The following is a 54,369-nucleotide window of genomic DNA, read 5'->3' as shown; positions in this document are numbered from 1 at the left end:
AGCGAACATGATCCCGACCTTAGGCCGCGGGGCGACCCCACGGAACCGCACCACGGTGTGACCCCGCTCGCCCGCCGGACAGCGCACGGGCCGGGCCGCCCCTCCGGCTGAGGGGCGGCCCGGCCCGTATCGGCCACCCGGCCCGTATCGGCCACCCGGGCCCATCACGGCCACCCGGCCCATCACGGCATCTACCCTGGCGGGGCGTCAGCGGCGGGCGACGCCCTCCGCGCGGGCGGCCGCGGCGACCGCCGCGGTCACGGCGGGGGCGACCCGCTCGTCGAACGGCGAGGGGATGACCTTGTCCGCGCTCAGCTCGTCGGCCACCACGGCGGCCAGCGCCTCGGCGGCCGCGAGCTTCATGCCCTCGGTGATCCGGGAGGCCCGGACCTGGAGGGCGCCCGCGAAGATGCCGGGGAAGGCGAGGACGTTGTTGATCTGGTTCGGGAAGTCGCTGCGCCCGGTGGCGACCACGGACGCGTACTGGTGGGCGACGTCCGGGTGGATCTCCGGGTTGGGGTTGGCCATCGCGAAGATGAAGGCGTCCGGCGCCATCTTGGCCACCGCGTCCTGCGGCACCGTGCCGCCGCTGACGCCGATGAAGACGTCGGCGCCGTCCAGCGCGGCCTCCAGGGACCCGGTGAGCCCGGCCTTGTTCGTGAAGCCGGCCAGCTCGCGCTTGACGTCGGTGAGGTCCTCGCGGTCCGGCGAGACGACGCCCTTGCGGTCGCACACCGCCACATCGCCGATGCCCGCCTCGGTGAGGATCCGGGCGATGGCCACACCGGCGGCGCCCGCCCCGGAGATGACGGCGCGCAGCTGACCCAGCGCGCGGTTCGTCAGCTTGGCGGCGTTGCGCAGCGCGGCGAGGGTGACCACCGCCGTGCCGTGCTGGTCGTCGTGGAAGATCGGGATGTCGACCCGCTCCTGGAGCTTGCGCTCGATCTCGAAGCAGCGGGGCGCCGAGATGTCCTCCAGATTGACGCCGCCGAACGAGGGCGCGAACCGGGCGACGGTCTCCACGATCTCGTCCACGTCCCGGCAGTCGAGCGCGATCGGCACCGCGTCCACACCGCCGAACTGCTTGAAGAGGATCGCCTTGCCCTCCATCACCGGAAGGGACGCCTCCGGGCCGATGTCGCCGAGCCCCAGCACCGCGCTGCCGTCCGTCACCACGGCCACGACCTGGGACTTCCAGGTGTAGTCGTGGACGAGCTCGGGCTGCTCGGCGATCGCGCTGCACACCTTGGCCACGCCCGGTGTGTACGCGAGGGACAGATCGTCCCGGTCGCGCACGGGCACGGTCGCCTGGACGGCCATCTTGCCGCCGCGGTGCAGGGCGAACGCCGGATCGAAGGGCTCCCCGTCGGTCACGCCTTCGGCTCCTTCGCCGCTGCCGCTGGTGCTGTCGCTGCGAGGATTGACCATCTCCGCTGCCACTGTTTTGACCCCTTTGTCGTTTTTCTGTCGAGGGTATCCGCCCCAGGTTCGGAGCGGGCGGGCACCGCGTCGTCCCATTCAGCGGATGACCACCGCATGGGTGTGGGTACGAACGCCGGGCGCGTCGCACACGCGCCCTGAGCCCCGGGTGAGGGGTGTAGCCGTCTGTTCTACCTGAAGCGCGCGTCGAGGGACGAACGAGTTCTGGTGCCATGACGCCGGAAAACCAGGCATTACGCCTGAAGGCGGGCGAAGCTCTAGGGAAAGTCCATGGCACCGTCACGCGCTGTTCTCCGCGTGATCATGAGCCTGCCTCGCGCCTGCCTCGCGCCACCGGCCGCCGCTGTCGAGCCGGTACCGCTGTCCGGTTGTGCACCACGGGGATCGCCCGTTATCCGATTTTGACATGGCCGGTGACCCGTACGGGCCCGTCCGATGGCAAGATGCCCCAATCACACGAGATCGCGACGCCCACAAACGTGTTCCCCAGATCTCGCCCCCTCACCCTGCCGGAGGAATCAGCATGACCGCCAGCTTCACGCCCCGTGGGGCCACCCTGAAGTCCCGGATGGCCCCCGTCGGCGCGATAGCGGTGGTAGGCGCCCTGCTGCTGACGGGCTGCGGCGATCAGACCGACAAGGCCACGGGCGGGTCCAACAGCAACTCCGCCCCGCTGTTCAACCAGCTGCCCAAGGAGATCCAGAGCGCCAAGGTGATCAAGGTGGGCTCGGACATCAACTACCCGCCGGTCGAGTTCAAGAAGAACGGCCAGGTCATGGGCATCGACCCGGACATCGCCGACGCGCTCGGCAAGCAGCTCGGGGTGAAGTTCGAGTTCAACAACGGCACCTTCGACACCCTGCTCTCGGGTCTGCGTTCCAAGCGCTACGACATCGCCATGTCGGCCATGACCGACAACAAGGGCCGCCAGGAGGGCGTCGACCCGGACACCGGCAAGAAGGCGGGCGAGGGCGTCGACTTCGTCGACTACTTCACCGCGGGTGTCTCGATCTACACCAAGAAGGGCGCGAACTCGGGCATCAAGACCTGGGACGACCTGTGCGGCAAGAAGATCGTCGTGCAGCGCGGCACCGTCTCCCACGACCTGGCCAAGTCCCAGTCGAAGACCTGCCAGAAGAACGGCAAGGGCAAGATCTCGGTCGAGGCGTTCGGCAATGACACCGAGGCCCAGACCCGGCTGCGCGGCGGTGGCGCCGTCGCCGGCTCCAGCGACTTCCCGGTCGCCGCGTACGCGGTGAAGACCTCGGGCGGCGGCAAGGACTTCGAGCTCGTCGGTGACCAGGTGGAGGCGGCCCCGTACGGCATCGCCGTCGCCAAGAAGAACACCCAGCTGCGCGATGCCCTCAAGCAGGCCCTTGCCCTGATCATCGCGAACGGCGACTACGACAAGATCATCGCGAAGTGGGGCGTCAAGGACGGCGCGGTCACCAAGGCCATCATCAACGGCGGCAAGTGATCCGGCCCTCCCCCGTCCGCGCTCGCGCTGAAAGGCACCATCCGTGACTACTAAGATCGAAAAGGCGGGTCCGGTCGACGCCCCGCCGCCGGCGCCGGAGAGCATCAAGGCCATCCCGGTGCGGCACTACGGCCGCTGGGTCGCCGCGATCATCGCCATCGCCCTGATCGCCCTGCTGATCTCCGCCTTCGCCCGCGGTGACGTCAACTGGAACGCCATCCCGGACTACTTCTTCGACGGCGAGGTCCTCAGGGGCGTTCGCAACACCGTCTGGATCACCATCCTCTCGATGGTGCTCGGTGTGGCCCTCGGCATCGTCCTCGCGGTGATGCGGCTGTCGAAGAACCCGGTGACCGCCTCCATCGCCTGGGGCTACATCTGGTTCTTCCGCGGCACCCCGGTCTATGTGCAGCTGCTGGTCTGGTTCAACCTCGGCCTGGTGTTCGACTACATCAACATCATGCCGATCTACAAGGACGAGTGGTCGGACTTCATGACCCCGTTCCTGGCCGCCCTGCTGGGCCTGGGCCTGAACGAGGCCGCGTACATGGCCGAGATCTGCCGGGCGGGCATCCAGTCGGTCGACGAGGGCCAGTCCGAGGCCGCCCAGGCGCTCGGTATGAGCCACGCCAAGACGCTGCGCCGGGTGGTGCTGCCGCAGGCGATGCGGGTGATCGTGCCGCCGACCGGCAACGAGTTCATCAACATGCTCAAGACCACCTCGCTGGTGATCGCGGTGCAGTACTGGGACCTGCTCCAGGCCACCTCCGAGGTCGGGCAGAACTCCGGCGCCACGGCGGAGATGCTCTTCCTGGCGGCCGCCTGGTACCTGATCCTCACCTCCGTGCTCAGCGTCGGCCAGTACTACCTGGAGCGGTACTACGCGCGCGGCTCGAGCCGTAACCTGCCGGCCACCCCGCTCCAGCGGGTCCGGGCCAATCTGCTCTCCTTCAGCAACCGCTCCGGAGGTGTCGGCGCATGACCGCCATGGTGAAGGCCGAGGGCGTCCACAAGTCCTTCGGCCCGGTTCATGTCCTCAAGGGCATCGACCTAGAGGTCGCCCCGCGTGAGGTCTTCTGCCTGATCGGCCCGTCCGGCTCCGGCAAGTCCACCTTCCTGCGCTGCATCAACCACCTGGAGCAGATCAACTCCGGGCGGCTGTATGTGGACGGCGATCTGGTCGGCTACCGCCAGAAGGGCGACAAGCTCTACGAGCTCAAGGACCGCGAGGTCGCCGAGAAGCGGCGCGACATCGGCATGGTGTTCCAGCGCTTCAACCTCTTCCCGCACATGACCGCCCTGGAGAACGTGATCGAGGCGCCGGTCCAGGTCAAGCGGGAGTCCAAGGCGGTGGCGCGGGAGCGCGCGCTGAAGCTGCTGGACCGGGTGGGCCTGGCCGACAAGGCGGCCAACTACCCCTCCCAGCTCTCCGGCGGCCAGCAGCAGCGCGTGGCGATCGCGCGGGCCCTGGCGATGGAGCCGAAGCTGATGCTCTTCGACGAGCCCACCTCGGCGCTCGACCCGGAACTGGTCGGCGATGTGCTCGATGTGATGCGCGGGCTCGCGGAGGACGGCATGACGATGATCGTCGTGACGCATGAGATGGGCTTCGCGCGCGAGGTCGGGGACTCGGTCGTCTTCATGGACGACGGCGTGGTGGTGGAGTCCGGGCACCCGCGGGAGGTGCTGACCAATCCGCGGCACGAGCGGACGAAGTCGTTCCTCTCCAAGGTGCTCTAGGCGCTCCGCTGGAAGTGCCCCGACCTGCCGTCGATCGTCCGCGGCACCGTCGTGGCTGGTCGCGCCCGCGCGGCGGAGCCGCACATCGACGCGGCCCCGCGCCCCGTCGGGGCGCCACCGAACCGCAGCCGACGCCCGCCGATCCGCTTAGGCGCGGCACCTGCGCGAGGGCGGTACGGGCCGATGCCCGTACCGCCCTCCCGCACTCCGCCCCCAGGTCACTTCAGCCCGAGCACCATCGCGTCCGAGGGCGAGCACCAGACGGCCCGCGCCTCCCCGAAGCCCCCCTCACGCAGTGCCCCGACATGCCAGGCGACGGGCTGTGTCTCACCGTCCGCGTGATCGCCGTCCGCCGGATTGCCGAAGATCGAGAACCGCTCGGCGACCGGCCCCGCCAGCACCTCGTCCCGCGCGGCGGTCTGCCACCAGTCCGCCCAGTCCTGGGTGCCCTCGGACCTGGCCCGCGCCTGCCGTGCCTTCTGATACGCGTGGTCGGCCGCGTTGAGCCGGGGCGTCTCCGGATCGGGCATGTGGTCCGCGTTGAGGAACACCCCGCCCTCCCGCACCACGCCCGCGATCTGCCCGTACAGCACCCGCAGCTCGTCCGAGCGCAGCCAGTGGAGCGCCGTGGCGGTCAGCACGGCGTCGTAGGCGCGGTGCGGCAGCCGCTCGGTCCACCCGGGGTCGCGCAGATCGACGGTCACGAACTCGGCACGCGGCTCGGCCGCGAAGTGGCCGCGGGCGATCGTCAGCAGCGCGGGATCGAGGTCCACGCCGGTGCTGGTGGCGCCCGGGAACCGGCGCAGCGCCCGGTCCGAGATACTGCCCGTGCCACACGCCAGGTCGAGGATCCGGGGCTCCGGGCCGACGACGGCCTCGACCGCGTCGAGCATCACCCGGAACCGTTCCTCACGATCGGGGAGGTACCACTCCTGCTGCCGGTCCCAGCTCCGCTGCCACGCCTGCCAGTCCGCCACGGCGACGGTGTCCGTCATCGAGCCCCTCCAAGCCATGCGTCATCGTCTCGGCGCAGCCGCCCGTAATACCCTCGTAGGCAGAACGCCTCTTACTCGACCTGATGTGACCATAGACCGCCGTTCGTAAGGACCACAAGTGGAACTGGCTTATTACTCGGATCTCGCCGTGCGCCTGGTCAACAGCGAGGAGCCGAGCCGCGGCACCGACACCCTGACCTCGGTGGAGGCCGTACGGGCGCTCTTCGGGGAGAGTCAGCAGGCCCGGCGGACGACCGACGCGGATGTCACCCGGCTGAGGTCGGTCAGGGCCCGGCTGCGCGCGGTCTTCGAGGCGGCGGCGGGCGGCGACGAGGTGCTGGCGGTGGACCTGCTGAACGCGCTGCTCATCGAGTTCCCGGTGAGCCCGCAGATCTCCGGCCATGAGACCCGCGACGAGGACGGCCGCCCCAAGTGGCATATGCACATCGCGGACTACGCCGCCAACGCGGGCGCCGGATACGCCGCGACCGCCTCGATGGGGCTGGCCTTCCACCTCACCGAACTGGGCGCCGACCGGCTGGGCATCTGTGAGGCGTCACCCTGTCGCAACGCCTATCTCGACACATCGACAAATCGTTCCCGGCGCTACTGCTCCGACCGCTGCGCCACCCGCGCCAATGTGGCCGCCTACCGCGCCCGCAAACGCCTGGACGCCGAGCGGACGGCCGGCGCCGACCGCGACCGCCGCCAGAACCGCGAGCCCACGGGCCGCACGGCGGACACCGCCCAGGAGACCAGCCCGGCCATCGACCGCTGACCACCGCGCCCGGCGCCCCGCAGCGGCCGCAGCCGCACCCAGGCCCGGGCCACCACCAGCTCGTCCGGCACGACGCCGAACTCCCGGCTGTCGTTCTCCACGTACGGGTTGTCGCCCTTGACCCACCAGCCGCCCTCGCGCCGCTCCACCGCGCGCTTGACGATCAGCAGGTCCTGCCGGAACGGATGGCGCAGAACCACCACGTCCCCCGGCCGCACGGGCGCGCCGTAGCGCACCACCAACTGGTCGCCGGGGTACAGCGTCGGCTGCATCGACGGGTTGTACACCTCCGCGAGCCCGATCCGCAGCAGCCCGCGCTGGTCGCGGTCCGACTCCTGCCCGCGATCGCCCCGCTGCTCCCGCATCACGGCACCTCCGGTCCTCACCCTGCACCCATCACGATCCCAGGCATCCCAGCCTTGCACTGGACTTTTGACCTAAGCCCCCCGGGGCACCCGAGAAAAGGCTTCCCCCACGGAGTAATCTCGCACCTGAGAAGACGATCACGAATGGAAGGACAGCTCTATGCTCTCCCGCCTGTTCGCCCCCAAGGTTCAGGTCAGTGCCCACTGCGACCTGCCCTGCGGTGTGTACGACCCGGCCCAGGCCCGCATCGAAGCCGAGTCCGTCAAGGCCATCCAGGAGAAGTACCAGGCCAACGAGGACCCGCACTTCCGTGCCCGTGCCACCACCATCAAGGAGGAGCGCGCGGAGCTCGCCAAGCACCATGTCTCGGTGCTCTGGAGTGACTACTTCAAGCCCCCGCACTTCGAGAAGTACCCCGAGCTGCACCAGCTGGTCAACGACACCCTCAAGGCCCTGAGCGCGGCCAAGGGCTCGACCGACCCGGCCACGGGGCAGAAGGCCCTGGACTACATCGCCCAGATCGACAAGATCTTCTGGGAGACCAAGAAGGGCTGACCCGCTCTTCCTTCGCATCACCGGACCGCACCCGAGCCGCCCCGAGTGGCCCGGGTGCGGTCTTCTTTGCCGTGAACCTCTTTGCCGTGAACCTCGCCGGTTTGTCTTGAACGTCCTTGCCGGGCGCCGGGGTTGACGCCCCGCCCCTCACCCCCGCGGGCTGATGCCCGCCACGGTCAGGCGCAGGAGTCGGGTCGCCTCGGTGGCGGGGTCGGGGTGGTGCTGGGTGGCCAGGGCGATGCCGGCGATCAGGGTGACCAGGTCGACCGGGGTTACGCCGGGGGCCACCGCGCCGGCCTGGGCGGCTCGTCGCAGCAGGGGTTCGCCCGCCTCGGCGAGGGTGTTCACGCAGGGGTTCGCGTGCTCCGGGTCGAGTTCGCCGTCCCGTAGGAGCGCGGTGGCCAGGCCCTGGACGGTGGCGGAGTAGACGGTGAGCGCGCCCAGCCAGTCCAGCAGGGCGGCCCGTACGTCGTCCGCCTCCGCGAGTTCGCGGGCGCGGGTGGCCAGGGATTCGATGCGTTCGCGGAAGACCGCTTCCAGCAGGGCCCGGCGGGTGGGGAAGTGGCGGCGCACGGTGGCCGAGCCGACTCCGGCGGTGCGGGCGATCTGTTCCAGGGAGGCGTCGGCGCCGTGTGTGGCGACCTCCTCCTCGGCGACGGCGAGGATGCGCGCGTAGTTGCGCCGGGCGTCCGCGCGCTGGGCGGGCATGGCGTCACCTCCGGGATGCCAAGGGTTGCTAAGTGGCGGGGGCCTCCGTATCGTACCGAGTCGTAAGTGGCGGGGCCCGCCGTTTTAGCCCTTCCCAGTCGACTTGTCGATGAGTCGATTCACCTCTGCCCGAGGAGCAGCATGCCTTCGCAAACCCTGACCTCCGCCCCCGTCCTCGTCACCGGTGCCACCGGACAGCAGGGCGGCGCCACCGCCCGCGCCCTGCTCTCGGCGGGCGTTCCCGTGCGCGCCCTGGTCCGCGATCCGGCCGGTGAGCGGGCCAAGGCCATGGCGGCGCTCGGTGCCGAGCTGGTCGGCGGCGATCTGCTCGACCTCGCCTCGGTGCGGCGGGCCGCGGAGGGGGCGCGTGCCGTCTTCTCGATCCAGATGCCCGATATGAACGATCTCCAGGGCGACTCCGAGTGGATCCAGGGGCGCAACCTGATCGAGGCCGCGCGGGACGCGGGGGTGGCGCAGTTCGTGCACACCTCCGTCTCGGGCGCCGGGCAGCACCACACCGCGCCTGGCTGGGCGGAGGGCCGCTGGGCGGCGATGGAGCACTACTTCGCGACCAAGAGCGGGCTCCAGGACCGGATCCGGGAGGCGGGCTTCCGCCACTGGACGCTCCTCAAGCCCGCCTTCTTCATGGAGAACTTCCTGTCCCTGCTCCCGAACGGCCCCGAGGGCGGCCTGGCCACCATCCTCGAGCCCGGCACCGAGCTCGCCCTCATCGCCGTCGCCGACATCGGCACGGCGGCGGCCGCGGCCGTCGCGGAGCCCGCGCGGTTCCACGAGGTCGAGCTGGAACTGGCGGGCGACCACATGACCATGACCCGGGTCGCCGAGGTCCTCTCCGAGGTCACGGGCACCGAAGTGACCGCCCCGTCGATGACCGCCGACGAGGCGCTGGCCGCCGGGATGCCGCAGTGGGGCCTCGGGCACGGGTGGCTGAACGCGGTCGGCCAGCCCGCCCGCCCCGAGTTCGCGCGGGCCCTCGGCCTTCCGCTCACCGGCTTCGCCGAGTGGGCCGGGCGCCATCTGCGGCCCGCGCGGCCCGCGGTGGTCTGACCCGCGCGCGCCCCAGGGCGTCCGCTCCGGGCCCCGGGCTGTGGGCTCCGGGCCCCGGGCTCCGGGCGCCGGGCGCCGCGCTCCGGGCTCAGGGCTCCAAGCTCCGGGCCGTGGTTGAAGCCCGGACCGGAGTGGACGAGGCTGGAGGGGAGCCCTGGTGGACGGACCCGGTGCCGTCCCGGAGGGATGGCGAGGATGAAGCGCCGTGACAGCGGCTCCGCATGGGAGCGGGGCGGCTTCGACGAAACGGATACGGCACAGGCCACCGTCAGCGATGACGGGACGCTGACCAGCTGGAACGAGGGCGCCCGCCGACTGCTCGGGCATCCGTCCCCCGATGTCGTGGGGCGGCCCGCCGCCGAGCTGCTGGCCGACCCGGGTCGCGCGACGGGCGCCGAGGCCCGCCGTGCCCGCGCCCGGCTGACCCGGTGGCACGGGACCGTGGCGCTGCGCCACCGGGACGGCCGCGAGCTGCCCGTACCGCTGCTGGCGCACCGCAGACGGCCGGAGGGCGACTGGCTGCTGGTGACCGCGGCACCCCGGGCGGAGTGGCCCCCCGAGTCATGGAACGACGCGCTGATGCAATGGGCCTACACCCAGTCGCCCTGCCCGATGGCGATCTACGACGCCGATATGCGGCTGCGCAAGGTGAACGCCGAGATGGCCCGCGTCACCGGCCTCCCCGAGACGGAGATCCGCGGTCTGCGGCTGTCGGAGATCAAGGGCAAGCTCCAGAGCGAACAGCTCGAAGCGGCCATGCGCCACGTGCTGACCACCGGCGAGCCGCGCGAGGTGGAGACGCAGCTGCGCACCGGAAGCGGCGAGATGAAGGAGCAGGCCTGGTCGGCCCGGTTCGCCCCGCTCCAGGCGAGGGACGGCCGGGTGTACGCGGTCTGCATGGCGGCGCACGACATCACCGATCAGTACCTGGCCCGCCAGCGGCTGCTGCTGCTGAGCGCGGCCAGCGAACGGATCGGCTCCACCCTCGACATCGACCACACCGCGCAGGAGCTCGCCGACGTCTGCGTACCGCGGCTGGCCGACTACGCCAGCATCGATCTGCTGGACCGGCTGACCCAGGAGGAGGAGCTGCCGTCCGGGCCGCTCGCCGACCCGGTCGTGCTGCGCCGCGCCGCCCGGCAGTCCATCTACGAGGGATGCCCCGAGTCCGTGGTGCCGCTGGGGAAGGTGGACACTTACCCGAAGGTCTCGCCGATGGCCGAATGCCTGGTGGCGGGGCATCCCATCATCCACGCGTCCGCCGACCCCTCGATCGCCGAGTGGGGCGCGCTGAAGCCCGAGCGCGGCCAGGCGATCCGGCGGTTCGGCGTCCACTCGATCATGTCGGTGCCGATCCGGGCGCGGGGTACGACGCTCGGGGTGGCGGTGTTCGCCCGCCACCGCACCCCGGAGGCGTTCGCCCAGGACGACGTGGTGCTGGCCGAGGAGATCACCACCCGGGCCGCCGTCTGTGTCGACAACGCCCGCCGCTTCACCCGGGAGCGCGACACCGCCCTGGCCCTCCAGCGCAGCCTGCTGCCGCAGACCCTGCCCCAGCCGCCGGCCGTAGAGGTCGCCTCCCGCTATCTGCCCGCGGGCCCGTACGCGGGCGCGGGCGGGGACTGGTTCGACGTCATCCCGCTCTCCGGGGCGCGGGTCGCGCTGGTGGTGGGCGATGTGGTCGGCCACGGCATCCAGGCGTCGGCCACCATGGGCCGGCTGCGGACGGCGGTCCGCACCCTCGCCGACGTCGATCTGCCGCCGGACGAGCTGCTCACCCACCTCGACGACCTGGTGATCCACCTGGCCGCGGAGACCGGGGCCGAGGAGGCCACCGGGGATGTGGGGGCCACCTGTCTGTACGCGGTCTACGACCCGGTCTCGCACCGCTGTTCGCTGGCCGCGGCCGGGCACCCCGCCCCGGCGCTGGCCAGGCCCGACGGCTCGGTCGAGTTCCTGCCGGTGCCGCCCGGGCCGCCGCTGGGGGTCGGCGGGCTGCCCTTCGAGGCGATGGAGACCGAGCTGCCCGAGGACGCCGTGCTCGCCCTCTACACCAACGGGCTGATGGGCGGATGGGACCGCGATGTGGACGAGGGGCGGCTGCTGCTGGCCGACGCGCTGGCCCACCCCTGCGGCTCCCTGAACGGCACCTGCGACGCCGTGCTGCGGGCGCTCCTCCCCGGCGAGGGCGTACTGGACGATGTCGCGCTGCTGCTCGCCCGCACCCGCGCCCTGGACGCGGCGCACGTGGCCACCTGGGACGTGCCCGCCGACCCGGCGTGGGTGGCGCGGTCCCGCCGGAACGTGACGCAGCGGCTGACCGAATGGGGGCTCGACGAGGCCGTCTTCACCACCGAGCTGGTCGTCAGCGAGCTGGTCACCAACGCCATCCGGCACGCCGTCCCGCCCATCCAGCTGCGGCTGATCCATGACCACTCGCTGATCTGCGAGGTCACCGACTCCTCCAGCACCGCCCCGCATATGCGCCGCGCCCGCACCTTCGACGAGGGCGGCCGCGGGCTGCTGCTGGTCGCGCGGCTCAGCCAGCGCTGGGGAAGCCGCCAGACCGCCGAGGGCAAGACGATCTGGTCGGAGCAGACACTGCCGGTGGGACTGCCCGGCGAGCTGCTCGACCTGGACCAACTGGACTGAGCTACCCGGGGGCTACGAACGGCCCGGGGCGTGCGCGAGCGTCAAAAACGCCAGCGCGTCTGGCCGTACTCGCCCTTGCGGAAGCCGAACGCGGTGGCCGGGGCGACCCGGAAGACCAGGGCCTCATGGCCCTCGTGGTGGAAGGCGCCGTCGCACACCTGGAAGGTCCACTCCTCGCCGTACTTCTCCACGTACGCCGCGGCGATCCGCCGCAGCGTGGCGTCGTCCCGCACCGGCTCGGCCATACCCTCGACCACCAGGTCAAGCCCCTCGCCCAGCACCCCCGCGCCCGTGGTGAGGGCGCAGCGCGGATCGTGCGCGAGGTTGCGGGCCTTCTGCTCGGCGGGGCCGGTGCAGAAGCAGAGCGCGCCGTCGAACCAGACGGCGATGAGCGGGGTGACATGGGGGCGGCCGTCCCGGCGGACCGTGGACAGCCAGTAGAGCTCCGCGGCCGCCAGCCCCGCGCGCCCCTCCGGCCAGGCGGTGGCGGTGGCGTCCGGGCCGCTGAAACGGGTGTCCAGCGCGGTCTGCGGTTCGTGCTCGGTGATCATCTGCTCGCTCCTCGCATGGCGTGGCGGTCCGGTGCGGTGCCGTGTGCTTGGACCGCCCGGCGGAGCGAAAGTCATCGCTCGCCGCCCTTCGGAGCCCCGCCGCCCTTCGGAGCCTCGCCGCCCTTCGGAGCCCCGCCGCCCTTCGGAGCTACGAGACCTCGGCGGGCCCGGCGAGCCCCAGGATGTCGAGCTCGTCGCGGGTCGCGGGCTCCTGGAAGCGCAGCAGCGGGCTCTCGTTGCGGACCAGCCACTGGCGGTACGCGACGCTCGCCCAGGCGATCTCGAAGTACGCGTCCGCCAGGTCGCCGAAGAGGGCGTCCACGTCGAGGGGCGCACCGGACGCCGTGGCGTCGGGGTCGATGGGCACGCCGGACACCGGGTCCGGGGCGGGTTCGGTGGCACCGGTACGGACCACCGCGTCCGGGGCGGATCCGTCGGCGCCGCCACGGACCGCCGGGACCGCCCGCGAGGCCAGGAACAGCCGGACCGTCAGCGGATCCCCGTGCAGCGGGCGGACCGCCACGCCCTGGCGGGACCGTGCGGTGGGCTGGCAGGGGGTGACCACCTCGCCCGAGGCGACCAGGTCGGCGGCGGTCAGATAGTCCCCGTAGACCACCCTCGGATTGAGCCCCGCGGCGGCCAGCACCCGGCGCAGCCCGGGCCCCTCGCCGTCCACGCTGGGGTCCACCATCCACTGGTCGGCGGCGAGGTCGGCGAGCGGCACCACGGGCCGCGCGGCGGCCGGATGGGTTTCGGCCAGCGCCACGAACTGCGGCTCCCGCTCCACGAGCACCCTGCGCTCCACGCCCTCGGGCACCCGCAGCGGCGCGCCCTCGACCTCGTGGACGAAGGCCACGTCCAGCTGGTTGGCGGCGACCATTTGCAGCAGCGCGTTGGCGGAGACGTCGATGTGGATGGTGGTGTCCGCGTCCGGGTAGCGGGCGCGGAGCCTGCGCAGCCAGCCGACCACGGCCCGGCTGCCCGTGCTGCCGATGCGCAACCGGGCGTCGGCGGTCTGCCCCGCCTCCAGCCGGACCTCGTCGACGAGGGCGTTCATCTCGGCCACTATCGGCCGGGCGCGGCACAGCACGGACCGCCCCAGCGGGGTCGGCCGACTGCCGGTCACCTCCCGCGAGAACAGCCGGCCACCGATGGTGTTCTCGATCCGCCGGAGCTGGGTCGTCAAGGACGGCTGGGTCATGCCCAGTTGACGCGCCGCCTTCCGTAGGCTGCCGGTGTCGGCTATGGCGCACAATGCACGGAGGTGCCTCACCTCGAGCTCCACGGCGGGAGCATAACTGCGCACTTGTCCGTCACACCAGACTCTGAAATCCCGCCAACCCGTATCGGAAACGATCAATCGGTGGTCAAACAGGGGTCAACGGGGTGTCAAACGCCGGTCATCGGCCGGGCCCTGAGTGACCGGCGGGGGATATGCCCTCGTCCTATCACCAGTTGATATCTCCGCGTACGGCCGGTTCTCCTCAAGACTCTGCGTCAGCCAAGAGTTCATCCCACGGCCCCGGCCGCCACCCCACACGGCGACCGGGGCCCGAGGACGATGAGGAGCCCCCCACATGTCACTCCCCAAGCTGGCGCTTTCCGCGACCCTCGGCCTCGGCCTGGCGGTCTCCCTGGCCGCCATGCCCGCCTCCGCGGCCACGCCCGACCACTCCAAGGCCCAGCGCGGCGCCGCGGCCGCCGCCTACACGGCGAGCGGCGAGGAGCGGGCCGACACCGACGCCTTCATCAAGGCCGTCATGAAGTCGGCGCTGGAGAAGCGGGCGAAGGCGCGCAGCGCGACGGCGGCCGTCACCGTGACCTACAACGCGAGCCAGGCCCCGACCTTCAAGTCGGTGATATCCCGCTCCGCCCAGATCTGGAACTCCGCGGTGAGCAACGTGAAGCTCCAGGAGGGCAGCAACGCGGACTTCACCTACCGCGAGGGCAATGACCCCCGTGGCTCGTACGCGAGCACCGACGGGCACGGCAGCGGCTATGTCTTCCTGGACTACGCCCAGAACCAGGAGTACGACTCGACCCGGGTCACCGCGCACGAGACCGGCCACGTGCTGGGTCTGCCGGACCACTACGAGGGTCCGTGCAGCGAGCTGATGTCCGGTGGCGGCCCCGGCCCGTCCTGCACCAACTCGCAGCCGAACCAGGCCGAGATCAGCCGCGTCAACCAGCTCTGGGCCAATGGCCTGGCCAAGCTCGAGAAGCAGCTGGCCAAGAGCCACTGAGCCCGCCGAACCCACTGATCCGCTGGATCAGGGCCTGACCGCCCGCACCCGGTTCCCGACGCCGGGTGCGGGCGTTCGGCGTGCGCGGACGCGGTGTACGCGGTGTCGGCGCCCGCGGACCCGGGGCCGCCGCATGCGGACCCCGGGGCCGCCGCACACGGGGAGCGACGCCGCCTCCGGCCGGAGGTACCGTATAGACACCAGGAGCATTTCGCACAAACCGGCCGGATTCCCTCCAGCTGTGGGCCCCGGTCCCAGGGAGTGAGCACCATGGAGACCCTGATCACCGTGGTCGTCATCCTCGCGCTGATCGCCGTGGGCGCCCTGCTGATCCACCGGACCAATGTCCAGAACGGCAACCGCATGTCCCCCGAGAGCCACGAGACCCTCCCGGGCGGCGGGCGGTCCCGCCACCGCGCCTGGGGCCGCGGGCGGCAGCACCGGGGCCATCGGGCGACCCCTCCCCCGCCCCAGGACCGCCGCCCCTGAGCCCGGCCGCCATCTCGCCGCACGGCAGGGGCTCCGCCCCTGGGCCCCGGGATCTGGGGCGGAGCCCCGCATCCAGGCCTCTCCGGCGCTCGAGGAGCGGGGCCTGGGGCGGAGCCCCAGTTGCGGGAAGGGGTGGGTAGGGGAACAAACAGCCCGCCGCAGGAGCCAAGCCCCGCCGGGCACCAGCCCCCACCCCCTAGCCCTCCCCCTCCCCCAGCGCCTCATCCAGCGTGGCCACCGGCTCGAGCACATCCAGCATCCGCCCCGCCCGCAGCGTGCGGAGGACCAAGGCGTCGTCGCAGACCAGCCGCATCCGCCCGCCCCGCTCCCGGACACGCCGATGGGCCCGGCACAGCAGTCCCAGGCCCGAGCAGTCGAAGAAGGCGGTCGGGCGTAAGTCCACGATCACCGCGGGCCGGTCCCCGGCCGTGGCCGCGTCCAGCACCGGCCCCACGCTGCCCACCCCGGCGATGTCGATCTCACCGTGCAACTCCACGACGGTGTACCCGCCGACCCGGTGCGTACGGGCCCGAGCGACGACGTCATCGGCCGGATCCCCGCCCGCGGGCTCCCGCGCGGCGTTCTGGGCACCGCGATCCAGCGGCACCGGCGCATCCGGCGCATCACGGGGAGCGCCTTGCTGCGTCATCGCGATATCCCCTCGGAACGGCACACTGCCCCCTCTCACCTTCGTCAGGTCCCGGAAGCGGGCAGGGTCGGGCATCGGGTGCGAAATCCGCCGGGTCCCCAGGCGACGTCTCGCGAGCGTAAGGGGGTGACCCCCGGTTACAGAGGGAGGGACGCAGCATTCCGCCGGTAAAGACCGCTCGTCCGAGTGAATTTCGGTTCTTACTATTGACACTTGGTCAGATGCAACCTACGAGAAGGCGTCACCGCCTCCTCCGGCCACCGGACCCGCCGCGCCCGCGATCGCCGGAGTCAAATCTTCCAGTACTTCGAAGGCGTCGTCCAGCCGGACCGTGCGCAGCAGCCGCAGAAAGCGCGGATCGGCGATGACGAGCCGCAGTCGCCCGTCCCGCTCCAGCGCGCGATTGCGCAACCGGCACAGTAACGACAGTCCGGCACAGTCCAGGAAGGTGACCGGCCGTAGGTCCAGGATCAGATCCGGGCACCGCACCTGAACGAGGGAATCGAGCCGAGCCACGATCCGCCCCGCGGCGAAGATGTCCAGCTCTCCCGCGATCTCGGCGACGGTCACGCCACCGAGCGCGTGGACTCGGACGCCGAAGGCGGGCCGATCATCGAACATGCAAGCCTCCTTGACCTGGTGGAGGCGCGCGACACCGGAGCCCGCAGCCACGCCGGTCATCGCCGGGGTCCAGGCCGGCCCTTCAGTAGATGACATACCCATCTACCGGCTGACCAGTCAACGAACGGCCGGGCACGTGTCGTTGGCCTATTGAGGTTCCTCGGCCGCGAACCGTTACTCGCCGGTAAAGCAGAGGTCTTCTCATGTCCACCGGCAGCCGTGAGCATGCCATCCGGCAAGCGCCTCGATGCGAAGGAAGTGACCGATGACAGCAGGACGCGTGCGATCACGGCGGACCGGCATGACGACGGCGGTCCTCGCCCTCGCCATCGGCGTCGGCGGAACGGCCACCACGGCGACCGCCGCCACGCCCGGCACCAGCGGCCCCACCGCCACCACGGCGGCCTCGGCGGCGCCGTCGAGCGCCACCGCCGCCGACGAGGTCGACTACGAGACCTGGCAGCGTGATGTTCGCGCCATCATCGACGAGCAGGCCCGCCCGTACGTCGAGGAGCGCACCGCCGACCCCTCGGGCGAGAAGCGGGCCATCGTCCTGGACATCGACAACACCTCGCTGGAGACGGACTTCGGCTTCAGCTACCCCCAGTCCGCCGTCGAGCCGGTGCTGAAGCTCGCCCAGTACGCCCACGACCGCGGTGTGGCCGTCTTCTTCGTCACCGCGCGCCCCGGCATCATCTACCTGCCGACCGAGTACAACCTGGAGAAGGTCGGCTATTCGGTGGCCGGTCTGTACGTACGCCATCTGCCGGACCTGTTCCGGGACGTGGCGGAGTACAAGACCGCCAAGCGTGCGGAGATCGAGAAGAACGGCTACACGATCATCGCGAACATCGGCAACAGCCCCTCCGACATCTCCGGCGGCCACGCCGAGAAGTCCTTCAAGCTCCCGGACTACGACGGCCAGCTGTCCTGAGCCACGGTGGCCCACGGCCGGCCGCGGCCGGCCACCTCTGGCCGCGGCTGGCCACGACCGGCCACGACCGGCCACGGCCAGAGGTCATCCCCTCCGCCACGACCCTCGGCGCCCGCCGGGGAAAGGCCGGGAACTCCAGATCTTGGCGCCCAAGATTGGTGAGTAACCCGAGCGCACGGCACGTCTGCTCCGCTCAAGACTGGACACACCGCAGACTGTCCGTCGAGATCTCCGCAAAATTGCGCGGATACGTCGACACTGGCGCGAAGGGGATGACCGATGACCGGCTCGCACGTACTGGCGCTCGGCCACTACCAGCCCGCGAAGGTGCTCGGCAACGACGACCTCGCGGCCATGGTCGACACCAGCGACGAGTGGATCCGCAGCCGGGTGGGCATCCGCACCCGCCATCTCGCCCGCGCCGACGAGACGGTCGACGAGATGGCCGCGGCGGCCGCCGCCAAGGCGCTGGCCAACAGCGGGCTCGCCCCCTCCGACATCGACCTCGTGCTCGTCGCCACCTGCACGGCGATCGACCGCAGCCCCAATATGGCGGCCCGGGTCGCCGCCCGGCTCGGGCTGGCCCACCCCGCCACCATGGACCTCAATGTGGTGTGCGCGGGCTTCACCCACGCCCTCGCCACCGCCGACCACACGATCCGGGCCGGTGCGGCTTCCGCGGCCCTGGTGATCGGCGCGGAGAAGTTCAGCGCGGCCACCGACTGGACCGACCGCTCCACCTGCGTGCTGACCGGCGACGGCGCGGGCGCGGCCGTGGTGGTGGCCGCCGAGCGACCGGGCGTCGGCCCGGTGGTGTGGGGCTCGGTCCCGGAGATGGGCGGCGCGGTCCGCATCGAGGGCACGCCGCCCCGGTTCGCGCAGGAGGGCCAGACGGTCTACCGCTGGGCCACCACCCATCTGCCGCCGATCGCGCGGGAGGTGTGCGAACGGGCCGGGCTCTCCCCGGAGGACCTGGCCGGTGTCGTACTGCACCAGGCCAATCTGCGGATCGTCGAGCCGGTCGCGCGCAAACTCGGCGCCGTCAACGCGGTGATCGCCCGCGATGTGGTGGAGTCCGGCAACACCTCGGCGGCCAGCATTCCGCTCGCCCTCTCCAAGCTGGTCGAGCGCGGCGAGGTGCCCTCCGGGTCCCCGGTGCTGCTCTTCGGCTTCGGCGGCAACCTGTCGTACGCGGGCCAGGTCATCCACTGCCCGTGAACCGCCCCGGGCCGCCCTCGGCGGGGACGTCCGATTCGTTCAAGACCGGCCGCCCGGGCGCTCCCTACGCTGCCCGTATGACAGCACGATTCGACGCCATCGGCCTGGTCGTCGCCGACATGGCCGCCTCCCTCGCCTTCTACCGCCGCCTCGGCCTCGACATCCCCGCCGACGCCGACACCCAGCCCCACGTCGAGGCCGCCCTGCCCGGCGGCGCGCGGCTGATGTGGGACACCGTCGCGACGGTGCGCTCCTTCGACCCGGAGTGGACGCCGCCGAGCGGCTCCCACCAGGTGGGGCTCGCCTTCGCCTGCGACAGCCCGGCCGACGTGGACAAGACCTACCAGGACCTCGTGGGGGCGGGGGTGCGCGGCAAGCTGGAGCCGTGGGACGCCCCCTGGGGCCAGCGCTACGCCACTGTCCTCGACCCCGACGACAACGGCATCGACCTGTTCGCCCCGCTACCCTCCTGACCCCCGCAGCAGAGGTCCGAGGGGCACTCCCGCCAGCGCGTGGACGTCGCGGGCGAGGTGCGCCTGGTCGGCGTAGCCCGCCGTGGCCGCGACCTCCGCGAAGGGAAGGCCGGTGCGCGCCAGGTCCAGGGCCCGGTTCAGCCGGAGCACCCGGCCCAGCGTCTTGGGGCCGTAGCCGAACGCGGCGAGGGAGCGGCGGTGCAGCTGCCGCTCCCCCAGGCCCACGGCGGCGGCGATCCCGGCCACTCCCGTCCCGCGCGAGACCCCCGCGACGATCGCGGCGAGCACCGGATCGGGTGGTTCCGCCGTCCGCAGCCGTCCGAAGGCCACCTCCTCCAGCAGGCGGCCCGCGGCCGTCTGCCCGGCGGCGATCCGCTCGGCCAGCCGCCGGACCTCCGGGCCCGGCCAGAGCGCGGCCAAGGGCACCCGCAGATCGCGGAGTTCATGCGCCGGTACGCCCAGCACGGCGGGGCCGGTACCGGGCGCGAACCGCAGCCCCACGGCCCGGGTGCCCGGCGCGCCGGGTGCCAGGTGCGCGCGGGTGTCCGGCCCGGCGACCAGCAACTCGCCGTCCGGCCCCGGCCCCGCCTCGCTCCAGATCAGATCGGTGCAGCCGTCGGGGAGCACCCGCTGCGGCCCGGTGCCGGCCGTACGGGTCCACACCACGGCGCCGTGGCCGATCAGCGCATTCCGCTCCCGGTACTCGCTCGATGCGCTCAAGGGACCTCGCGCAGATACATCGCGCCGCAGGAGTGGCAGAAGGGTCCCGCGTCACCCGTGGCCCACAGGTCGGCGGCCTGGGTATCGGCGTCCGGGTCCAGCTCCCGCCCGCACATCGCGGTCGTTCCGTTCCCGCGGACCATGTGCCAGATCTTGACCGGGGCGCCCGCGACCCGACCGGAGCTGCCCTCCTCGTATTCGGCGCGCATCTCGTGCTGCATGGCGGTACACCTCCTGCTCACCACCACTCCCCTCCATGCTCCCGCCACACCAGGCCGAGCGCCACCTCCGCCGCCGTGCCGTTCCCGTTACCGGGGGCTTCGCCCCTGGACACCGGGGTCCAGGGGCGAAGCCGCGGGAAGCCTCACCGGGCGGACCGGCAGGCACCGGCCAGGCGGTCCTGGAGCCGTGCGTGGCGGAATTGGTAGACCGCGCCGGTCTGGCGCAGCACGCCCCGCCGATGGGCGTCCTCCAGGAAGGCGCCCACCGCCCAGGGCAACCGCCCGGTCAGCGGCAACCAGATGCGGACCAGGGCCACCCACTGGCCCCAGGCGGTCAGACCGAGCCCGTACGCGAGCCCACCCCCCAGCCCGCCCACAGCACCGAACGCGATCCAGTCGTCGATCCCGAACCACCCGTTGCCGCACCCGTGCAGGATCCCGCCCGCGGTTCCGAGGACGAGACCGAACGCAAGCAACTGGATGAGCACGGCCGTGCGGTTGACGCGCAGCAGGTCAAAGGGTGTGACGACGCTTTCGATGTCGATGGGGGCTTCCAGCATGGCCATGATCGTGAACACAAGCCCGGCCGAGGGACCGTACAGAAGCCCGGTGAGGAGTCCTCCCCGCAGCCCCGTCTCGACCCAGGCCGCGAAACCGGACGGGTACCCCTGTGTGAGTCCGATGAGGAGCACATCGACGAGCCAGACCACGACCGCGAAGCCAAACCCGCCCAGCAGCCCACTCAGCAGCCTGGAGGCGAACTCCTTACGCCCGACGCTCTTACCTCCGAGGAGCCGCACGCGCACGCGTGACGGCTCGCAGGCCGCGTCACCGTGCTTGAGCCCGTTCGCGAGCCCGAAGGCCAGTCCCGACACGGACCCGAACGAGACTCCGTTCAGGAGCCCGGTCCCGAGTGCCGGTACCAGCCCGTACCCCCATGCCTGCCAGGCCACGAACCACATCACCAGCCAGTCCACGAGTCCGAAGGCCAGTCCCGACACGAGCCCGATCACACACATGCGCGACGAGCGGCCGAGGATGCCGCCCAGCTGCCACCAGGCGAGGTCGCGGGTGCCGGGCTCGCCCACGTCCTGTGCGCCGTCACCCGAGGGCAGCCGGCCCGGGTGCTGGGCGAGGTGGCCGAGCCAGTGCGGGACACGTTCGCGGTAGGCCGGAGGCTGGTCCCGGTAGACCGTTGGGATGAAGGAGTCCAGGAGGTGGCCTTCAAGAGCCGCGGGGGTGCTGAACCTGTCGGTGTCCAGCAGCTTCCACGGGTCGCGGTCGGGACTGTCGCTGTAGACGGTGCGCGCGAGCGCGACCATCAACGGAGTCGTCAGGACCCCGGCGAGCTGGGCACTGGCCGGGTGCTGAGGATGGTCGCGCAGGTGCCTCAGGACGGGGTCCCACGCGGTGGAGGTGGCGGTTGCCTTGCGTGTGGTGCGCGGCAGGTAGTTGTCCAGATCCGCCGGCGAAAGATCGATCAGTTCGACAGCCGCGGCTGAGGTCAGGACATCGGTGACGGCCACGGCGGCGCTGTATTCGGTACGGCGGCTGGTCAACAGCAGGGACATGCGCGCGTTGCCGTTGAGCCGTTCCAGCGCGAGCGGGTGCAGACCGCGGGCGATCTCGTCGAACCCGTCCAGGACGGGCAGGATGCGGTCGTTGTCGACCAATGCGGCAGCCAGCGTCGGCGCGCCGGAGCCGGGCGCGGCCAAGCCGGGGCCGGGCTCGGCCAAACCGGGGTGATCGCGCTCCAGTTGGGCGGCCATCCAGCGGCGCAGCGTCATGGTGGTGGGGTCCCATGAGGCGAGGCTGAAGATCACGGGCACGCTGTCACCGGAGCCGGTTCGGGCTGCCAGGAGATCCAGGACAAACCGTATGGTCAATGTGGTCTTTCCTGATCCCTCCCGGCCCAGCACCACGAGCCGCTTGGAGGGGACCCGCCCGAAGACCTCCGCGATCTCATCCAGCTGGCCGCTCAGGGACAGTGGGCGGGGGACCGCCCCGGGGGCGGAACAGCAGATGTTGGCCCAGTGGTCCATCACATGATCGGGCGCCAATTCCCAGCGGACCGGCAGCGGGATCGGATCCTGGATCTTCCGCCGTTCCTCTTCCTCCCGGCACTGCCTGCGGAGCGACTCCGCGAGCCGGTCCGCGGCATCGTTGAGCGCTTCCTCGAAACTCGGGCGCGGGGGGCCCGAGATGGTAACCGAACCAATCGTGCGGGCCTGGACCAACGACCCGGCCACAGTGGTCCCGATCGCCGCGTTGTGCGTCGGCCCTTCGCGCAGGGCCCGTCTGCCGGCTCGACGGCGGAGCACCTCGATGCTGCCCACGGTCGCCACCAACCCGATGACCAGGGCAGGGGCAACAGTGGCGAGCGTCAGGCCGGTCCCGGCCACCACGCCGCCCACCAGCACCACTATCACTTGGTGATCAGCTTGACGAAGTCGTCCATGTCAGCCTGTAGACAGGCCTGCTGGCTGTGTTTGCCGGTACAGCCCTCGGCCCATGAGCTGCCGTCGCCGTAGTCGACGAAGCGGTGCGGGATGCCCTCCGCGGTCAGATTGGCCGCGGTCACCAGAGCGGTCTGCCTGACCCGGTTCTCGGCCACGGCAAGGATCGGATCGACCGTCAGGTCGCCGCCGTCACCGGTGTACATCGCAACGCCCATGCCTCGCAGCGATCCGACGTGCTGGGCAGGGCTCTGCTCGTTCCAGACGCCATCGAGGGGCCACACCGGCGGCCCGAAGACCGCGTCGACCGCGACGGTCGGCGTGCCGTTCTGCGACAACACCTCGCTGCCGACAACGGCGGCACGGATTTCCGGATTCAGCAGGTCGAGGTCACCGGAGAAACTGCCCACATAACGGAACAGCTCCGGCCGGTGTTCGGCGTAGTGGAACGCGCCGAAACCGCCCATCGAGTGGCCGGAGATCGCCCGGCCCTCCTTGGCGGGGATGGTCCGCAGGTTGGCGTCGACCAGCGGGATGAGCTGATCGAGGTGGAAGGTCTCCCAGTTCTGGCGGCCGAGCTCGCCGGGATTGACCCAGTTCGAGTACCACCCGCGGCCGCCGCCGTTCGGTGTCACGGTGATCAGCGGAACACCCTCGGTCGACCGCTCGGTGATGACCTTGTTGCGAGGGGCCTCCGGGTACTCCGGGGCGCCGTGCAGTGTGTAGTGCACCGGATAGCGAGTGGCGGCAGCGCCGTCGTACCCACTCGGCAAGGTGACCATGATGGTGTGCTCGCCCGAGACCTGGCCCGGGAGCACGCTGTAGGCCGGGACCTGGTCGGACCTCACCGTGAAGGTGAACGTGCGCTTCTTGTCGTCCGCCCACCGCGGCTGGCTCACCACGGTGAGGCCGAAGCCGTCGGCGAAGTGTGGTGGTGCGGTCGCGGCCTGCGCGGGCGGTCCGAACATTCCGCACAGGGCGACAACGCCGACGAGCGCGGTCGCGCCGCGTAACACAGCCCTGGTCAGGACCTTCATGTTTCCTCGTTTCAGTGTCGGACCCGCTCCGCACCGAGTGAGCGGGCACAGGCGAGCGCGCGACCAGTGACGGCTCCGCCCGAAACGGCTGCGACCGTTCCCCCTGGGTGTCGGTCGGTCACATCACCACCCCGCGCCATGCCCGTATCAACGACGGGGGCTCGCGACAGTCACATGATCATCCGAACATGTCCCGGTATGTTCGAACACGTTCTGGTCTAGAAGACGGACCAGCCGGTCAGCGTGGTGAAGTGGTCCAGCGCCGCCACCCCGGCCACCGAGTTCCCGCGCGCGTCGAGGCCGGGGCTCCAGACGCACAGCGTGCAGCGGCCGGGCACCACCGCGACGATGCCGCCGCCGACCCCGCTCTTGCCGGGCAGCCCGACGCGGTAGGCGAAGTCGCCCGCCGCGTCATACGTACCGCAGGTGAGCATGACCGCGTTGACCCGCTTCGCCTCGCTGCTCGACAGCAGCCGAGAGCCGTCCGCGCGCAGCCCGTGGCGGGCGAGGAAGCAGCCCGCCAGGGCGAGATCCCGGCAGCTCATCTCGATCGAGCACTGCCAGAAGTAGTGCTCGAGGACGGTCGGCACGGGGTTGTCGAGGTTGCCGTATCCGGCCATGAAGTGGGCGAGGGCGGCATTACGGTCGCCATGGGCGGTCTCGGAGGCGGCGACCTCCTGGTCGAAGGCGAGGTCCGGATTGCCGCTCTCGGCCCGCAGGAAGTCCAGCATGGTCGTGCTGGCGTCACCGGTAAGGGTGTGCAGCCGGTCCGTGACGACAAGGGCCCCGGCGTTGATGAACGGATTGCGCGGGATGCCGTGCTCGTACTCCAGCTGCACCAGGGAGTTGAAGGGGTTGCCCGAGGGCTCCCGGCCGACCCGCCGCCACAGCTTCTCGCCGTCGTCGGCGAGGACGAGCGCGAGGCTGAACGCCTTGGAGATGGACTGCATCGAGAAGGGCCGCTCCCAGTCGCCGACCCCGGTGACCCGGCCGTCGACGTCGGCGAGGGCGATCCCGAAGCGGTCCGCGTCCACCGAGGCGAGCGCCGGGATGTACTGGGCCACCCGACCCCGGCCGATCTGCGGCTCCACATGGGCCGCGACCTCCTCCAGCACTGCCTGGTAGTCCATGGTGCGGTGCGTCTCCTGTTGCGAGGTCGTACGGATGAACCGGTCCGCACGATAACGCGCCCCCCATCATTCATCACCCCATGTGTTTATGGGTGTGCGGCGGGTAAGCAAGCGGGTGAACGAGGCGGACCGCGACCGGGGCCCGCCTCAGGACCAGAAACGGAGGCGGGGCATGGCCTCACCCATGTCCGCGGGGGACTTCCTGGCGGCGCTGACGAACGAGGGCTTACGGGTGACGCAGGTCGGCGACTGGCGGCACCACAACCGGAACCACAAGGGGCCGTGGGGCCCGGTGCACGGCGTGATGATCCACCACACCGTCACCTCCGGCACCGAGGAGACCGTGGAGATCTGCCGGGACGGCTTCGAGGGGCTGCCCGGCCCGCTGTGCCACGGCGTGATCGCCAAGGACGGCGGCGTCCATCTGGTCGGCTACGGCCGCGCCAACCACGCCGGTCTCGGCGACGACGACGTCCTGCGGGCGGTGATCGCCGAGCGGGCCCTGCCGTCGGACAACGAGGCGAACACCGACGGGAACCGCGCCTTCTACGGCTTCGAATGCGAGAACCTGGGCGACGGCGAGGACCCGTGGCCCGAGGCCCAGCTGGACGCGATCGCGCGGGCCGCGGCGGCCGTGTGCCGCCATCACGGCTGGACCGAGCGCTCGGTGATCGGCCACCTCGAATGGCAGCCGGGCAAGGTGGATCCGCGCGGCTTCACCATGGCCTCGATGCGCGACCGGATCCGCGAACAGCTCAAGTAGGACGCTCAGGGACAGCAGGACGCTCAGGGACAGCAGGACGCTCAGGGACGCACAGAGCGACCCTCGGGGAGGCGCGCAGCGCGCAGGGACGGCCGCGGAGGAGTCGGGGCTCAGGCTCCGTCCTCCGTGGCCCCCTCCCGGTACAGCGCCGCCTCCTCCAGGTCCAGCCGCCGCAGCAGCGACCGCAGCATCTCCTCGTCGATCCGCCGGGCGTCCCGCAGATCCACGAACACCGCCCGCTCGGCCTCGATCATCTCCCGGGCCAGCCGCCGATAGGTGTCGTCCGCCGACTCGCCGGTCACCTCGTTGACCGCCCCCAGCCGCTCCCACACGGCGTTGCGGCGCTGCTCCAGCACCGTGCGCAGCCGGTCGGCGAGCGGCGACGGCAGGGCGTTGCGCTCATCGGCCAGCAGCTCCTCCAGCCGGCGCTCGGCCGCCAGCGACGCCGTGTTCTGCGCCTGGGCCTCGGCGAGGGTCTCGGCGTGGGGGTCACGGCCGGGCAGTCCGAGCAGCCGGATCAGGGACGGCAGGGTGAGCCCATGGATCACCAGGGTGCCGATGACGGTCGTGAAGGTCAGGAAGAGGATCAGATTGCGGGCCGGGAAGGGCCCGCCGCCGTGCACGGTCTCCGGGATCGAGAAGGCGATGGCCAGCGAGACCACGCCGCGCATCCCGGCCCAGCCGACGATGACCGGCGCGGTCCAGTTGGTGCCGGGCTCGCGCTCGCGGATCCCGGGGAAGAGCATGCGCGGCAGGAACGTCGACGGGAAGACCCAGACGTAGCGGGCGACCACCACGGCCAGGAAGACGACGGCCGCGTACCAGGCGGCCTCGGCCGCCCCGTACTCCCCCAGACCGCCCACCACGACCCGCAGTTGCAGCCCGATCAGCGCGAACACCGCCGACTCCAGAACGAAGTCGATCATGCGCCAGACCGCCGCCTCCTGGAGCCGGGTGGCGAAGTCGACCTGCCAGGAGTGGTGTCCGAGGTAGAGCCCGACCACCACGACGGCCAGCACGCCCGACGCCTCGAACTGCTCGGCGACGGCGTAGGCGACGAAGGGGATGAGCAGCGAGAGGGTGTTCTGGAGCAGGGGGTCCCGCAGCCGGGTGCGCAGCCAGTGCAGCGGCACCATCAGGACCAGACCGACCACGACGCCGCCGATGGCCGCGAAGGCGAACTCCCGCAGGCCCTGGGCCCAGCTGACGCCCTCCCCCACCGCCGCGGCCACCGCCACCCGGTAGGCGGTGATCGCGGTCGCGTCGTTGAACAGCGACTCACCCTGGAGGAGCGTGGTGAGCCGGGAGGGCAGCCCGATCCGGCGGGCGATCGCGGTGGCGGCCACGGCGTCCGGCGGCGCCACCACCGCGCCCAGCACGAGGGCGGCGGTCAGCGGCAGCTGCGGGATCAGCAGATGGGCGACCACGCCGACCGCGACCGTCGCGAAGAGCACATACCCGACGGAGAGCAGCGCGATCGGCCGCAGATTGGCCCGCAGATCGAGGTACGAGCTGTCCAGCGCGGCGCTGTGCAGCAGCGGCGGCAGCACCAGGGGCAGCACGATATGCGGGTCCAGCGTGTAGTCCGGCACCCCGGGCAGGTACGAGACGACGAGCCCGGCCGCGACCAGCAGCAGCGGCGCGGGCACCGGGGTCCTGCGCGCCGCGCCCGCGACCACCGCGCTGCCCGCGACCAGCATCAACAACGGCAATACGTCCATCGTCCGGCCCTGTCTCCGTCGGCCGTCCCGACGGTCGTCCACGTGCTCCGCTCGCGCGGCGTTTTAGTCTGGCAATCATGAACGAGTGCCCGCATGTTCCCGCACTGCCGCATCCCGAACCGGAGCCGCTGTCCGACACCTGTCCCGAATGCCTGGCGGTCGGCAGCCACCCCGTCCAGCTGCGGAAGTGTCTGGTGTGCGGCCATGTGGGCTGCTGCGACTCCTCGCCGTACCAGCACAGCACCCGCCACTTCGAGGAGACCGGCCATCCGGTGATGCGCAGCTTCGAGGAGGGCGAGGGCTGGCGCTGGTGCTTCGTCGATCAGCTCATCGTGGGATGAGACGCCGGTGCGTGGTCGGTCCCGGCTCCGCGGACGCCCTGGTCTTGGCGTTTTCCGCGCATTGTCGGAGATCGACTGCCGCGTTTGTCGGTGCGGCCCGCTAGCCTTCACCACATGATCCGATCAGCGAAGCCGTCCGACGTTCCGGCGATCCATGCGATGATCCGCGAGCTGGCGGACTACGAGCGGGCTCCGCAGGAGGCGAAGGCCACCGAGGAGCAGCTGCGCGATGCGCTCTTCGGGGCGCATCCCGCGGTGTTCGCGCTGATCGCCGAGGAGGCCGGTGGCGCCGGGGAGGGAAGTGGCGCCGGGGAGTCCGCCGGTCCGGTGGGGTTCGCCCTGTGGTTCCGTAACTTCTCCACCTGGACAGGCACCCATGGCGTGTATCTGGAGGACCTGTACGTCACCCCGCGGGCCCGCGGGGGCGGCCACGGCAAGGCGCTGCTCGCCGAGCTGGCGCGGATCTGCGTAGAGCGGGGATATGCCCGTTTCGAATGGTCGGTGCTCGACTGGAACGAGCCCGCGATCGGCTTCTACGCCGCGATCGGCGCGGAGGCGATGGACGAATGGACGGTGCGCAGGCTCTCGGGAGAGCCACTGCGAGCGCTGGCCGCTCAGGCCATGGGCACCGCCGTGACCAGCGATTTCCTGAGTGAGGCGACATCTCTTTCGAATTGAGACCGCAAACCCTCTAGCCACGCTGCGTACTCATGTGCTTACTATGAGTGATATCGCGTCCTTGTGGGCCGGGGTTCACCCGTGATGGGGGCCGTGCATCGTCCGGGCGACACCGAACCGCAGATCGCGATAGCGTCGCAGCCAAAGTACATACAGCGCCGACCCGTATCACCCTCCACCATAAGGGTTCGGGGCCGACGCTCCAATCAGCTCAGCTCAATCAGCTTGTGTCACCTTGGAGGTGAGGGTGTCCCAGATCGCAGGCGAGCCCGGGACCCAGGACTTCGTGGAAGTCCGGCTGCCCGCTGCGGGTGCCTATCTGTCGGTGCTGCGGACGGCCACCGCCGGCCTCGCAGCCCGCTTGGACTTCACCCTCGACGAAATCGAGGATCTGCGTATCGCCGTGGATGAGGCATGCGCGATCCTGCTACAGCAAGCCGTGTCCGGCAGTGTGCTGAGCTGCGTCTTCCGCTTGATCGACGACGCGCTCCAGGTGACCGTCTCGGCTCCCACCACCGACGGCCGCGCCCCCGAGCGCGACACCTTCGCCTGGACGGTGCTCTCCGCACTGGCGGGCAAGGTGGACTCGACGGTGGCCGAGGACCGAACGGTCAGCATCAGCCTGTACAAGGAGCGCGGCGCCGGCCCCGGACAGCCGTGACGGAACAAGGGGGCTCCGTGAGCACTGCATCATCGCGGGGAGTAGGTACCCCGGCCATCCCGCACCCGCCGGCCCGGCCGCATCCCGCGGACTCGGAGGCGGCAGGAGACCGACCAGAGCGGGCGGACCACATGGATCAGCACGAGCAGGTGCATCAGCAGCACGATCCGCAGGACCGGAGTGGCGCGCGGGCGATGTTCGCCGAGCTGCGACGGCTGCCGGAGGGCTCCACCGAGCGGGCCGAGCTGCGCAACAACCTCGTGCGTATGCATCTGCCGCTGGTGGAGCATCTGGCCCGGCGCTTCCGCAACCGCGGTGAGCCGCTGGACGACCTCACCCAGGTCGCCACCATCGGGCTGATCAAGTCCGTGGACCGGTTCGATCCGGACCGCGGTGTGGAGTTCTCCACCTATGCGACACCCACGGTCGTGGGCGAGATCAAGCGCCACTTCCGCGACAAGGGCTGGGCGGTGCGGGTGCCGCGCCGGCTCCAGGAGCTGCGGCTGTCGCTGACCACGGCCACCGCGGAGCTCTCCCAGCGACATGGCCGCGCCCCAACCGTCCATGAGCTGGCCCAGCATCTGTCCATCTCCGAGGAGGAGGTGCTGGAGGGGCTGGAGTCCGCCAACGCCTACAGCACCCTGTCCCTGGACGTCCCGGACACGGACGACGAGTCCCCGGCGGTCGCCGACACCCTCGGCGCGGAGGACGAGGCGCTCGAGGGCGTCGAGTACCGCGAGTCCCTCAAACCCCTGCTGGAGGATCTGCCGCCGCGCGAGAAGAAGATTCTGCTGCTGCGTTTCTTCGGCAATATGACGCAGTCGCAGATCGCGCAGGAGGTCGGCATCTCCCAGATGCATGTCTCCCGTCTGCTGGCCCGCACGCTCGCGCAGTTGCGCGACAAGCTGCTGGTCGAGGAGTAGCGAGCGCGGTACGGGGTGCCTGGTGATGCTTTCCCCTCCCCGCCCCTTCCCGATACCAAGGGCTTCGCCCCTGGACCCCGGACGCCCTTCGGGCGTGTCCTCAATCGCCGGAGGGGCTGAAATCAGCCCCTCCGGCGATTGAGGAGCGGGGGCTGGGGCGGAGCCCCGGTTTCGGGAAGGGGCGGGGAGGGGAGCAGCCCGCCGCAGGCGGCACGACCCGGCTGCCACGCCTCAGCGTGAAACGGGCTACGCGTCGCGGGGGCCGATGCCGAGGGCTTCGGTGGCCGTTGGGTTGATCAGGAGGGCCAGGACGGCGAGGGCCGCGACGGCGGTGGCCACTCCGGCGGCGATCAGCCCGCCACCGTTCTGCACCAGCGTCCAGGCCACCGGCAGCGCCATCAGCTGGGTGATCGTCGCGGGGCCGCGGCTCCAGCGGCGGCGCAGCCACAGCCCACGGGCCGCCAGCAGCGGCAGCAGGGCCAGCGCCAGCACGGTGACCCCGAGCATCTCCGCCTGCTGGGGGCTCTCCGGGTCCCCGGCCAGGCCCATGATCAGTACGTAGACGCCGAAGCCGAGCAGCACCACGCCCTCCGCGGCGGCCAGCACCGCGGCGGCGGTCAGCCGGGCGGGGCGCGGCCCGGTGGGCCCGGTGGGCGCGGCGTCGGCGGAAGCCTTGGCGGCACCGGCGTCCGGCCGGGCCGTCGCCTTCTGCCCCGCAGCCGTGGCCCTCTGCGCCTTCTTCGCGGTAGCGGACTTCGCGCTAGCGGACTTCTTACTGCTCACTCCAGCAGCCTAGCCGTCCTCGAGGCGCCCGGACCCTACCCCCCTGGGGCCGGTCGTCCCGGATAGGTAGGCTGGCGCGCATGCGCGCACTCCTCGTGGTCAACCCGGCAGCAACCACCACCAGTGCCCGCACCCGGGATGTTCTGTTCCACGCGCTCGCCAGCGATCTGAAGCTGGACGTGGTGACCACGGAGTACCGGGGGCACGCCCGCGACCTGGCCCGGCGGGCGGTCGACGGCGGCACTCACGAACTGGTCGTGGCGTTCGGCGGCGACGGCACCGTCAACGAGGTCGTCAACGGACTGCTGCACCATGGCCCCGCCCCGCAGGAGTTGCCCCGGCTCGCGGTCGTGCCCGGCGGCTCCACCAATGTCTTCGCCCGGGCGCTCGGGCTGCCCAACGACGCCGTCGAGGCGACCGGCGCCCTGCTGGACGCGTTGAGAGACGGCACCGAGCGCACCGTGGGCCTCGGGCTCGCGGGCGGCACTCCCGGCACCCGGGACGAGTCGGTCCCGGCCCGCTGGTTCACCTTCTGCGCCGGGCTCGGCTTCGACGCGAGCGTCATCGGCCGGGTGGAGCAGCAGCGCGAGCGCGGCAAGCGGTCCACCCACGCCCTCTACATACGGCAGATGGTGCGGCAGTTCATGGGGGAGCCGCACCGGCGGCAGGGCACCATCACCATCGGGCGGCCGGGCGAGGACCCGATCGAGGAGCTCGCGCTGTCGATAGTCTGCAACACCTCCCCGTGGACCTTCCTGGGCAACCGCCCGGTCTACGCGGCGCCCCAGGCGTCCTTCGACACCGCCCTCGACGTGCTGGGACTCGCCAAGCTGTCGGCGCCCGCGGTGACCCGCTACGCGACCCAGCTGCTGATGTCGACCCCCGAGCGAGGGCCCCGCGGCAAGCATGTGGTAGCGCTCCACGATCTGACGGACTTCACCTTGCAATCCCAGGCGCCACTGCCGTTCCAGATGGACGGTGACCATCTGGGACTGCGTACGAGCGTGACGTTCACAGGCGTACGCCGTGCACTGCGTGTGATTGTGTGAGTGAGACCGCAAAAAGTCCTTCCAGTCGAACGTTTACCCTGGACTCCACCCACCGGAAGTACGGCTGTGACCGAGCCGACACCAAGGAATCAAAAAAAACTTTCCGGAAGGGGTTGTATCCGTCGCCGAGGTTTGCGAGTCTCTTCTTGGCGATCGGGACGGCCTTCTGAAAGGCCCCCATGAGAGCCCGAACCCCCTCCTCATTCCACAGGACCGCACCAGCCCCAACTGGTTCGGCGGCCCTACCCTTGCGGGGGGATTCGTGAAAGCGTTCACATTCACAAGCAACGAGCCCGCAATACGAGGAGATGGAGCAGCCATGGACTGGCGTCACAACGCCGTTTGCCGCGAGGAAGACCCCGAGCTGTTCTTCCCCATCGGCAACACCGGTCCTGCGCTGCTGCAGATCGAGGAAGCCAAGGCCGTCTGCCGCCGCTGCCCCGTCATGGAGCAGTGCCTGCAGTGGGCGCTTGAGTCCGGCCAGGACTCCGGCGTCTGGGGTGGAATGAGCGAAGACGAGCGCCGCGCGATGAAGCGCCGTGCCGCTCGCAACCGGGCACGCAACGCCAGCGCCTGAAGCCCGGCACCCCGTGGCCCCCGAGCCGCAGCGCGTAGTAACCCCCATGCGCACAGCATCATGAGCTTTGAGCCCCGGACCAGATGGGTCCGGGGCTCAGTGCTTTCCGGTAACAGGTTGCTCACGGACTCGCAACGCCTTCAGTGCTTCTCCGCACCCACCGGGAAGTCCAGCATCACCCGGGTGCCGCGCTCCGGGGCGGGCACCATGTCGAACGTCCCGCCCAGCTCCCCCTCCACCAGGGTGCGGACGATCTGAAGCCCCAGGTTTCCGGCCCGCTGCGGGTCGAACCCCTCCGGCAGCCCGCGCCCGTCGTCCTGGACCACCACCGCCAGCCGGCTCTCCTCACCGCTGCCGCCACGCACCGCCGAGACCTCGACCGTGCCCTGCTCCCCCGGTCCGAAGCCGTGCTCCAGCGCGTTCTGGAGCACCTCGGTGAGGACCATGGACAGCGGGGTGGCCACCTCGGCGTCGAGGATGCCGAACCGCCCGGTGCGGCGGCCGGTCACCTTTCCGGGCGCTATCTCGGCCACCATCGCCAGCACCCGGTCGGCTATGTCGTCGAACTCGACCCGCTCGTCGAGGTTCTGCGAGAGGGTCTCATGGACGATGGCGATCGAGCCGACCCTGCGCACCGCCTCGTTGAGCGCCTCCCGCCCCTGCGCCGAGTCCATGCGGCGGGCCTGGAGCCGCAACAGGGCGGCCACCGTCTGGAGGTTGTTCTTCACCCGGTGGTGGATCTCCCGGATGGTGGCGTCCTTGGTGATCAACTCGCGCTCGCGGCGGCGCAGTTCGGTGACGTCCCGGAGCAGCACCAGCGACCCGATGTGCAGCCCCTTGGGCTTGAGCGGAATGGCCCGCAGCTGGATGACCCCGTCGCCGCCCTCGACCTCGAACTCCCGGGGCGCCCAGCCGCTGGCCAGTTTGACCAGCGCCTCGTCCACCGGGCCGCGCACCGGGGCGAGTTCGGCGGTGGTCTTGCCCAGGTGGTGGCCGACGAGATCGGCGGCGAGGCCCAGCCGGTGATAGGCGGAGAGCGCGTTGGGGCTCGCGTACTGGACCACCCCGTCCGCGTCGAGCCGGATCAGCCCGTCGCCCGCGCGCGGTGAGGCGTCCATGTCGACCTGCTGATTGGGGAACGGAAACGATCCCGCGGCGATCATCTGGGCGAGGTCGGACGCGCTCTGGAGGTAGGTGAGCTCCAGCCGGCTGGGGGTCCGTACGGTCAGCAGATTGGTGTTCCGCGCGATCACTCCGAGGACCCGGCTCTCCCGCCGGACCGGGATGGACTCCACCCGGACCGGCACCTCCTCGCGCCACTCGGGGTCGCCCTCCCGGACGATCCGGCCCTCGTCCAGGGCGGCGTCCAGCATGGGGCGGCGGCCGCGGGGGACGAGATGGCCGACCATGTCGTCCTGGTAGGAGGTGGGCCCGGTGTTCGGCCGCATCTGGGCCACGGAGACATACCGGGTGCCGTCGCTGGTGGGGACCCACAGCACGAGATCGGCGAACGAGAGGTCGGAGAGCAGTTGCCACTCCGAGACCAGCAGGTGGAGCCACTCGAGATCGGAATCGTCGAGTGCGGTGTGCTGGCGTACGAGGTCGTTCATGGAGGGCACGTTGTGAGCCTACCCTCACCCGTGGATTAGCCTATTCGCGCATAAGCGTGGACAGACAGCAGTGGTCTAGTCCAGAATATCGAGCACTGCGATCTTCCGCTCTCCCCGCACAGGAGGGCGGATCGAGGAACCCGGAGCGCTCTGCCCTGACCGCCCGGGAGTCCTCAGGTCGGCCGCTCGGCCGACGCAACTCCGGGCTGCGGTGCCGGGCGGGTTGAGGGTCCCGCCCTGGCGCCGCGGCCCGCGGGTGTCACACATCCGCCGCCGCGGGTGTCACACATGGGCTCCCGCGCCCCTCGAAGGCCGCGGGAGCCTCTTGCTGTGTGGCTCAGCGGGTCTCCGTCACCTTCGCCAGCGCCCGTGGCGCGTCCGGGTCCTGCCCGCGCGCGATCGTCACCTCGTACGCCAGCATTTGCAGCGGCAGGATCTCCAGGATCGGCTGGACCTCCTCGGCGACGCCGTCCGTCGGCAGGGCGAACCCCGCCGAGGCCCGCTCCACCTCCGACGCGCCGCCGATGACCACGAGGTCCGCGCCCCGGCCGCGCAGCCGCTCCAGGACCGGCTGGAGCGCCTGGCCGCCCTTGCCCTCGGTGACGATCGCGATCACCGGCGAGATGTTGTCGACCATGGCGAGCGGGCCGTGCAGCAGATCGGCGCCGGAGTAGGAGAGCGCCGGGATGTAGCTGGTCTCCATCAGCTTCAGGGCGGCTTCCTTGGCGGTCGGGTAGCCGTAGCCCCGGGAGGTGAGGACCATCCGCTCGGCGAAGCGGTAGCGCGCCGCGAGCTGCCGGACCTCGTCCTGGCGGTCGAGGATCTGCTGGGCGAGGTCGGGCAGCACCTTGGCGGCCGCGCCGTCGCCGCCGCGCAGCCCCTCCACGAAGAGGTAGAGGGCGAGCAGTTCGGCGGTGTAGGTCTTGGTCGCGGGCAGCGCCTTCTCCGGCCCGGCCAGGACGTCGATGTGGAATTCGGAGACGGCCGCGAGCGGCGAGTCGGCGTTGTTGGTCACCGCGAGGGTGATCGCACCGGCCGCGCGGGCGGCCTCGGTGGAGGCCACCAGGTCCGGGGAGCCGCCGGACTGGCTGACGGTGATGACCAGGACGTCGGTGAGGTCGGGCTGCGCCCCGTACGCGGTGGTGGTGGACATGGAGGTCAGCCCGCACGGCTTGCCGAGCAGGACCTCGAGCAGGTACTTGGCGTACAGCGCCGCGTTGTCCGAGGTGCCCCGGGCGGTGAGCAGGACGAACCGCGGGTTGCGGGCGGCGATCCGCTCCGCGACCTCGCGGATCCTCGGGGCGCCCTGGTCGAGGATGCGGCGCAGCACGGCGGGCTGCTCGGCCATCTCGCCGGACATGATCCGGCCCGGCTGGTCGCTGCGCTGGGCCGTCGTCGTGGCGGACATGCTGGGTGCCTCCAGGTGGCTTAAGTGCCGGGCTGGGCCGAGGGGGCTGAGGAGTCAGTCCCCGGGGTGGTCACCGGCGCCGTTGCCGACGATCACTTCCGCGGCCGCCCGTCCACACACCCGGGCGGCGCCGTGGGTCGCGATGTGCAGCGCCCCGGCGGGCGGCGCCTGGGGCACCCCCATCTCCACGACGACCGTCTCCGGCCGGGCGGCGAGCAGGGCGTCCAGCGCGTCGGCCATCCACGGGTGGCGGTGGACATCGCGGACCACAGCGACGATCCTACGGTCCCCCGCGGTGTCGAGCATATTTTCGATCAGGCCGTTGACGCCCAAGGCGTCGGCGTCCTGCCGCCCGTAGGTGGCGGCTCCCGTGCCGGGGCGCAGCCGGGCCAGTTCCGCACCGACGCCCCAGGGGGTCTCCTCGCCGACGGCGATGTTGGCCACCGGGGTGAAGGCGGCCACGTAGGCGGGTCCGGTCACGGGGTCGTACGAGGACCCGGCCGGGGTGACTCTGAGCGCCCGGCGCGCGGCGGCGAGCCCCACCCCCGCGGCGGGCTCGATGCCGTGCGCCGCGCGCGGTCCTCCGGAGCGCCGCGTCCACTCCCCCAGGGCGCGCACCCGCGCCGCCGCCTCGGCCAGCCGCTCCTCCGCCAGCCGCCCCTCGATGACGGCGGTGACCAGCGCGTCGCGCAGCCGCAGCACGGTGCCCTCGTCGGCGAGTCCGCCGCCCACGCAGATGGCGTCGGCGCCCGCGGCGATCGCCAGGACGCTGCCGCGCTCGATGCCGTACGCGTCGGCGATGGCCCGCATCTCCATGCCGTCGGTGACGATCATCCCGTCGAAGCCGAGTCCGCCGTCGGCCACGGGCCGGCGCAGCAGGCCGTGCAGCGCGGCGGGGCTGAGGGTGGCGGGCAGGTCGGGGTCGAGCGCGGGCAGCAGGATGTGCGCGCTCATCACGGCCTTGGTCCCGGCGGCGACGGCGGCGCGGAACGGCGCCAGTTCGCGGGCGGTCAGGGTGTCGAGTCCGGCGTCGATGCGCGGCAGGGCGTGGTGGGAGTCGACGGCGGTGTCGCCGTGGCCGGGGAAGTGCTTGGTGCAGGCGGCCACTCCGGCGCCCTGGAGGCCCTCGATGTACGCGGCGGTGTGCCGCGCCACGAGCCCCGGCTGGGCGCCGAAGGAGCGCACGCCGATGACGGGGTTGTCGGGGTTGGAGTTGACGTCGGCGGAGGGCGCCCAGTTGAGGTTGACGCCGCATTCGGCGAGGCGGCGGCCCAGTTCGCGGGCGACGGCGCGGGTCAGCTCCGGGTCGTCGACGGCGCCCAGCGCCAGGTTGCCGGGGAAGGAGGAGCCGGTGCGCACCTCCAGCCGGGTGACGTCGCCGCCCTCCTCGTCGATCGCCACCAGGACGTCGTCACGCTCGGCGCGCAGCTGGGCGGTGAGGGCGCCCAGCTGCTCGGGGGCGGCGATGTTCCGGCCGAACAGGCCGACGGAGGCGAGCCCCTCACCGAGCCGCCGCAGCACCCAGTCGGGGGCGGTGGTCCCGGTGAAGCCGGGCTGGAGAACCGTGAGTGCGTCGCGGGTGAGGGTGGCCGAGTCGTGTGCGAGGGTCGTCATAAACCGGGATCATCCCTTCACAGCGCCGGAAGTGAGCCCACCGACCGCCTTGCGTTGCAGAAACAGGAACAGGAGGAGGATCGGGATGGCGAACAGCGACGCCGCCGCCATGGTGGCACCCCAGTCGTCGCCGAAGGCGGTCTGGAAGCTGGACAGCCACAGCGGAAGCGTCTGGGCGCCCGGGTCCTTGTTCAGGATGAGCACCAGCGGGAATTCGTTCCAGGCCGTGATGAAGCCGAAGAGCGAGGTGGCCATCAGGCCGGGGGCGAGCAGCGGGAAGATCACCCGGATGAACGCCTGCGGACGGGTGCAGCCGTCCACCATCGCCGACTCCTCCAGCTCCTTGGGGATCGCGGCCACATAGGCGCGGAGCGTGAGGATGGTGAAGGGCAGCACCATGACCATGTAGAACATGGTCAGCGGAAGCAGGCTGTTCAGCATGTCGCCGTCGCGCACCAGCATGTAGATGGCGATGACCAGGACCTCCCAGGGCGCCATCTGCGCGATCATGAAGGTCAGCAGGAAGCCGCGGCGCCCCTTGAACCGCATCCGGGCGAGGGCGAACGACGCGAGCAGCGCGATCAGCAGCGAGAGGCCGACCGCCGAGAGGGTGACGGTGAGCGAGTTGCCCACCAGGGTCCAGAAGTTCTCGGCGTCCATGGCCTTCTGGAAGTGTTCGAGGGTGGCTCCGGTCGGGAACCACACCGGGTCCTCGGAGATGATGTCCGAGGTCGGCTTGAGGGCCGTGCTGAACATCCAGTAGACGGGGAACACGAAGCCGATGAAGAGCACGACGGCGGTCGCGTTGGGCCACAGCCGGGCGAGTGGCGAGCGCTTCACAGCTCGTCCTCCTCTTGCCTGAGCACGATCCGGAGGTAGTAGGAGGTCAGCGCCAGCAGGACCGCGATGGTCAGCAGCGAGATCGCGGCGCCCATGCCGTAGTGCTGGTTGCCGACGCCCTCGACGAAGGCGTAGACGGGCAGGGTCTCGGTGAGCCGGTCGGGGCCGCCCTCGTTGATCGCGAAGACCTGGGTGAACGCCTTGAAGACCCAAATGACTTCGAGGAACGTCGTGGCCAGCAGGAACGGCTTGAGGAAGGGGAGGGTCACCGAGGTGAAGCTCTTCCAGGTGCCGGCGCCGTCGAGCGCGGCCGCCTCGTAGAGCTCGCCGGGGATGGTGGTGGTCGCGGCGTAGAGGTTGATCGCCACGAAGGGGATCGACCCCCAGACGATCAGCACGGTGATGACGAAGAACGTGGAGAACTGGCCGCCGGTCCAGTTGTAGTGCGCCATGGAGTGCCAGCCGAGCGCGTCCAGCACCCAGTTGACCACCCCGAAGCGGGTGGCGAAGAGCCACTGGAAGACGGTGGTGGCGGCGATGGTCGGCATGGCCCAGGCCAGCACCAGGCCGACCGAGAGCAGCAGCCGCATCTTGCTGCCGAGGCGGGCCAGCAGCAGTCCGACCAGGGTGCCGAGCACCATGATCAGCACCACGTTGGCCGCGGTGAAGATCACCGACCGCAGGGTGACCCGCCAGAAGTCCTCGCTGGTCAGCGTCTCGCGGTAGTTGTCGACCCCGTTCCACTCGGTGAGGTGCTGGATCAGCTGCCGCATATTGAGGTTCTGGAACGACAGCAGGCCGTCCTTGACCAGCGGCCAGCCCAGCAGCAGCGCGGTCGCCACCAGCGCGGGCAGCAGCAGGAGGTACGGGGCGGCGCCGGTCAGCCGTGTGCGCCCGGCGGGGCCCGGGGCCGGGCGGCGAGGGCCCGGCGGTGCCCCGCCCCGGCGGACCCCGGCCGCCGCCGGGCCGGGGTCCTGGCGTTCGGTCGCTACGGCCATCGGGCTCAACGCTCCTGGCTGAGACGCTTGTTCAGCTCGCCCTCGACCGACTTGGCCGCCTCGGCGGGCGACTTACCGGTGAGCACGGCGGTCATATAGGTCTTGATGGGGTTGGGGGCGTTCTCCACCGCGGCCCATTCGGGGATCAGCGGGGTGGTGCCGCCGGTCGCGGCGGCCGGGGCGGCCGCCTGCCCGGCGGGGTTGCCCTTGAGCTGCGTCTGGAGCGACTCCTTGTTGGGGATGACACCGCCTTCCTTGGCGAGCTGTCCCTCGTAGGTGTCATTGAGCGCGATCTTCAGGAACTCCTTGGCCAGTTCCTGCTTTTCGCTGCCCGCGGCGACCGCGAGGTTGGAGCCGCCGAGGAAGACGCCCTCCGGCTTGCCCGCGGCCTCGCCCGGGATGGTGAAGTAGCCGATGTCCTTCTCGATCTTCGGGTTGGCCTTGATGGCGATCCCGGCCTCCCAGCCCATGCCGATGAAGGCGCCGGTCTTGCCCTTGGCGAAGACCTCGCCCTGCTGCGGGGTGGCCTCGTCCTTGTCCTTGGGGGCCTTGCTGAAGGACTGGTACTGCTTGTAGATGTCCATGGCCTTGCCGACCTTGGGGTCGGCGAGGTTGGAGACCCACTTGTCGCCGTCCTTCTTCACCAGGTCGGCGCCGGTGCCGATGGTCAGCCCGTCGAAGAAGTACCAGTTCTGGCCCGGGAGATAGATGGGCTCGGCGTCGGTCTTCTTCTTGATGGCGTCGAGGTCCTGGAAGAACTCGGTACGGGTCTTGGGGGTGTCCTTGATCCCGGCCTCGGCCCAGATCTTCTTGTTGTAGAGGACGACCCGGTTGGCCGCGTACCACGGCGCCGCGTACTGCTTGCCGTCGTAGACGGCGGACTTGTTGATCGACTCCGCCCAGTCGGCGCCGATCGACTTCTTCAGGTCACCGAGTTCGGCCAGGCCGCCGGTCTGCGCGTAGGACGGGGTCTGGGTGTTGCCGATCTCCAGCACATCCGGCGGGTCGGACTCCGAGAGCGCGGTGGTCACCTTCTGCTGGATGCCGTTCCACTGCTGGATCTCCAGCTTCAGCTTGGCGCCCGTCTTCTTCGCGAAAGCGGCCTTGACATCCTTCGTCCAGCCGTCCGGCGTGGAGCCGTCCATCGCCCAGACGGTGAGCGTCTGCCCCTTAAAACCGTCCGCTCCGGCCTTGTCGTCATCGCCGTCGGACCCACAGGCCGCGACGGATACCAGCATTGCCGCGACACCCGTCGCCGCTATGAGCCCACGCTTCACAGCACTCTCCTCAGAAGGCCGGATCAGGGGGTTTAATGGTCCAGACCAGTGCCCGCAGCTTGGCCTAGACCTTTTGGGGTGTCAAGGGTGCATAAGAGTCACCGGAGGCTCCGTTACCGGACCGACACTTCCCGACATCCGGACCGGCAGGCCGCCCGGAGCCGGGACCGTGCCACGATGTGAGGCGCTGGATTCTTCAGGAGACCGGTGACGGCGGTGGACGCCGGTGACGGCAGCGGACCAGGAGTCGGAGAGGGCGCGATGGAGACCGAGGGGGCAACGGCGGCAGCGGCGGCCACCACGACGGCCGAGAGCGACGGCAACGGCTCCAATGGGGCACGCACCGCGCGCGTCCCGAAGTACTACCGCCTCAAGCGCCACTTGCTGGAGATGACCGAGACCCTGCCACCGGGCACCCCGGTCCCACCGGAGCGCACCCTGGCCGCGGAGTTCGACACCTCGCGCACCACCGTGCGCCAGGCGCTCCAGGAGCTGGTCGTCGAGGGTCGCCTGGAGCGGATCCAGGGCAAGGGCACGTTCGTGGCCAAGCCCAAGGTCTCCCAGGCGCTGCAACTCACCTCGTACACCGAGGACATGAAGGCCCAGGGCCTGGAGCCCACCTCCCAGCTGCTGGACATCGGCTACGTCACCGCCGACGACCGGCTCTCCGGGCTGCTGGACATCGCCGCCGGCGGTCGGGTGCTGCGCATCGAGCGGCTGCGGCTGGCCAGCGGCGAGCCGATGGCGATCGAGACCACCCATCTGTCCGCCAAGCGCTTCCCCGCGCTGCGCCGCAGCCTGGTGAAGTACACCTCGCTCTACACGGCGCTGGCCGAGGTGTACGACGTCCGGCTGGCCGAGGCCGAGGAGACCATCGAGACCTCGCTGGCCACCCCGCGCGAGGCGGGCCTGCTGGGCACGGACGTGGGGCTGCCGATGCTGATGCTCTCGCGGCACTCGCGGGACGCGGCCGGGGAGCCGGTGGAGTGGGTGCGGTCGGTCTACCGCGGGGACCGCTACAAGTTCGTGGCCCGGCTCCAGCGGCCGAACGACTGAGGAGCGCTACCGTCCGAGCCGGACCGTGATACGGCTGACCGGCTATCTTTCTCATACCGATATACGGACGGGTAGTGACTGCCGCCGGGCCCCGGGCTTAGATTTCCTGCGCATTACACAAATGATCAGCTGTGATCCAGGTGATCGACTGTGCCGTAGGTGATGAGCCGAGGGGACTGGAGCCCGCCACATGTCAGACACGTCCGCTTCACCCGGCAGGAGACCGGTCGTGACGCCCACGCGCGTCGTGGCCGCTCTGTGCCTGATCGCCCCGTTTGTCGGGATGCTCTGGGTCGGTTCGTACGGCAAGGTCGAGCCGACCCTCATCGGGATCCCGTTCTTCTACTGGTACCAGATGCTCTGGGTGCCGATCTCGGCCGTGCTGACCTCGGTCGCCTACGTCCTGGTCCGCCGCGAGCGGCGGGAGCGCAAGGGGGGTGACTCCGCATGAACGGAGTGAACGGCGTCGCGCTCGCCGTCTTCATCTTCTTCTTCGTGGCCGTCACGGTCATGGGCTTCCTGGCCGCGCGCTGGCGCGCCGCCGAGAACGCCAACAACCTCGACGAGTGGGGGCTGGGCGGCCGCAGCTTCGGCACCTGGATCACCTGGTTCCTGCTCGGTGGCGACCTGTACACCGCGTACACCTTCGTCGCCGTCCCGGCCGCGATCTACGCGACCGGCGCGGCCGGGTTCTTCGCGGTCCCGTACACCATCCTGGTCTACCCGCTGATCTTCACCTTCCTGCCCCGGCTCTGGTCGGTGTCCCATAAGCACGGGTACGTCACCACCTCGGACTTCGTCCGCGGCCGCTTCGGCTCCAAGGGCCTTTCGCTGGCCGTCGCGATCACCGGCATCCTCGCGACCATGCCGTACATCGCCCTCCAGCTGGTGGGCATCCAGGCGGTGCTGGACGTGATGGGCGTCGGCGGCGGCGAGAACACCAACTGGTTCATCAAGGACCTGCCGCTGCTGATCGCCTTCGGTGTGCTCGCGGCGTACACCTACTCCTCGGGGCTGCGCGCCCCCGCGCTGATCGCGTTCGTCAAGGACACCCTGATCTACATCGTCATCGCGGTGGCGATCATCTACATCCCGATCAAGCTGGGTGGCTTCGACGACATCTTCAGCGCGGCGAACGACAAGTTCACCAAGGCCGGGGCGGGCGGGCTCGCGCCGGCCGCGGAGGGGCAATGGGCGTACGGCACGCTGGCCCTGGGCTCGGCGCTCGCCCTGTTCATGTACCCGCACTCGATCACGGCGACGCTCTCCAGCCGCAGCCGTGAGGTGATCCGCCGCAACACCACGATCTTGCCGCTGTACTCGCTGATGCTGGGGCTGCTGGCGCTGCTGGGCTTCATGGCCATCGCCGCCGGGGTGCAGGTCGAGAACGGCCAGCTGGCCATCCCCCAGCTCTTCGAGGACATGTTCCCCGACTGGTTCACGGGCGTCGCCTTCGCCGCGATCGGCATCGGCGCGCTCGTCCCGGCGGCCATCATGTCGATCGCCGCGGCCAACCTCTTCACCCGCAACATCTACAAGGACTTCCTGCGGCCGAACGCCACGGCCGAGGAGGAGACCAAGGTCTCCAAGCTGGTCTCGCTGCTGGTGAAGGTCGGTGCGCTGATCTTCGTGCTGGGCATGGACAAGACCGTCGCGATCAACTTCCAGCTGCTGGGCGGAATCTGGATCCTCCAGACCTTCCCGGCCCTGGTGGGCGGGCTGTTCACCCGCTGGTTCCACCGCTGGGCGCTGCTGGCGGGCTGGGCGGTCGGCATGGTCTACGGAACGTGGAAGGCGTACGACACCCCGAGCGGCACCCAGAAGCACTTCGGCAACACCGCCGATGTGCCCGGGATCGGCGAGATCGGCTACATCGGCCTCACCGCCTTCGTGCTCAACGTGGTGGTCACGGTGGTCCTGACGCTGGTCCTGCGGGCGGTCAAGGCGCCGGACGGCGTGGACGAGACGGCCTCCGCCGACTACAAGGCGGACGCGGGCGACCCCGGCGTCCAGACCGACCTCCCGCCCGCGACGGCGGGCGCCCCGGGCGGCCACTGACGCCTTGGCGGCGGGCCGCGCGGATTGACGGCGAACGGGCCGTCGGCTCCCCTCGGGGGGAGCCGACGGCCCGTTCGCCGTCCGTACGGCGCCGACGCCAGGGGGCGTCAGGTGGCCGGGGCGGTCAGGTAGTCGCCGTGTTCCACGTCCTCGAGCAGGGTCGGATGGGCCGGCGCCCAGCCCAGCAGCTCCCGGGTGTGGGAGCTGGAAACCGGCCCGTCGAAGCCGTAGAAGGTCGCCATGGCCGGGCTGACGAAGTGCCCGGCCGCCTCCTCGGGGGTCAGGGAAACCGTGGGCAGGCCAAGGCCCCGCCCGACCGTCTCCGCGATGCTCCTGAAGGGGACGCCGCTCTCGGCCACCCCGTGCAGCACACTCCCCGCCGGAGCCCCCTCCAACGCCAGGCGGAACAGCACGGCCGCGTCGCGCCGATGGACCGCGGGCCACCGGTTGCCCCCGTCCCCGACGTACGCCGAGACCCCGGACTTCCGGGCAGTGGCGACGAGCATCCCGATGAACCCGTAGTCCCCAGGCCCATGGACCGTCGGAGCGAGCCGGACCACGCTCGCGCGCACCCCCTGGGCGGCGAAGCCCAGGCAGGCCCGCTCGCCCGGGATCCGGAAGCCCGCGATCCCGGCTGTGTCGGGCTCGTCCTTCTCGGTGCTCTCCCGCCCTCCGGGCATGACCAGCGTGCCGGAGGTGGAGACGAACGGCTTGCCCGAGTGCGCCAGCGCCCGCCCGAGCGCCTCGATCGCGGTGCGGTCGCGCCGCACCAGGTCGTCGGGGTCGGCGAAGTCGCCGCCGAAGGCCATGTGCAGGACGCCGTCGGCGGCCTCGGCGCCGCTCCGCAGGCTGTCGAGGTCCTCCAGGGAGCCGCGGTGCGGGGTGGCGCCCAGCGACTCCAGCCGGGCGGCGGCGCCGTCCGAACGCGCCAGACCGGTGACGGTGTGACCGGCCGCGACGAGCTCGGCGACGACGGTGGGGCCGGTCAGCCCGGAACCACCAGTGACAAAGACATGCATGCGAGTCTCTCCCGTAACGCCAGTGACTGGCGCAACTTAGCGCCAGTCACTGACTTTACGGTAGCGCCAGTCACTGGCGCAACGAAATGTCAGTCACTGGCATGTGCGGTACCCTCAAGGCGTGCCACGGAGCGGAGCAGAAGCGCGCCGCCGCCTTCAGCAGGCGGCCTTGGAGCTGTACCGGGAGCGCGGATTCGACCGGACGACCACGGCCGAGATCGCCGCCCGGGCGGGCGTCAACGAGCGCACGTTCTTCCGGCACTTCCCGGACAAGCGCGAGGTGCTCTTCGGCGGCGAGGCCGATCTGCGTGCCACGCTGACGCGCGAGGTGGCCGAGGCGCCCGACGGGCTGCGCCCGCTCGACGTACTGCTCCACGCCTTCCGGAAGGCCGGCTGGCTCCTCGAGGAGAACCGCGCGTTCTCCGAACCACGGTTGGCGATCATCGCCTCGACACCCACACTCCGCGAACGCGAGCTCGCCAAGGCCGCGTCCCTCACCGAAGCCGTGGCGGAGGCCCTACGGCAGCGCGGTGTCGCCGACCGGCTGGCCGACCTGGCCGCCCAGACCGGCTGGGCCACCTTCCACCACGCGGCCGGGGCCTGGCTCGACGACCCCGAACCGGGGCTGGACGCGCACCTCCTCCGGGCCTTCGACGATCTGCGCGACCTCTCCGCGACCGTCCTGACGTGAGTACCGATACCTAGGCCGTCCTGAGCGGCCACGCGGATCCGGGCCACCGGGCCCGGGACCTACCGTCCGGTATATGACCGAAAGTGAGGCGCCCGCCAGAAAGGGCGGCGATGGGTGGCGTGTCGGATGCGCCGGCCTGCTGGCCCTGGCCGTGGCCGGACTCGCGGGGCTCGCGTACGCGAGCGCCGATTCCACCTATCCCGACGTCGACCCCGAGAAGCGGGCGCGTCAGCTCTCCGGGTACTCCCGGGACGCCTACGCCGCGCTCGGCATCGACCGCACGGTTGAGGGCGGTTACGTCGATGTCGACAACCACAACACCTACGACTCCAACTACTGCTACCCGGACGGCCTGTTCAGCTTCGCCGACCCGCCCGTGGAGGGCGCGTACCAGCTGATCCACGGGTGGTCGATCGGCAAGGTGGACCGGGCGGAGGCGCTGCCCGCGCTGCGCAGGGCGCGGGACCACCTCAAGGCGGAGGGGTGGCGCATCACGCGGTTCGGGAAGGACGAGCAGCTCGAGGAGTGGAGCGTCGAGGCCGAGCGCGACGGCGGCTTCAGCACCGGGATCACGTGGGAGGCGGAGTTCCGGCGGCTCAGCGGGGGCAGCGGTGGGCCCTGCGCGATGGACCCGGACACGAGCCAGGAGAAGGACGAACCCTACGAGTCCTACGGGGAGCCGGAGCTGAACTCCTTCCCACCGGCGATGACGCCCGGTGGGCGTGGGCGTTAGGCGGCGATCTCGAAGGCGTCGCAGGGGTGTTGCGGTGCGAGCTCGAACCAGAGCAGCTTGCCGCTCCGCCCGAAGAGCTCGTCGGCGAGGGCGTAACCGCCCCAGTTGTCGGCGCAGATCCGGACGATGAGGAGGCCGCGGCCGTACGTGGCCTCGGTGTTCGCGGCGGCCTCGGCGAGGGCGGACGAACGGTCGAAGAGGGCCGGGGGCTTGTCGAAGGGAGGCGGGATGTCCGGATTGGTGTCCCACACGCTGATCCGCAGACGCCCCTCCTCCACGGCGCGGATGCGCATTTCGGCCGGGCCGGTGGTGTGGCGGTAGGCGTTGGTGACCATCTCGCTCGCGACGAGGGTCGCGGGATCGGTGAGCTCACCTAGCCCGTGCCGGGCGAGGACCGCACGGAGGGTAGTGCGGGCGACGCCTGCGGCGCGGGGGTCGTGGGGCAGTCGGAGCGAGTACGACCAGGGGTTTTCCGGTGTTTCCAGCGCAGGGGTGGGCATGAAGTCTCCGTTTGGTACGAGGAGTTGGACCGTGTCCGGGCCCACACCGTAGCCTCGCTCGCATAAGATATTCGACGACACGAATCGAAGTGCTTGGCATACCACTCGTGTGAGTGACGCGCCTGTTGCGCATGAGCAGAGAGAATCGGCGAATGCCTCAGAGAAGCGTTCCGACAGCACGCCAACTCCGCCTCGGCACCGAGCTGCGCAGGCTCCGGGAGCGGGCCGGTCTGTCATCGACCGAGGCCGGGCGCCTGCTCGGCACCAATCAGACGGCCATCAGCAACATCGAGGCGAGCCGGTTCGGAGTCAGCGCGGAGCGGCTGCGAGCGCTGGCGCGGAACTACTCGTGTGCGGACGAAGCTCTGATCGCGGCGCTCATCGACATGGCGGCACAGCGCAAGCGCGGCTGGTGGGAGGAGTACCGGGAAATCCTGCCCACCGGGTTGCTCGACCTGGCCGAGCTCGAACACCACGCCGTGGCGCTGCGCACGGCGTACATCGCGCACGTACCCGGCCTGCTTCAGACGGCCGAGCACGCCCGCGAGATCTTCCGGCAGGTGGTACCGACGCTGCCTCCGCCAGAGGTGGAGCATCGCGTCTCGCATCGTGTCAAACGGCAGGCCATCCTCTACCGCGACAAACCCACGCCCTATACGGCCATCGTCCATGAGGCCGCCCTGCGGATGCGCTTCGGAGGACCGGACATGGCACGGGCGCAGTTGCAGCACATCCTGGACATGAGCGAGCACGGCCACATCAAGGTGGTCGTGATCCCCTTCGAGGCCGGATCGTTCCCCGGCTCGGGACAGTCGATCCTCTACGCCGCTGGGCAGGTCCCACAACTGGACACCGTGCAGCTCGATACGGAACATGGCTCCGAACTCCTCGATGCAGCGGCCCAGTTGGAGAAGTACCGCGTCGTGCTGGACCGTATGGAAACGGTCGCGCTCCCGGAGAGCCGATCACGCGACCTCATCCAAAGCATCATCCGCACCCTGAAAGGTGAATGAGTTGTCCGCTCGCGATTGGCAAAAGTCCTCGTTCAGCGGGGAAGGCAACGCCTGCCTCTACATCTCCGCACTCGACCACGCCACCATCCGGCTCCGAGAGAGCGACGAACCCGACACCATCCTCACCACCACACCCACCACCCTCAGCGCCCTCATACGCAGCGCCAAGGCAGGGCAGCTCGACCACCTCGGCACGGCATAGGGCGGAGCCCATGCGGACCCACCGCTGGCGGAAGTCCTCGTACAGCGCCCAAGGGGCCAACTGCCTCTACGTCTCGGCGCCCGACAGCGCCACCATCCGGCTCCGAGAGAGCGACGAACCCGACACCATCCTCACCACCACACCCATCGCCCTCGGCGCCCTCATACGCAGCGCCAAGGCGGGGCAGCTCGACCACCTCGGCACGGCCTAAGGATCAGCGGTCGTCCGCGGCCTTTCCGGCCGCGGACAAACCGACCAAGTCGTCCACGTAGCGCCGCATGAGCCGTTCCAGCTCGACCAGATCCCGGTCGCTCCACTGCTCGAACACCGGCTGGTTGAGCCGACCGCGCGCGGCGTCGATCGCGTCGATGACGCGGCGCCCCTCCTCCGTGAGGAGGGCTTCCTTCACGCGGCGATCCTCCGCGCTGGGGCGACGCTCCACCAAACCCAACTCCGCGAGCTTCGCGACCTGGCGGCTGACCGTGGTGTGGTCGCGGCCCGCTCGGTCGGCGAGCTCGACCACGCCGATCGGGGCGAACCGGTGGATGCCCACGATCAGCGGGAAGAGCGCCCGGTCGAGCTGGATGCCCGCTTCGGCGATGAGGATCTCGTCCCGGTGCGGCTGGTTCATGATCGCGATGAGGTCGATGATCGATTCATGCAGCCGTCGCTGCGTGACCTGCCGCTGGCGTCGTGTGGCCATGGCCAGAGACTACCGCCACCCGGGTGAGGCACCCCCGGTACGCAACCCGACGGCGTCGAGGTGGGCCTCGATGGTGTGAAGGTCGGCGATGGCCGCGATGTATCCGTCGGGACGGATGAGCACCCACTGCCCGGCCGCCAGGCCGTACGCGTCACGCACGTGGCCCCCGGTGTCGTTCAGATCGCCACGAAGGCCGGTGGTGTGGATGTGCAGGCCCTTGCGGGCGGTCGGGGCGGCGGCGCGGTCGGCCTCGTAGCCCAGCAGGGTCCAGTGGGGGCCCTGGAAGAGGCTGAAGAGGCGGGTGTCGAGCCCTCCGGCGCCGGTGAGGGGCGCGTCGGGGGCGCGTTCGCCCGCCAGCGGGCCCTTGTCCCGGCGCGGGGCGGCGATCGTGAGGGGCGAGTCCACATAGCCGAGGTCGAGCTGGCTGACCTCGCGGCCCCGGCTGGTGAAGCGGCCCTTCGCGGCCTCCAGCAGCCGCTCGGAGAGGCCGAGGACGGCCTCGGCGATCGGGCGGCGCTCCTGCTCGTAGCTGGCCAGGAGGGGGTCCGGCGCACCGTCCAGGACGGCGGCGAGCTTCCAGCCGAGGTTGTACGCGTCCTGCACGCCGGTGTTGAGGCCCTGCCCGCCGGTCGGCGGATGGACGTGGGCTGCGTCACCGGTCAGGAGCACCCGGCCCCGCCGATACGTGTCGGCCAGGCGGGCGTTCATCGAGAAGACGGAGGCCCAGGACACCTCGCGGACGACGATGTCGGTGCGGCCCGTGCGCTCGTGGAAGAGCGCGGTCAGACCCGCCGCCGACAGGTCGATGTCCACGTCGAAGGGGACGGGCCCCTGGTACTGGAAGATATCCGTGCCGTACAGCGGGCACAGCGAGATCTGCGCGTCCGTGCTGTGGCCCCAGCGGTGCCAGGCGTCCGCGGAGACGCCGTCGGCGCGGACGTCGGCAACGACGGCCCGCACGCCGAGCGTCCGGCCGGGGAAGCCGATGTCCAGGGACTTGCGGACGAAGCTCGATCCGCCGTCGGCGCCCACGAGATAGGCGGCGCGCACGGTCCGCTCCCCGGACGGGGTGGCGATCCGCGCGGACACGCCGTCGTCGTCCTGGTCGACGCCGGTGAGCTCGTGGCCGTAGAGCGGGGCGTGCCCGAGCTCGGCCAGCCGCTCGCGCAGACAGCGCTCGGTGAGGAACTGCGGGACCAGCAGGGGTATTTGGTACGGCTCCGCCGGCGTCGGGCCGGACAGTTCGACGGCGGACCGGTCGACCGGCCCCTCGTCCGTGTAGAAGCGCTGTACGGGGTACTCCCCGCCGGAGGCCACGATCCGGTCGATGACGCCGAGGTCCTCGAACACCTCCTGGCTGCGGGGCTGGATCCCCTTGCCCCGGGATCCCCTGAAGGGCCCGGCCGCCTTGTCGATCAACAGGAAGCCGACATTTCTGCGGGCGAGATCGATGGCGAGTGTCAGTCCGGCGGCACCGGCACCGCAGATGATCACTTCGATTTCCGGGACACGGGGCATGGCTTCGCCTTCCACGGGTAAGTTCATCGTGTGCAGAATGCACATGATGAAGGGGCGTGGTCAAGTGAATGTATGCGCCTTGGCGGCGATAATCTGTGAATTGAGCACGCGATTCTAGTCATCGAGAAAGGTGACCGTCTGGGCGAGCGGTGCCCGTTCCGTGCGGGCGTACGGCACGCCGACGTCCTCGTGGCCGATCGACATGCCGCAGAAGAGGATCAGCCCCTCGGGGGGCGATACGACCTCCGCGACGGTCCGGCGGTACACCGACCACGCCATCTGGGTGCAGCTGTGCAGCCCCTCGGCGCGGAGCAGCACCATCACGGTCTGGAGATACATCCCGACGTCGGCCCACTGGGCCGGTCCCATACGGCGGTCGAGGTAGCAGAACAGCGCGGCGGGCGCACCGAAGCAGTCCCAGTTGGCGGCGACGGCCCTGTGGCGGGCCCGCGGATCGTCCCGTGGGATGCCGAGTGCGGCGTACCGCCGCTCGGCGGCCTCGGCGCGGCGCTCTCGATACGGACCGCTCAGCTCGGGCGGGTACATCGGGTACTCCCGCTCGTCCCCGCGATCCTCCGCGGCCACTCGCTCGGCGGTGCGCTTCTTGAGCTCGGCCAGCGGCGGACCGGAGAGCACATAGGTCCGCCACGGCTGGAGGTTCCCGCCGGAGGGTGAACGGGCCGCGGCGGAGAGCACCCGCTCCAGCACTTTCCTCGGAACCGGCTCATCCGTGAACCCGCGCACCGCCCGCCGGCTCATGACCGCTTCGTAGACATCCATACCGCCCTTGACGGCCGGGAACGAGCAAAGGTGACCGGCGGCTCGAACGGACGCCGTCGCCGGTCACCGGGCCCCTGGTGGAAGGGGCCCGGTGACCGGCGCGGTTCGGCCGGATGTGCGTGGTCAGACGCAGCGGTCAGACGTAGAGGAAGCCGCCGGGGACGGTGACCGTGCCGAAGGCCGTCACCAGGGTGACGGTCGCGTTGCCGACCGCCCCGGGCGGGGTGATACCGGCCACCGTCGTGGGGGTGGCGGTCACACCGGTGGCGGGTACGCCGTTGAACAGCACGCCCAGCACACCGCCGAGGTTGGTGCCGGTGATGGTGAACGCGGTGCCGCCGGCGGCGGGTCCGGTGGCGGGCGTGATGGCGGCGGGCACGGGTGCGGGCGGCGCGACGAAGTAGGTGAAGCCACCGGGCACGTTGCCGCTGCCGCCGGGCCCGGTGAGGGTCACGGTGACGTTGCCGCCCGCGGCCGGGCCCGCCGGGGTGATGCCGATCAGGGTGGTCCCGGCGGGGTTGATGGCCAGGATGGTCGAGGGGCTTCCGCCGAAGGTGACGCTGGTGACGCCGGTCAGATTGGTGCCCGTGATCACGTACACGGTGCCGCCGGTGGTCGGGCCCACGGTCGGGGTGATGGCGACGGCGGCGGGCGGGGCCGGGGCCACGTAGGTGTACGGCAGGCCGTTGCTGGTCCCGGCGGCGGTGGTGACGGTGACCTGGACGGTGCCGGGCGCGTGCGGCGGGGCTATCACCACGATGCCGTCATAGCCGGGGTTGCCGCCGCCACCGGGCCAGCCACCTCCTCCGCCACCGCCCCAGCCTCCTCCGCCGCCACCCCAGCCACCGCCGCCGCCACCGCCGGGGTTGTCCTGGTAGACGATGGTGGCGGGCGTGCCGCCGAAGGACACACTGGTGACGCCGCGCAGGTTCTGCCCGAACAGCCGGACGTAGTTGCCACCGGCGGCGGGGCCCGAGTCGGGCACCACGGCGAGCAGCGTCGGCGGTCCCACTGGCGGCCAGTAGCCCGCGGCGGCGTTGGTGGTGGCGGTCGCGAGAGCGGTCGAGGTCATGGTCGGTCCTCCCGGGGAAGGGGTCGGGTGAGGTGCGCCCGTGCGCCGACGGCATACCGACGGACGTGGGCACACCGCCGGTGAACGCCTCGTCGTCACCGCGCGGTCGGGACAGGCCGCACCGGAGCAACGGATGAGCCACGGGCGGCCGGTCGGCGCGCGGGAACGGTGCGCGGATGAAGGGCGGAGCCACGGGCGGACGCCCAGCTCCTGGGGTGGCCGACGAGGTATGGGGCGACCTCGGCGGCCACGTTTCCAGTTATCCACGCCCCTCGGCGGTGCTCAAGGGCTCGCGGCGGCCATCACTCGTTTGGCGCATCAGGGCGCGCGTGGCACCGAGCTTGTATGACAAGCGCTCGGCTATTCGGGCGAAAGCGCGCCAAGGGGTATGGCCTGCCATCGCCTGCCGTGCCTCTAATGAGTGATATCGGCAGCGCCGACCCAGCAGTGACATCGGCCGCGCCGACCCCCGTATGACCACCCGGGGAGGAAACGATCCGATGAGCCTCGCCGCGTTCCTTCTCGCCCTCGGCACCACCTGCCGGATCACCCGCTTCATCACCAAGGACACCCTGGCGGCGGGGTTCAGGACCTGGGTCGCCGACCACTTCGGCGACGACTCCCGCCCCACCTACCTGGTGAACTGCGGCTGGTGCACCAGCACATGGGTGGCCGCCGCCATGGCCGTCTACGCCTCCTTGCTGCACACCACCGCGTGGTTCCACCTCCCGGCCACCGCACTGACCCTCTCCTACCTGGCCGGAGTCGCCTCGCGATGGCTGGACTGACCCCCACACCCCACCACCGACCCGAGGGAAAGGCAGGGAAGACCATGGCCTGCAACTGCGGCGGAACGGCAGCACAATGGCCGCCCCAACCCGTTGTCGTCTATGAGCTGACGCTGCCGGACGGCACGGTCCGGCGCTATGTCACCCACCAGGAAGCCGACGCCGCCAACAAGCGCGCGGGCTCCACCGGAGTGATCACCGCCGTCACCCAGTGACGCCGGACCCGGCCTGCGGCAGACTGCGGGGATGGACATCACCATCAGGCGCGCGCGGGACGAGGAACTGGACGAAATAGGAGAGCTCACCGCACAGGTGTATCTCGGGGACGACCTCCTGGACTTCGGGGACAGTGATTCTTATCTCGCCACCCTGCGCGACGCCCGCCGCCGGGCCGCCGAGGCCGAGCTGCTGGTCGCGGCGGACGCGGCGAGCGACGAGGTGCTGGGCGCCGTGGCGTTCGCCGTGCACGGCGGGGCGTACGCGGAGCTGGCCCGCCCCGGCGAGGGCGAGTTCCGGATGCTGGCGGTCCGCCCCGAGTCCCGCCGCCGCGGCGCCGCCGAAGCGCTCGTGCGAGCCTGCCTGGACCGGGCCCGCGCACAGGGCCTGCGGCGGATAGTGATCAGCAGCCAGCGGTCGATGACCGCCGCCCACCGCCTGTACGAGCGCCTGGGCTTCACCCGCGCCCCGGAGCGCGACTGGGCGCCCCTCCCCGGCACGGACATCACCCTCTGGGCCTTCACCCTGGAGCTGTGAGACGACCGGCCGGGTGAGACGACCGGCCGGGTGAGACGACCCGCCGCCGCTCAGCGGGAAATGCGAGCGGCGGCCAGAGCAGCGGTGGTCGCCGCGGCCAGGCCGTCCAGGTATCCCTCGGGGAGGGGCGATCGCATGGTGCTCAGGCGCCAGTAAAGAGGGCCGCTGGCCAGGTCGAGAGCGAGATCGACGTCCGTATCGGCGGACAGCTCCCCCCGGTCGACCGCGTTGCGGATGACCACTTCGGCGACCCCGCGCTGGGAGTCCCGCACCGCCGCTTGCAATGCCTGGGCCATATCCGGGTTGCGCGCGGATTCCGCGAAGAGGTCGGGAATGATTTGCGCGGCCATCGGATGCCAGAGAACCCGAGCCGTCGCTTCCAGCAGAACCTTTATGTCGCCTTGCAGGGAACCGGTGTCCGGTGTCGGCAGACCCTGGACCGCCAAGGCCGAGACGACCTCGAGAACGATGGGAAGTTTCGAACGCCAGCGACGGTAGATGGCCGCCTTCCCCACCCCGGCCCGGCGCGCCACTCGTTCGATCGACATGCGCCCATAGCCGACGGTCGCCAGCTCCTCGAAGACCGCCGTGCGAATGGCGTCCGTGACGTTCTCCTGGAGCACTGCGGCGCCCGCGGGCACCCGCCGGGGCTTGGTTGGCTCCTTCTCCATGGCTTGAGCCTACTCGACGGCGGAACGGTTGCGTTCCGTCGTCGCCTGCCCTAGGTTACGCAACGACGGAACGCATCCGTTCCGTCGTAAGTGCTGAGGCCAGCCGCAGTGCCGAAAGGTGTCTACGTGAGCCAGCTGCTCGTTCCGGACAGCGAACGGATCCGCCCTCCCGAGAATCTCGCGGCCCTGGCGGCCGCCCATGGCCTCACGGTCAGCGGCGCCCGGGTGGGGCTGCGTGAATACAGCCGTCAGCTGTGGGGCCGACGCCACTTCATCCTGGCCTTTTCGCAGGCCAAGCTCACCGCCCAGTACAGCCAGGCCAAGCTGGGTCAGCTGTGGCAGGTGGCGACCCCGCTGCTCAACGCGGCGGTGTACTTCTTCATCTTCGGCATGCTGCTGAAGAGCAACCGGGGCCTGCCGAACGATGTGTACATTCCGTTCCTGGTGACGGGTGTGTTCGTCTTCACCTTCAGCCAGAGCTCCGCCATGGCGGGCGTGCGGGCGATCTCCGGGAACCTGGGGCTGGTGCGGGCCCTGCACTTCCCGCGCGCCTCACTTCCCATCTCGTTCGCGCTCCAGCAGCTCCAGCAATTGCTGTTCTCGATGATCGTGCTGGCCGTCGTGTTGGTGAGTTTCGGTCATTTCCCGGCTCTGGCCTGGCTGCTGATCGTCCCCACGCTGGCCCTGCAATTCGTCTTCAACACCGGCCTGTCACTGATCGTGGCGCGGCTGGGGGCCAAGACCCCGGATCTCGCGCAGCTGCTGCCGTTCATCCTGCGCACCTGGATGTATGCCTCGGGCGTGATGTTTCCGCTGGCCCGCACGCTCGAACACGCGGGGGCGAGCGGCTGGCTCAGCGATGCCATGCTGGCGAATCCGGCGGCGGTGTACATGGACCTGATGCGGTACGCCCTGATCAACGATTACCCCTCGTCGAACCTGCCGCCGCACGTGTGGGCGCTGGCCCTGGGCTGGGCGGTGCTCTTCGGTGTCGGGGGATTCGTGTACTTCTGGAAGGCAGAGGAGCAGTACGGCCGTGGCTGAGCGA

At 70.7% G+C, this 54,369-nt stretch carries 59 protein-coding genes and 1 pseudogene (1 of these 60 only partly in view); 31 read left to right on the top strand and 29 right to left on the bottom strand.

All coding sequences use genetic code 11. The annotated features are described in order from the left end of the window. Together ABD329_RS34835 and ABD329_RS34830 are read right to left on the bottom strand one after the other, a co-directional pair. Positions 1-9: the beginning of a zinc-binding dehydrogenase gene (locus ABD329_RS34835; RefSeq protein ID WP_164428199.1), read on the bottom strand. Its footprint begins 954 nt before the window's first position; the window shows 9 of its 963 coding nt (coding positions 1-9); its start codon is at positions 7-9; its stop codon lies off the left edge, out of view. A 198-nt stretch (positions 10-207) separates the two neighbouring features. Next, positions 208-1,440 carry an NAD(P)-dependent malic enzyme gene (locus ABD329_RS34830; RefSeq protein WP_138913861.1) on the bottom strand — a complete coding sequence of 411 codons (1,233 nt, stop codon included), beginning with the start codon at positions 1,438-1,440 and terminating at the stop codon, positions 208-210. 523 nt (positions 1,441-1,963) lie between these two features. On the opposite strand from ABD329_RS34830, the gene ABD329_RS34825 reads away from it, so the two are divergent. The 3 genes from ABD329_RS34825 to ABD329_RS34815 are packed head-to-tail and all read left to right on the top strand — an operon-like array spanning position 1,964 to position 4,657. Then, positions 1,964-2,917, top strand: coding sequence for an ABC transporter substrate-binding protein (locus ABD329_RS34825; protein ID WP_198280718.1), 954 nt, complete (start codon positions 1,964-1,966; stop codon positions 2,915-2,917). Between the two features lie 43 nt (positions 2,918-2,960). Beyond that, positions 2,961-3,899, top strand: a complete 939-nt coding sequence (locus ABD329_RS34820) for an amino acid ABC transporter permease (RefSeq protein ID WP_198280719.1) — start codon at positions 2,961-2,963, stop codon at positions 3,897-3,899. Positions 3,900-3,904: 5 nt separating this feature from the next. Beyond that, positions 3,905-4,657 (top strand): amino acid ABC transporter ATP-binding protein, encoded by a 753-nt coding sequence (locus ABD329_RS34815; RefSeq protein WP_198280720.1) that lies wholly within the window; start codon positions 3,905-3,907, stop codon positions 4,655-4,657. Positions 4,658-4,875: 218 nt separating this feature from the next. Here the strand turns inward: ABD329_RS34815 and ABD329_RS34810 are convergent, their stop codons facing one another. Then, positions 4,876-5,652, bottom strand: coding sequence for a class I SAM-dependent methyltransferase (locus tag ABD329_RS34810; RefSeq protein WP_344317402.1), 777 nt, complete (start codon positions 5,650-5,652; stop codon positions 4,876-4,878). A gap of 118 nt (positions 5,653-5,770) precedes the next feature. On the opposite strand from ABD329_RS34810, the gene ABD329_RS34805 reads away from it, so the two are divergent. Then, entirely contained in the window at positions 5,771-6,430 is a 660-nt protein-coding gene (locus ABD329_RS34805) for a CGNR zinc finger domain-containing protein (RefSeq protein WP_309142838.1), read from the top strand. A 104-nt stretch (positions 6,431-6,534) separates the two neighbouring features. Here the strand turns inward: ABD329_RS34805 and ABD329_RS48365 are convergent. After that, positions 6,535-6,702: pseudogene (locus tag ABD329_RS48365) on the bottom strand (S24 family peptidase); the annotation flags it as partial. A 253-nt stretch (positions 6,703-6,955) separates the two neighbouring features. Between ABD329_RS48365 and sodN the strand changes: the two are divergent. Then, positions 6,956-7,351 (top strand): superoxide dismutase, Ni, encoded by a 396-nt coding sequence (gene sodN / locus ABD329_RS34795; protein ID WP_037965025.1) that lies wholly within the window; start codon positions 6,956-6,958, stop codon positions 7,349-7,351. A gap of 147 nt (positions 7,352-7,498) precedes the next feature. Here the strand turns inward: sodN and ABD329_RS34790 are convergent, their stop codons facing one another. Next, positions 7,499-8,059, bottom strand: coding sequence for a TetR/AcrR family transcriptional regulator (locus ABD329_RS34790; RefSeq protein WP_198279568.1), 561 nt, complete (start codon positions 8,057-8,059; stop codon positions 7,499-7,501). Between the two features lie 141 nt (positions 8,060-8,200). Here ABD329_RS34790 and ABD329_RS34785 point away from each other — a divergent pair, with 141 nt between their 5' ends. Both ABD329_RS34785 and ABD329_RS34780 read left to right on the top strand, forming a co-directional pair. Beyond that, the gene (locus ABD329_RS34785; protein WP_198279567.1) at positions 8,201-9,127 is read left to right on the top strand and encodes an NmrA family NAD(P)-binding protein; all 927 of its coding nucleotides are present in this window, start codon (positions 8,201-8,203) and stop codon (positions 9,125-9,127) included. A gap of 195 nt (positions 9,128-9,322) precedes the next feature. Further along, on the top strand, positions 9,323-11,779 hold the full coding sequence (locus ABD329_RS34780; RefSeq protein ID WP_198279566.1) for a SpoIIE family protein phosphatase: 2,457 nt from the start codon (positions 9,323-9,325) through the stop codon (positions 11,777-11,779). Positions 11,780-11,820: 41 nt separating this feature from the next. On the opposite strand, the gene ABD329_RS34775 is transcribed toward ABD329_RS34780, so the two are convergent. Both ABD329_RS34775 and ABD329_RS34770 read right to left on the bottom strand, forming a co-directional pair. Next, positions 11,821-12,330, bottom strand: a complete 510-nt coding sequence (locus ABD329_RS34775) for a pyridoxamine 5'-phosphate oxidase family protein (protein ID WP_198279565.1) — start codon at positions 12,328-12,330, stop codon at positions 11,821-11,823. Positions 12,331-12,478: 148 nt separating this feature from the next. After that, complete coding sequence (locus ABD329_RS34770; RefSeq protein ID WP_198279571.1) at positions 12,479-13,603, bottom strand: LysR family transcriptional regulator; 1,125 nt, start codon at positions 13,601-13,603, stop codon at positions 12,479-12,481. Positions 13,604-13,907: 304 nt separating this feature from the next. Between ABD329_RS34770 and snpA the strand changes: the two genes are divergently transcribed. Further along, positions 13,908-14,573, top strand: coding sequence for a snapalysin (snpA, locus tag ABD329_RS34765; RefSeq protein ID WP_198279564.1), 666 nt, complete (start codon positions 13,908-13,910; stop codon positions 14,571-14,573). Between the two features lie 270 nt (positions 14,574-14,843). Next, positions 14,844-15,062, top strand: a complete 219-nt coding sequence (locus ABD329_RS34760) for a hypothetical protein (protein ID WP_344317400.1) — start codon at positions 14,844-14,846, stop codon at positions 15,060-15,062. 196 nt (positions 15,063-15,258) lie between these two features. On the opposite strand, the gene ABD329_RS34755 is transcribed toward ABD329_RS34760, so the two are convergent. After that, entirely contained in the window at positions 15,259-15,711 is a 453-nt protein-coding gene (locus tag ABD329_RS34755; protein ID WP_344317399.1) for an STAS domain-containing protein, read from the bottom strand. A gap of 228 nt (positions 15,712-15,939) precedes the next feature. Next, the gene (locus tag ABD329_RS34750; RefSeq protein WP_198278498.1) at positions 15,940-16,332 is read right to left on the bottom strand and encodes an STAS domain-containing protein; all 393 of its coding nucleotides are present in this window, start codon (positions 16,330-16,332) and stop codon (positions 15,940-15,942) included. Between the two features lie 265 nt (positions 16,333-16,597). Between ABD329_RS34750 and ABD329_RS34745 the strand changes: the two genes are divergently transcribed. From ABD329_RS34745 to ABD329_RS34735, 3 genes are all read left to right on the top strand, one after another. After that, positions 16,598-17,266 carry an HAD family acid phosphatase gene (locus tag ABD329_RS34745; RefSeq protein WP_198278497.1) on the top strand — a complete coding sequence of 223 codons (669 nt, stop codon included), beginning with the start codon at positions 16,598-16,600 and terminating at the stop codon, positions 17,264-17,266. A 279-nt stretch (positions 17,267-17,545) separates the two neighbouring features. Next, a complete protein-coding gene (locus tag ABD329_RS34740) occupies positions 17,546-18,484 on the top strand; it encodes a beta-ketoacyl-ACP synthase III (RefSeq protein ID WP_198278496.1) in 939 nt (312 codons plus the stop codon). A gap of 77 nt (positions 18,485-18,561) precedes the next feature. Next, entirely contained in the window at positions 18,562-18,957 is a 396-nt protein-coding gene (locus ABD329_RS34735) for a VOC family protein (RefSeq protein ID WP_198278495.1), read from the top strand. Here ABD329_RS34735 and ABD329_RS34730 read toward each other — a convergent pair. The 5 genes from ABD329_RS34730 to ABD329_RS34710 form a co-directional block, all read right to left on the bottom strand. Further along, on the bottom strand, positions 18,946-19,677 hold the full coding sequence (locus tag ABD329_RS34730; protein WP_198278494.1) for a helix-turn-helix domain-containing protein: 732 nt from the start codon (positions 19,675-19,677) through the stop codon (positions 18,946-18,948). The genes ABD329_RS34735 and ABD329_RS34730 overlap by 12 nt on opposite strands. Beyond that, the gene (locus tag ABD329_RS34725; RefSeq protein WP_198278493.1) at positions 19,674-19,898 is read right to left on the bottom strand and encodes a hypothetical protein; all 225 of its coding nucleotides are present in this window, start codon (positions 19,896-19,898) and stop codon (positions 19,674-19,676) included. Before ABD329_RS34725 ends, ABD329_RS34730 begins: the two co-directional genes overlap by 4 nt. A 143-nt stretch (positions 19,899-20,041) precedes the next feature. Further along, positions 20,042-22,327, bottom strand: a complete 2,286-nt coding sequence (locus ABD329_RS34720; protein ID WP_344317398.1) for an NACHT domain-containing protein — start codon at positions 22,325-22,327, stop codon at positions 20,042-20,044. Next, entirely contained in the window at positions 22,324-23,391 is a 1,068-nt protein-coding gene (locus ABD329_RS34715; RefSeq protein ID WP_198278492.1) for an alpha/beta hydrolase, read from the bottom strand. Before ABD329_RS34715 ends, ABD329_RS34720 begins: the two co-directional genes overlap by 4 nt. Before the next feature lie 218 nt (positions 23,392-23,609). Then, positions 23,610-24,521 (bottom strand): glutaminase, encoded by a 912-nt coding sequence (locus tag ABD329_RS34710; RefSeq protein ID WP_198278491.1) that lies wholly within the window; start codon positions 24,519-24,521, stop codon positions 23,610-23,612. A gap of 172 nt (positions 24,522-24,693) precedes the next feature. On the opposite strand from ABD329_RS34710, the gene ABD329_RS34705 reads away from it, so the two are divergent. Beyond that, positions 24,694-25,284 carry an N-acetylmuramoyl-L-alanine amidase gene (locus ABD329_RS34705; protein WP_198278490.1) on the top strand — a complete coding sequence of 197 codons (591 nt, stop codon included), beginning with the start codon at positions 24,694-24,696 and terminating at the stop codon, positions 25,282-25,284. Positions 25,285-25,394: 110 nt separating this feature from the next. Here ABD329_RS34705 and ABD329_RS34700 read toward each other — a convergent pair whose 3' ends face one another. After that, the gene (locus ABD329_RS34700) at positions 25,395-27,005 is read right to left on the bottom strand and encodes a Na+/H+ antiporter (RefSeq protein ID WP_198278489.1); all 1,611 of its coding nucleotides are present in this window, start codon (positions 27,003-27,005) and stop codon (positions 25,395-25,397) included. 77 nt (positions 27,006-27,082) lie between these two features. On the opposite strand from ABD329_RS34700, the gene ABD329_RS34695 reads away from it, so the two are divergent. The 4 genes from ABD329_RS34695 (at position 27,083) to ABD329_RS34680 (ending at position 29,608) form a co-directional block, all read left to right on the top strand. After that, the gene (locus ABD329_RS34695; protein ID WP_198278488.1) at positions 27,083-27,346 is read left to right on the top strand and encodes a UBP-type zinc finger domain-containing protein; all 264 of its coding nucleotides are present in this window, start codon (positions 27,083-27,085) and stop codon (positions 27,344-27,346) included. Between the two features lie 114 nt (positions 27,347-27,460). Then, complete coding sequence (locus tag ABD329_RS34690) at positions 27,461-28,024, top strand: GNAT family N-acetyltransferase (RefSeq protein ID WP_198278487.1); 564 nt, start codon at positions 27,461-27,463, stop codon at positions 28,022-28,024. Positions 28,025-28,271: 247 nt separating this feature from the next. Continuing rightward, on the top strand, positions 28,272-28,685 hold the full coding sequence (locus tag ABD329_RS34685) for an ATP-binding protein (protein WP_014054819.1): 414 nt from the start codon (positions 28,272-28,274) through the stop codon (positions 28,683-28,685). Between the two features lie 17 nt (positions 28,686-28,702). After that, on the top strand, positions 28,703-29,608 hold the full coding sequence (locus tag ABD329_RS34680) for an RNA polymerase sigma factor SigF (RefSeq protein WP_198278486.1): 906 nt from the start codon (positions 28,703-28,705) through the stop codon (positions 29,606-29,608). A gap of 246 nt (positions 29,609-29,854) precedes the next feature. Here ABD329_RS34680 and ABD329_RS34675 read toward each other — a convergent pair whose 3' ends face one another. Further along, a complete protein-coding gene (locus ABD329_RS34675; RefSeq protein WP_198277138.1) occupies positions 29,855-30,391 on the bottom strand; it encodes a hypothetical protein in 537 nt (178 codons plus the stop codon). A gap of 80 nt (positions 30,392-30,471) precedes the next feature. Here ABD329_RS34675 and ABD329_RS34670 point away from each other — a divergent pair, with 80 nt between their 5' ends. Both ABD329_RS34670 and ABD329_RS34665 read left to right on the top strand, forming a co-directional pair. Continuing rightward, positions 30,472-31,440: a diacylglycerol/lipid kinase family protein gene (locus ABD329_RS34670; RefSeq protein ID WP_198277137.1), complete on the top strand. Its 969-nt coding sequence runs from the start codon at positions 30,472-30,474 to the stop codon at positions 31,438-31,440. A gap of 319 nt (positions 31,441-31,759) precedes the next feature. Next, positions 31,760-32,017: a WhiB family transcriptional regulator gene (locus tag ABD329_RS34665; RefSeq protein ID WP_014054815.1), complete on the top strand. Its 258-nt coding sequence runs from the start codon at positions 31,760-31,762 to the stop codon at positions 32,015-32,017. 140 nt (positions 32,018-32,157) lie between these two features. On the opposite strand, the gene ABD329_RS34660 is transcribed toward ABD329_RS34665, so the two are convergent. The 6 genes from ABD329_RS34660 to ABD329_RS34635 form a co-directional block, all read right to left on the bottom strand. Beyond that, entirely contained in the window at positions 32,158-33,627 is a 1,470-nt protein-coding gene (locus tag ABD329_RS34660) for a sensor histidine kinase (protein WP_198277136.1), read from the bottom strand. Positions 33,628-33,964: 337 nt separating this feature from the next. Further along, on the bottom strand, positions 33,965-35,035 hold the full coding sequence (locus ABD329_RS34655; RefSeq protein WP_020868522.1) for an SIS domain-containing protein: 1,071 nt from the start codon (positions 35,033-35,035) through the stop codon (positions 33,965-33,967). Positions 35,036-35,089: 54 nt separating this feature from the next. After that, positions 35,090-36,649, bottom strand: coding sequence for a glycoside hydrolase family 3 protein (locus ABD329_RS34650; protein WP_198277135.1), 1,560 nt, complete (start codon positions 36,647-36,649; stop codon positions 35,090-35,092). Positions 36,650-36,658: 9 nt separating this feature from the next. Beyond that, entirely contained in the window at positions 36,659-37,489 is an 831-nt protein-coding gene (locus tag ABD329_RS34645) for a carbohydrate ABC transporter permease (protein ID WP_198277134.1), read from the bottom strand. After that, entirely contained in the window at positions 37,486-38,487 is a 1,002-nt protein-coding gene (locus ABD329_RS34640; protein ID WP_198277133.1) for a carbohydrate ABC transporter permease, read from the bottom strand. The genes ABD329_RS34645 and ABD329_RS34640 overlap by 4 nt, the downstream gene beginning before the upstream one ends. Before the next feature lie 5 nt (positions 38,488-38,492). Next, positions 38,493-39,764: an extracellular solute-binding protein gene (locus ABD329_RS34635; RefSeq protein WP_198277132.1), complete on the bottom strand. Its 1,272-nt coding sequence runs from the start codon at positions 39,762-39,764 to the stop codon at positions 38,493-38,495. A gap of 261 nt (positions 39,765-40,025) precedes the next feature. Between ABD329_RS34635 and ABD329_RS34630 the strand changes: the two genes are divergently transcribed. The 3 genes from ABD329_RS34630 (at position 40,026) to mctP (ending at position 42,878) form a co-directional block, all read left to right on the top strand. Beyond that, the gene (locus ABD329_RS34630) at positions 40,026-40,820 is read left to right on the top strand and encodes a GntR family transcriptional regulator (RefSeq protein WP_198277140.1); all 795 of its coding nucleotides are present in this window, start codon (positions 40,026-40,028) and stop codon (positions 40,818-40,820) included. Between the two features lie 190 nt (positions 40,821-41,010). Beyond that, complete coding sequence (locus ABD329_RS34625; RefSeq protein ID WP_198277131.1) at positions 41,011-41,271, top strand: DUF3311 domain-containing protein; 261 nt, start codon at positions 41,011-41,013, stop codon at positions 41,269-41,271. Further along, the gene (mctP, locus tag ABD329_RS34620; RefSeq protein ID WP_198277130.1) at positions 41,268-42,878 is read left to right on the top strand and encodes a monocarboxylate uptake permease MctP; all 1,611 of its coding nucleotides are present in this window, start codon (positions 41,268-41,270) and stop codon (positions 42,876-42,878) included. Before ABD329_RS34625 ends, mctP begins: the two co-directional genes overlap by 4 nt. 107 nt (positions 42,879-42,985) lie before the next feature. Here mctP and ABD329_RS34615 read toward each other — a convergent pair whose 3' ends face one another. Further along, a complete protein-coding gene (locus tag ABD329_RS34615) occupies positions 42,986-43,897 on the bottom strand; it encodes an SDR family oxidoreductase (RefSeq protein ID WP_198277129.1) in 912 nt (303 codons plus the stop codon). Between the two features lie 121 nt (positions 43,898-44,018). Between ABD329_RS34615 and ABD329_RS34610 the strand changes: the two genes are divergently transcribed. Both ABD329_RS34610 and ABD329_RS34605 read left to right on the top strand, forming a co-directional pair. Further along, positions 44,019-44,588 (top strand): TetR family transcriptional regulator, encoded by a 570-nt coding sequence (locus ABD329_RS34610; protein ID WP_198277128.1) that lies wholly within the window; start codon positions 44,019-44,021, stop codon positions 44,586-44,588. 73 nt (positions 44,589-44,661) lie between these two features. After that, complete coding sequence (locus ABD329_RS34605; protein ID WP_198277127.1) at positions 44,662-45,321, top strand: hypothetical protein; 660 nt, start codon at positions 44,662-44,664, stop codon at positions 45,319-45,321. Here the strand turns inward: ABD329_RS34605 and ABD329_RS34600 are convergent. Next, positions 45,318-45,821: an ATP-binding protein gene (locus ABD329_RS34600; protein WP_198277126.1), complete on the bottom strand. Its 504-nt coding sequence runs from the start codon at positions 45,819-45,821 to the stop codon at positions 45,318-45,320. The genes ABD329_RS34605 and ABD329_RS34600 overlap by 4 nt on opposite strands. A 152-nt stretch (positions 45,822-45,973) precedes the next feature. Between ABD329_RS34600 and ABD329_RS34595 the strand changes: the two genes are divergently transcribed. From ABD329_RS34595 to ABD329_RS34585, 3 genes are read left to right on the top strand one after another with little or no spacing between them, the layout of a single operon-like run. Further along, positions 45,974-46,834 carry a helix-turn-helix domain-containing protein gene (locus tag ABD329_RS34595; RefSeq protein WP_198277139.1) on the top strand — a complete coding sequence of 287 codons (861 nt, stop codon included), beginning with the start codon at positions 45,974-45,976 and terminating at the stop codon, positions 46,832-46,834. A 1-nt stretch (position 46,835) separates the two neighbouring features. Beyond that, a complete protein-coding gene (locus tag ABD329_RS34590; RefSeq protein WP_198277125.1) occupies positions 46,836-47,036 on the top strand; it encodes a DUF397 domain-containing protein in 201 nt (66 codons plus the stop codon). Positions 47,037-47,046: 10 nt separating this feature from the next. Further along, entirely contained in the window at positions 47,047-47,247 is a 201-nt protein-coding gene (locus ABD329_RS34585) for a DUF397 domain-containing protein (protein WP_198277124.1), read from the top strand. 3 nt (positions 47,248-47,250) lie between these two features. Here ABD329_RS34585 and ABD329_RS34580 read toward each other — a convergent pair whose 3' ends face one another. The 4 genes from ABD329_RS34580 to ABD329_RS34565 all read right to left on the bottom strand — a co-directional run bounded on the left by ABD329_RS34580 (position 47,251) and on the right by ABD329_RS34565 (position 51,109). Beyond that, positions 47,251-47,739 carry a MarR family winged helix-turn-helix transcriptional regulator gene (locus tag ABD329_RS34580; protein ID WP_037962871.1) on the bottom strand — a complete coding sequence of 163 codons (489 nt, stop codon included), beginning with the start codon at positions 47,737-47,739 and terminating at the stop codon, positions 47,251-47,253. A 9-nt stretch (positions 47,740-47,748) separates the two neighbouring features. Next, positions 47,749-49,257 (bottom strand): FAD-dependent oxidoreductase, encoded by a 1,509-nt coding sequence (locus ABD329_RS34575; RefSeq protein ID WP_198277123.1) that lies wholly within the window; start codon positions 49,255-49,257, stop codon positions 47,749-47,751. A 114-nt stretch (positions 49,258-49,371) separates the two neighbouring features. Continuing rightward, complete coding sequence (locus tag ABD329_RS34570; RefSeq protein WP_198277122.1) at positions 49,372-50,037, bottom strand: nitroreductase; 666 nt, start codon at positions 50,035-50,037, stop codon at positions 49,372-49,374. Between the two features lie 136 nt (positions 50,038-50,173). Next, entirely contained in the window at positions 50,174-51,109 is a 936-nt protein-coding gene (locus ABD329_RS34565; protein WP_344317397.1) for an IPT/TIG domain-containing protein, read from the bottom strand. A gap of 500 nt (positions 51,110-51,609) precedes the next feature. Here ABD329_RS34565 and ABD329_RS34560 point away from each other — a divergent pair, with 500 nt between their 5' ends. The 3 genes from ABD329_RS34560 to ABD329_RS34550 are packed head-to-tail and all read left to right on the top strand — an operon-like array spanning position 51,610 to position 52,650. Further along, positions 51,610-51,897, top strand: a complete 288-nt coding sequence (locus ABD329_RS34560) for a hypothetical protein (RefSeq protein WP_198281813.1) — start codon at positions 51,610-51,612, stop codon at positions 51,895-51,897. After that, positions 51,885-52,112 carry a DUF7196 family protein gene (locus ABD329_RS34555; RefSeq protein WP_344317396.1) on the top strand — a complete coding sequence of 76 codons (228 nt, stop codon included), beginning with the start codon at positions 51,885-51,887 and terminating at the stop codon, positions 52,110-52,112. Before ABD329_RS34560 ends, ABD329_RS34555 begins: the two co-directional genes overlap by 13 nt. A 31-nt stretch (positions 52,113-52,143) precedes the next feature. Then, positions 52,144-52,650 carry a GNAT family N-acetyltransferase gene (locus tag ABD329_RS34550; protein ID WP_198281812.1) on the top strand — a complete coding sequence of 169 codons (507 nt, stop codon included), beginning with the start codon at positions 52,144-52,146 and terminating at the stop codon, positions 52,648-52,650. Between the two features lie 50 nt (positions 52,651-52,700). On the opposite strand, the gene ABD329_RS34545 is transcribed toward ABD329_RS34550, so the two are convergent. Further along, complete coding sequence (locus ABD329_RS34545; protein ID WP_198281811.1) at positions 52,701-53,321, bottom strand: TetR/AcrR family transcriptional regulator; 621 nt, start codon at positions 53,319-53,321, stop codon at positions 52,701-52,703. A 126-nt stretch (positions 53,322-53,447) separates the two neighbouring features. Between ABD329_RS34545 and ABD329_RS34540 the strand changes: the two genes are divergently transcribed. Further along, complete coding sequence (locus tag ABD329_RS34540; protein WP_198281810.1) at positions 53,448-54,365, top strand: ABC transporter permease; 918 nt, start codon at positions 53,448-53,450, stop codon at positions 54,363-54,365. Positions 54,366-54,369: the final 4 nt, after the last annotated feature.

It is taken from the genome of Streptomyces javensis, from assembly GCF_039525925.1.
Taxonomy (GTDB): Bacteria; Actinomycetota; Actinomycetes; order Streptomycetales; family Streptomycetaceae; genus Streptomyces; species Streptomyces asiaticus.
The sequence above is the reverse complement of the archived record's forward strand: the minus strand, read 5'-3'. Positions and strand labels throughout refer to the sequence as shown.

Bases quoted from the DNA above. Each gene is read 5' to 3' on its own strand.
- ABD329_RS34825 (WP_198280718.1), top strand. From the start codon at position 1,964: ATGACCGCCAGCTTCACGCCCCGTGGGGCCACCCTGAAGTCCCGGATG.
- ABD329_RS34815 (WP_198280720.1), top strand. From the start codon at position 3,905: ATGGTGAAGGCCGAGGGCGTCCACAAGTCCTTCGGCCCGGTTCATGTC.
- ABD329_RS34810 (WP_344317402.1), bottom strand. From the start codon at position 5,652: ATGACGGACACCGTCGCCGTGGCGGACTGGCAGGCGTGGCAGCGGAGC.
- sodN (WP_037965025.1), top strand. From the start codon at position 6,956: ATGCTCTCCCGCCTGTTCGCCCCCAAGGTTCAGGTCAGTGCCCACTGC.
- ABD329_RS34790 (WP_198279568.1), bottom strand. From the start codon at position 8,059: ATGCCCGCCCAGCGCGCGGACGCCCGGCGCAACTACGCGCGCATCCTC.
- ABD329_RS34785 (WP_198279567.1), top strand. From the start codon at position 8,201: ATGCCTTCGCAAACCCTGACCTCCGCCCCCGTCCTCGTCACCGGTGCC.
- ABD329_RS34780 (WP_198279566.1), top strand. From the start codon at position 9,323: ATGAAGCGCCGTGACAGCGGCTCCGCATGGGAGCGGGGCGGCTTCGAC.
- ABD329_RS34775 (WP_198279565.1), bottom strand. From the start codon at position 12,330: ATGATCACCGAGCACGAACCGCAGACCGCGCTGGACACCCGTTTCAGC.
- snpA (WP_198279564.1), top strand. From the start codon at position 13,908: ATGTCACTCCCCAAGCTGGCGCTTTCCGCGACCCTCGGCCTCGGCCTG.
- ABD329_RS34760 (WP_344317400.1), top strand. From the start codon at position 14,844: ATGGAGACCCTGATCACCGTGGTCGTCATCCTCGCGCTGATCGCCGTG.
- ABD329_RS34755 (WP_344317399.1), bottom strand. From the start codon at position 15,711: ATGACGCAGCAAGGCGCTCCCCGTGATGCGCCGGATGCGCCGGTGCCG.
- ABD329_RS34750 (WP_198278498.1), bottom strand. From the start codon at position 16,332: ATGTTCGATGATCGGCCCGCCTTCGGCGTCCGAGTCCACGCGCTCGGT.
- ABD329_RS34745 (WP_198278497.1), top strand. From the start codon at position 16,598: ATGACAGCAGGACGCGTGCGATCACGGCGGACCGGCATGACGACGGCG.
- ABD329_RS34740 (WP_198278496.1), top strand. From the start codon at position 17,546: ATGACCGGCTCGCACGTACTGGCGCTCGGCCACTACCAGCCCGCGAAG.
- ABD329_RS34735 (WP_198278495.1), top strand. From the start codon at position 18,562: ATGACAGCACGATTCGACGCCATCGGCCTGGTCGTCGCCGACATGGCC.
- ABD329_RS34725 (WP_198278493.1), bottom strand. From the start codon at position 19,898: ATGCAGCACGAGATGCGCGCCGAATACGAGGAGGGCAGCTCCGGTCGG.
- ABD329_RS34715 (WP_198278492.1), bottom strand. From the start codon at position 23,391: ATGAAGGTCCTGACCAGGGCTGTGTTACGCGGCGCGACCGCGCTCGTC.
- ABD329_RS34710 (WP_198278491.1), bottom strand. From the start codon at position 24,521: ATGGACTACCAGGCAGTGCTGGAGGAGGTCGCGGCCCATGTGGAGCCG.
- ABD329_RS34705 (WP_198278490.1), top strand. From the start codon at position 24,694: ATGGCCTCACCCATGTCCGCGGGGGACTTCCTGGCGGCGCTGACGAAC.
- ABD329_RS34700 (WP_198278489.1), bottom strand. From the start codon at position 27,005: ATGGACGTATTGCCGTTGTTGATGCTGGTCGCGGGCAGCGCGGTGGTC.
- ABD329_RS34695 (WP_198278488.1), top strand. From the start codon at position 27,083: ATGAACGAGTGCCCGCATGTTCCCGCACTGCCGCATCCCGAACCGGAG.
- ABD329_RS34690 (WP_198278487.1), top strand. From the start codon at position 27,461: ATGATCCGATCAGCGAAGCCGTCCGACGTTCCGGCGATCCATGCGATG.
- ABD329_RS34670 (WP_198277137.1), top strand. From the start codon at position 30,472: ATGCGCGCACTCCTCGTGGTCAACCCGGCAGCAACCACCACCAGTGCC.
- ABD329_RS34665 (WP_014054815.1), top strand. From the start codon at position 31,760: ATGGACTGGCGTCACAACGCCGTTTGCCGCGAGGAAGACCCCGAGCTG.
- ABD329_RS34660 (WP_198277136.1), bottom strand. From the start codon at position 33,627: ATGAACGACCTCGTACGCCAGCACACCGCACTCGACGATTCCGATCTC.
- ABD329_RS34655 (WP_020868522.1), bottom strand. From the start codon at position 35,035: ATGTCCGCCACGACGACGGCCCAGCGCAGCGACCAGCCGGGCCGGATC.
- ABD329_RS34650 (WP_198277135.1), bottom strand. From the start codon at position 36,649: ATGACGACCCTCGCACACGACTCGGCCACCCTCACCCGCGACGCACTC.
- ABD329_RS34640 (WP_198277133.1), bottom strand. From the start codon at position 38,487: ATGGCCGTAGCGACCGAACGCCAGGACCCCGGCCCGGCGGCGGCCGGG.
- ABD329_RS34630 (WP_198277140.1), top strand. From the start codon at position 40,026: ATGGAGACCGAGGGGGCAACGGCGGCAGCGGCGGCCACCACGACGGCC.
- ABD329_RS34625 (WP_198277131.1), top strand. From the start codon at position 41,011: ATGTCAGACACGTCCGCTTCACCCGGCAGGAGACCGGTCGTGACGCCC.
- mctP (WP_198277130.1), top strand. From the start codon at position 41,268: ATGAACGGAGTGAACGGCGTCGCGCTCGCCGTCTTCATCTTCTTCTTC.
- ABD329_RS34615 (WP_198277129.1), bottom strand. From the start codon at position 43,897: ATGCATGTCTTTGTCACTGGTGGTTCCGGGCTGACCGGCCCCACCGTC.
- ABD329_RS34605 (WP_198277127.1), top strand. From the start codon at position 44,662: ATGACCGAAAGTGAGGCGCCCGCCAGAAAGGGCGGCGATGGGTGGCGT.
- ABD329_RS34600 (WP_198277126.1), bottom strand. From the start codon at position 45,821: ATGCCCACCCCTGCGCTGGAAACACCGGAAAACCCCTGGTCGTACTCG.
- ABD329_RS34595 (WP_198277139.1), top strand. From the start codon at position 45,974: ATGCCTCAGAGAAGCGTTCCGACAGCACGCCAACTCCGCCTCGGCACC.
- ABD329_RS34585 (WP_198277124.1), top strand. From the start codon at position 47,047: ATGCGGACCCACCGCTGGCGGAAGTCCTCGTACAGCGCCCAAGGGGCC.
- ABD329_RS34580 (WP_037962871.1), bottom strand. From the start codon at position 47,739: ATGGCCACACGACGCCAGCGGCAGGTCACGCAGCGACGGCTGCATGAA.
- ABD329_RS34575 (WP_198277123.1), bottom strand. From the start codon at position 49,257: ATGCCCCGTGTCCCGGAAATCGAAGTGATCATCTGCGGTGCCGGTGCC.
- ABD329_RS34570 (WP_198277122.1), bottom strand. From the start codon at position 50,037: ATGGATGTCTACGAAGCGGTCATGAGCCGGCGGGCGGTGCGCGGGTTC.
- ABD329_RS34565 (WP_344317397.1), bottom strand. From the start codon at position 51,109: ATGACCTCGACCGCTCTCGCGACCGCCACCACCAACGCCGCCGCGGGC.
- ABD329_RS34560 (WP_198281813.1), top strand. From the start codon at position 51,610: ATGAGCCTCGCCGCGTTCCTTCTCGCCCTCGGCACCACCTGCCGGATC.
- ABD329_RS34555 (WP_344317396.1), top strand. From the start codon at position 51,885: ATGGCTGGACTGACCCCCACACCCCACCACCGACCCGAGGGAAAGGCA.
- ABD329_RS34550 (WP_198281812.1), top strand. From the start codon at position 52,144: ATGGACATCACCATCAGGCGCGCGCGGGACGAGGAACTGGACGAAATA.
- ABD329_RS34545 (WP_198281811.1), bottom strand. From the start codon at position 53,321: ATGGAGAAGGAGCCAACCAAGCCCCGGCGGGTGCCCGCGGGCGCCGCA.